The sequence below is a fragment of the Paenibacillus sp. J22P169 genome (genome assembly GCF_059691995.1).
Genome location: NZ_JCAUAO010000002.1, coordinates 173,014 through 230,684 on the forward strand (window position 1 = coordinate 173,014; position 57,671 = coordinate 230,684).

36 protein-coding genes (1 of these 36 running past the window's edge) are annotated in these 57,671 nt (G+C 44.6%); 34 read left to right on the top strand and 2 right to left on the bottom strand.

Features of this window, described 5'->3' with window-relative positions:
• Nucleotides 1–135 precede the first annotated feature (135 nt).
• The 32 genes from AC58QG_RS15280 to AC58QG_RS15435 all read left to right on the top strand — a co-directional run bounded on the left by AC58QG_RS15280 (nt 136) and on the right by AC58QG_RS15435 (nt 54,545).
• Nucleotides 136–342 carry a hypothetical protein gene (locus tag AC58QG_RS15280; protein WP_497362979.1) on the top strand — a complete coding sequence of 69 codons (207 nt, stop codon included), beginning with the start codon at nt 136–138 and terminating at the stop codon, nt 340–342.
• Nucleotides 343–405: 63 nt separating this feature from the next.
• Nucleotides 406–1,233 carry an Ig-like domain-containing protein gene (locus AC58QG_RS15285; RefSeq protein ID WP_497362980.1) on the top strand — a complete coding sequence of 276 codons (828 nt, stop codon included), beginning with the start codon at nt 406–408 and terminating at the stop codon, nt 1,231–1,233.
• Nucleotides 1,220–1,837, top strand: a complete 618-nt coding sequence (locus tag AC58QG_RS15290) for an S-layer homology domain-containing protein (RefSeq protein ID WP_497362981.1) — start codon at nt 1,220–1,222, stop codon at nt 1,835–1,837. Before AC58QG_RS15285 ends, AC58QG_RS15290 begins: the two co-directional genes overlap by 14 nt.
• A 172-nt stretch (nt 1,838–2,009) precedes the next feature.
• Entirely contained in the window at nt 2,010–3,803 is a 1,794-nt protein-coding gene (locus tag AC58QG_RS15295) for a cache domain-containing sensor histidine kinase (RefSeq protein ID WP_497362982.1), read from the top strand.
• Nucleotides 3,781–5,379, top strand: coding sequence for a response regulator (locus AC58QG_RS15300; protein WP_497362983.1), 1,599 nt, complete (start codon nt 3,781–3,783; stop codon nt 5,377–5,379). The genes AC58QG_RS15295 and AC58QG_RS15300 overlap by 23 nt, the downstream gene beginning before the upstream one ends.
• Nucleotides 5,380–5,656: 277 nt before the next feature.
• A complete protein-coding gene (locus AC58QG_RS15305) occupies nt 5,657–7,000 on the top strand; it encodes an ABC transporter substrate-binding protein (protein WP_497362984.1) in 1,344 nt (447 codons plus the stop codon).
• A 91-nt stretch (nt 7,001–7,091) separates the two neighbouring features.
• Nucleotides 7,092–7,994, top strand: coding sequence for a carbohydrate ABC transporter permease (locus tag AC58QG_RS15310; RefSeq protein ID WP_497362985.1), 903 nt, complete (start codon nt 7,092–7,094; stop codon nt 7,992–7,994).
• A gap of 1 nt (nt 7,995) precedes the next feature.
• A complete protein-coding gene (locus AC58QG_RS15315; RefSeq protein ID WP_497362986.1) occupies nt 7,996–8,826 on the top strand; it encodes a carbohydrate ABC transporter permease in 831 nt (276 codons plus the stop codon).
• A 144-nt stretch (nt 8,827–8,970) separates the two neighbouring features.
• Entirely contained in the window at nt 8,971–9,993 is a 1,023-nt protein-coding gene (locus AC58QG_RS15320; RefSeq protein ID WP_497362987.1) for a dienelactone hydrolase family protein, read from the top strand.
• 114 nt (nt 9,994–10,107) lie between these two features.
• Nucleotides 10,108–11,262: a glycoside hydrolase family protein gene (locus tag AC58QG_RS15325; RefSeq protein WP_497363453.1), complete on the top strand. Its 1,155-nt coding sequence runs from the start codon at nt 10,108–10,110 to the stop codon at nt 11,260–11,262.
• 16 nt (nt 11,263–11,278) lie between these two features.
• Entirely contained in the window at nt 11,279–12,856 is a 1,578-nt protein-coding gene (locus AC58QG_RS15330; RefSeq protein WP_497362988.1) for a glycoside hydrolase family 43 protein, read from the top strand.
• Nucleotides 12,857–13,083: 227 nt separating this feature from the next.
• Complete coding sequence (locus AC58QG_RS15335; protein WP_497362989.1) at nt 13,084–15,411, top strand: helix-turn-helix domain-containing protein; 2,328 nt, start codon at nt 13,084–13,086, stop codon at nt 15,409–15,411.
• 240 nt (nt 15,412–15,651) lie between these two features.
• Nucleotides 15,652–16,635: an ABC transporter permease gene (locus AC58QG_RS15340; RefSeq protein ID WP_497362990.1), complete on the top strand. Its 984-nt coding sequence runs from the start codon at nt 15,652–15,654 to the stop codon at nt 16,633–16,635.
• A 16-nt stretch (nt 16,636–16,651) separates the two neighbouring features.
• Nucleotides 16,652–17,533, top strand: a complete 882-nt coding sequence (locus AC58QG_RS15345) for a carbohydrate ABC transporter permease (protein WP_497362991.1) — start codon at nt 16,652–16,654, stop codon at nt 17,531–17,533.
• Nucleotides 17,534–17,585: 52 nt separating this feature from the next.
• Complete coding sequence (locus AC58QG_RS15350; protein WP_497362992.1) at nt 17,586–19,199, top strand: extracellular solute-binding protein; 1,614 nt, start codon at nt 17,586–17,588, stop codon at nt 19,197–19,199.
• A gap of 109 nt (nt 19,200–19,308) precedes the next feature.
• The gene (locus tag AC58QG_RS15355) at nt 19,309–22,719 is read left to right on the top strand and encodes a hypothetical protein (protein WP_497362993.1); all 3,411 of its coding nucleotides are present in this window, start codon (nt 19,309–19,311) and stop codon (nt 22,717–22,719) included.
• A gap of 43 nt (nt 22,720–22,762) precedes the next feature.
• A complete protein-coding gene (locus tag AC58QG_RS15360) occupies nt 22,763–25,906 on the top strand; it encodes a heparinase II/III domain-containing protein (RefSeq protein WP_497362994.1) in 3,144 nt (1,047 codons plus the stop codon).
• Nucleotides 25,907–26,284: 378 nt separating this feature from the next.
• Nucleotides 26,285–26,413, top strand: coding sequence for a hypothetical protein (locus AC58QG_RS15365; RefSeq protein ID WP_497362995.1), 129 nt, complete (start codon nt 26,285–26,287; stop codon nt 26,411–26,413).
• Nucleotides 26,414–27,823: a family 43 glycosylhydrolase gene (locus AC58QG_RS15370; protein WP_497362996.1), complete on the top strand. Its 1,410-nt coding sequence runs from the start codon at nt 26,414–26,416 to the stop codon at nt 27,821–27,823.
• Entirely contained in the window at nt 27,820–28,614 is a 795-nt protein-coding gene (locus AC58QG_RS15375) for a hydroxypyruvate isomerase family protein (RefSeq protein ID WP_497362997.1), read from the top strand. The genes AC58QG_RS15370 and AC58QG_RS15375 overlap by 4 nt, the downstream gene beginning before the upstream one ends.
• Before the next feature lie 5 nt (nt 28,615–28,619).
• Nucleotides 28,620–29,657, top strand: coding sequence for a glycoside hydrolase family 88/105 protein (locus tag AC58QG_RS15380; RefSeq protein WP_497362998.1), 1,038 nt, complete (start codon nt 28,620–28,622; stop codon nt 29,655–29,657).
• 352 nt (nt 29,658–30,009) lie between these two features.
• The gene (locus AC58QG_RS15385; RefSeq protein ID WP_497363454.1) at nt 30,010–30,891 is read left to right on the top strand and encodes an ABC transporter permease; all 882 of its coding nucleotides are present in this window, start codon (nt 30,010–30,012) and stop codon (nt 30,889–30,891) included.
• A 17-nt stretch (nt 30,892–30,908) separates the two neighbouring features.
• Complete coding sequence (locus AC58QG_RS15390; RefSeq protein ID WP_497362999.1) at nt 30,909–31,778, top strand: carbohydrate ABC transporter permease; 870 nt, start codon at nt 30,909–30,911, stop codon at nt 31,776–31,778.
• A 50-nt stretch (nt 31,779–31,828) separates the two neighbouring features.
• Complete coding sequence (locus AC58QG_RS15395; protein ID WP_497363000.1) at nt 31,829–33,358, top strand: type 2 periplasmic-binding domain-containing protein; 1,530 nt, start codon at nt 31,829–31,831, stop codon at nt 33,356–33,358.
• Between the two features lie 223 nt (nt 33,359–33,581).
• Entirely contained in the window at nt 33,582–35,780 is a 2,199-nt protein-coding gene (locus AC58QG_RS15400; protein ID WP_497363001.1) for a helix-turn-helix domain-containing protein, read from the top strand.
• 185 nt (nt 35,781–35,965) lie between these two features.
• Nucleotides 35,966–38,416 carry a glycoside hydrolase family 2 TIM barrel-domain containing protein gene (locus AC58QG_RS15405; RefSeq protein ID WP_497363002.1) on the top strand — a complete coding sequence of 817 codons (2,451 nt, stop codon included), beginning with the start codon at nt 35,966–35,968 and terminating at the stop codon, nt 38,414–38,416.
• A gap of 273 nt (nt 38,417–38,689) precedes the next feature.
• The gene (locus AC58QG_RS15410; RefSeq protein ID WP_497363003.1) at nt 38,690–43,924 is read left to right on the top strand and encodes a rhamnogalacturonan lyase family protein; all 5,235 of its coding nucleotides are present in this window, start codon (nt 38,690–38,692) and stop codon (nt 43,922–43,924) included.
• A gap of 363 nt (nt 43,925–44,287) precedes the next feature.
• On the top strand, nt 44,288–46,774 hold the full coding sequence (locus AC58QG_RS15415) for a glycosylhydrolase-like jelly roll fold domain-containing protein (protein ID WP_497363004.1): 2,487 nt from the start codon (nt 44,288–44,290) through the stop codon (nt 46,772–46,774).
• Between the two features lie 66 nt (nt 46,775–46,840).
• Nucleotides 46,841–49,144 (top strand): glycoside hydrolase family 2 TIM barrel-domain containing protein, encoded by a 2,304-nt coding sequence (locus AC58QG_RS15420; RefSeq protein WP_497363005.1) that lies wholly within the window; start codon nt 46,841–46,843, stop codon nt 49,142–49,144.
• A 199-nt stretch (nt 49,145–49,343) separates the two neighbouring features.
• Nucleotides 49,344–51,734, top strand: a complete 2,391-nt coding sequence (locus AC58QG_RS15425; protein ID WP_497363006.1) for a glycoside hydrolase family 95 protein — start codon at nt 49,344–49,346, stop codon at nt 51,732–51,734.
• Nucleotides 51,735–51,897: 163 nt separating this feature from the next.
• Complete coding sequence (locus AC58QG_RS15430; protein WP_497363007.1) at nt 51,898–52,029, top strand: hypothetical protein; 132 nt, start codon at nt 51,898–51,900, stop codon at nt 52,027–52,029.
• Nucleotides 52,030–52,343: 314 nt separating this feature from the next.
• Nucleotides 52,344–54,545 (top strand): rhamnogalacturonan lyase, encoded by a 2,202-nt coding sequence (locus AC58QG_RS15435; RefSeq protein WP_497363008.1) that lies wholly within the window; start codon nt 52,344–52,346, stop codon nt 54,543–54,545.
• Nucleotides 54,546–54,669: 124 nt separating this feature from the next.
• Here AC58QG_RS15435 and AC58QG_RS15440 read toward each other — a convergent pair whose 3' ends face one another.
• Nucleotides 54,670–55,851 carry an MFS transporter gene (locus AC58QG_RS15440; protein ID WP_497363009.1) on the bottom strand — a complete coding sequence of 394 codons (1,182 nt, stop codon included), beginning with the start codon at nt 55,849–55,851 and terminating at the stop codon, nt 54,670–54,672.
• Between the two features lie 128 nt (nt 55,852–55,979).
• Here AC58QG_RS15440 and AC58QG_RS15445 point away from each other — a divergent pair, with 128 nt between their 5' ends.
• Nucleotides 55,980–56,351 carry a winged helix-turn-helix transcriptional regulator gene (locus tag AC58QG_RS15445; RefSeq protein WP_497363010.1) on the top strand — a complete coding sequence of 124 codons (372 nt, stop codon included), beginning with the start codon at nt 55,980–55,982 and terminating at the stop codon, nt 56,349–56,351.
• A 105-nt stretch (nt 56,352–56,456) separates the two neighbouring features.
• Here AC58QG_RS15445 and AC58QG_RS15450 read toward each other — a convergent pair whose 3' ends face one another.
• The gene (locus tag AC58QG_RS15450; protein WP_497363011.1) at nt 56,457–56,753 is read right to left on the bottom strand and encodes a hypothetical protein; all 297 of its coding nucleotides are present in this window, start codon (nt 56,751–56,753) and stop codon (nt 56,457–56,459) included.
• Nucleotides 56,754–57,109: 356 nt separating this feature from the next.
• Between AC58QG_RS15450 and AC58QG_RS15455 the strand changes: the two genes are divergently transcribed.
• Nucleotides 57,110–57,671, top strand: partial view of a HupE/UreJ family protein gene (locus AC58QG_RS15455; RefSeq protein WP_497363012.1) — the 5' portion only. It continues 512 nt past the right edge of the window; 562 of the gene's 1,074 nt are visible here — the first part of the coding sequence; its start codon is at nt 57,110–57,112; the stop codon falls past the right edge of the window.

A 57,671-nucleotide genomic window follows, 5' to 3' on the forward strand; every position in this document is an offset into this window, starting at 1 on the left:
CAAAGAAGTGCCTAAAAAAGTTAATCTGTGTACATTCTCAGTTTCTCCGTGCACATCTTTGGAAAATAGGCATGTTACAATGAAAGCGTAAACAAAGTGAGATGACATCACAATCAAGGAAGGAACTGGAAGATAATGAATGTAAAACTATCCGCTTATATGGTTTGGAATATCCAGAAAATCACAAAAGTGAAACCATGGAAATTGATAAGCATGTCCAACAAAATACTTGCACTACTAACAGTGAGCGAGCGAGCAAAGTCGCCGCATGAATATGCATCGGCGCTCCAGAGAAATGGGGTTAATCGGACAATGTTCTTGTCATCCGACAATTATTATTAACCTTATACAATAAGGGGTTATTCTAATATTCAGACATATGTATAAAATTCGAGTTTTGTGCATATGTCTACATGCACGGCAATTGCGCGACTCTACAAGCAGGGTCAGCAGCAACTAACAGCCACCGTGTTGCCTGCTAATGCAACGAATAAAGCAGTAACTTGGTCCTCTAGCGCTTCAACGGTAGCCACAGTGGATGCAACGGGAAAAGTAACGGCAGTTGCAGCGGGAAATGCATCAATTACAGCAACAACTGTGTATGGCGATAAGGCGGCTAGTGCAACTATTAATGTCTCAAATGACACAAATCCAGGCACAGGTGACACACCGCCCCCTGAAGATCCAACGGCTACGGTCATTCAAAACAAAGTAACATTAGAAGCAAAGCTAGATGAGCAAGGTAAAGCTTCGGTTACCATTAAAACAGATGATTTGGCCAAAGCCATCCAAAACACGACTAACAGTCAAGTTATCATCGATGTTAATCCGCAAGGTGATGCGAAGGGTGTCCAAGTCGAAATTCAAGTAGACCAATTACTTGCCGCAGGTAACAAGAAAGTCGACGAGCTTAAAGTGGATACTGGATTGGCCTCTATTACCGTGGCTACCAAATTGTTGGATAAAGAAGACGCTTCAAAAATTCAGCTATCGGTCGTTCAAGTGGATAAAGGTTCGCTGTCCGGGGCACAACAGCAACAAGTGGGACAGGACACGAAGATATACGATTTTAACTTATTCGTAGATGGACAGCGGGTCAGCAACTTCTCAGGTCATGAAGTAAAGGTTGAAATTCCTTATACACTGAAGCCAGGCGAGAAGCCGAATCAAGTCGTCTTATATTACCTTACGGATGACGGAAAACTGGAAATCGTGAAAAATGGTAAAATTTAATAGCGACACCGGCATGGTCGAATTTTATCCGAAGCATTTCAGCAAATATATGGCGGCCTATACCAGCGTTACCTTCCTTGATTTAACGAGCGTTGCCTGGGCGCAGGATGCCATTCAAGGGCTCGCAGCCAGAGGGGTTGTGCAGGGCGTAGGCGAGAACCGCTTCAATCCCGAAGGAAACGTGACACGGGCCGAATTTATTGCCATGCTGGTTAACGCTTTTAATTTGAGCGATACAACCGCATCTATCACTAGCACGGATGTTCATCCTGGGGATTGGTATTATAGTGCGATCGCCAGCGCTTCTAAGCTGGGTATTGTGCAAGGCCAATCCGAAACGATGTTCGGAGCAAATGAGCGCATTTCCCGCCAAGATATGGCGGTCATGGTGTATCGTGCGCTCCAAGTGTTAGATCAAATGCCTGCAACAAGCATCCAACCTGCCGCTTTTACCGATCAAGCGGAGATCCGTGCCTATGCGCAGGAAGCCGTTGCCGCTATGCAGCAATCTGGTCTCATTCAAGGCATGGAGAACGGCAAGTTTGCTCCTGGAGCATCAACGACCAGAGCGCAGGCAGCGACTTTGATTTATCGGTTATTTTAAAGGTGTGTCATGTTTGAATAACGGTTTCGTCCGATAGCGCCACCCACTCGGGTGGCGTTTTTTGTATATGTCTTAAAAAAGTGCACTTCCACATTAAATTTCATCGGTAGTATCGCTTGGAATTCTGTTAAAATAGACTTATTCTAAAACGAAAGCATGAGGCGGTTCACAGATGGCATCGAACCCTTTTCGGCTGCACAAAAGCATTTTTGCCAAATTTACACTCTCTTTCATTTCGGTAGGTCTTATCCCGCTGCTCATTCTCAGTTATATATCACTGCAGACGTTCAGTGGCTTTATGGAGCGTTATGCGACGAACAACTATGAGCAAATGCTGCTGTTTGCGAGCCGAAATGTGGACGATATGTTCGTCAAATACAACAATATTTCTAAACTCATGTACTCCTACGGAGTTGGCGGTCTCTATGGTCAGTTGGGACAAGCGATTGCAGCGCAAAGCAAGGAAAAAGACATCCGTTTGATGATGACGATCAACGATTTCTTGCAAACGGTGTTATATACAGAACGTAACCTGCAAAGTGTCTTTTTTGTATTGCCAGACGGAACTTTTCAAAGCTTATCGAAGAACAACGTTGCATTGGATTACCAGTATCAATATCCAAGGGTTGAATGGAAAGAGCAGATGAAGCTCAATCGTAACGGTCTTAGCTTTTTTCCGACACATAAGCAGGATTATTTTCTTGGGGCAACGGATCAAGTAATGACGTTTGGCCGCAATCTAACTGATGTCTTAGGATCATCTAAGGTCGAAGGCGAGACTGTCGGGAGCTTTTATATGGACGTAGGGCTTGACGTGTTTAATGAGATTTTTAAGCAAATGATTCTGAATAAGCAGGATACCGTCTATGTCGTTGATAAACAGGGGATTATTTTGTATAGCAATCAGATAGAGCTAATCGGAACTGTTTTTCACGCCAATACATCGGATGATTTCTTGCATCTACAACAGGAAACAGCTGAGAATAGCATCCAAATTGTCGGTGAGTTTTATAAAAAAGAACTGTTTCTCAAAGTCGAGCAACTCATTAGGACGATTACGATCGTCATTGGCATGTGTATGCTTTCGTTGATTGTGGTAGCGGTCTGGTTCTCCAATCGCTTCTCCAACCCGATTCGCAGCATTACGAGAGAAATGGCGAAAGTGGAGTCTGGCAATTTCGATACGCAGGTGACCGTCAGGACAGCGGATGAGCTGGGGCTTTTGTCGCATGGTTTTAATAAAATGGTGGGGCGGCTAAAGGAATACATTGACGTTGTGTATGTTGCTCAGATTAAACTAAAGCAAGCTGAGCTGAACGCTCTGAAAAGTCAGATCAGACCGCATTATTTGTACAATACGCTTGAAGTGATTCGGATGAGCGCCGTTGCGGAAGATGCGAATGAGGTGGGCGACATGATTTTGTCGTTATCGCATCAGCTCAAGTATGTCCTCGATTACGGCGAAGAAACCGTTGCAATCCGGGCTGAGAAAGCGAATGTGGAGCAATATTTTCAATTGATGGTCATCAGGTACGGCGAGCATAGGCTAGGCCTTGACTTCCGGTTCGATGCGGACTTAATGGACTGTGAAATTCCGAAGCTGTCGTTGCAGCCGATCGTCGAAAACGCCATTTATCATGGCATTATGCCGAAGCCAGGGAAAGGCACAATTCGCATTTCGATTGAAAAGCTGCCGGATAAACGGCTTAGTGTCACGGTGGACGACGACGGTGTAGGAATGAGCGAGGATACGCTTGAACTTGTTCGTCAGAAGTTGGCTAAGGGCAGCTCGCTGGATACGGGCAGCAGTATCGGGCTTATTAATGTCCATGAGCGCATTGTGGCGCTGTATGGGCAAGGTTTTGGTGTAGAGATTAATAGCAGTCAACATATTGGAACTACCGTCCGTCTTGTCATTCCTTTAACGAAAGAGGTGAGCGTCCGTGTTGAACACCATTCTAGCTGATGATGAACCGATCATTATCAAAGGGTTAAAAAAGCTCATTCCGTGGGAAGAGCTCGGCATTGAAATCGTTGGTGAGGCGATGACAGGTAGAGGTTTGATGGAGCAAATTGAACTCAAGCAGCCAGATCTCGTCATCACGGATATTAGTATGCCGGATGGCTCAGGCATCGATGTCATTAAAGAAGTACAACGGCGGCAGCTGCGGACGAAAATTATTTTCATCAGCGCGTATCAGGAGTTCTCTTATGCGAAGGACGCGCTAGCGTTCGGTGCGGTCGATTATTTAGTGAAGCCGATTGAGAAAAGGCTGCTGCTCGAGGCGGTGAGCAAAGCTATGACACAGCTGCAGGAAGCGAATGAAGATCAATCCTCCAAAGGTAAGCTGGCCGTTTATGAACAAAAGGATAAGAAGACGCAGCTCGAGGAGCTATTCGATAGGCTCACCCAAGGGGATATTCGGTGGGAGGAAGCGGAGCGTAAGCTTCAGGGGTTGAAGATGCAGTTTACAGGCTCGTGTTTCAGCGTGCTGTATGTGGAGTTGGAACATTTGCAGCTTCAGGACGGCAGGTGGGGGGAGCATGAGAAGCGTCTGTTAGTGTTTGCGGTCTCCAATCTGGCGGACGAGCTGATCCATCTTTATGGCAGTGGTCTTGTCATTCGAAAAGGCGAAAATTTATGCGTCATCGTGACCCACATGCGTGTAGAGGATGATTTGCAGCGTCTCGCGAGCGAAATGCGGGATAAGATTTTATTTTATCTTAAAATACATGTGACGATCTGTATCGGTATGCCGGCACTTAGCCTTCAGGACATTAAGCTGTCCTATAACTCGGCTGTTGAGACGATGAACTATAGCTATTTTGAAAAGGAAGGGACGATTCTGTCCTGGTCACAGACTGAACGGCGTGGCAGTTCAGATCATCTCTTGGCAGATGCCAAACAGTCCGTGATTAAAGCGGTCATTGCCAAGGATAAGCAGCTGGTGCAGGAGCTGTTGGGAAGCTTCTTTGAGCATGCAGCAAACAACGCCAATGGTCGCAAAGAATCGGCGGTTTTAATCGTATATACCATGCTGACGGACTTAATGGAGGAGATGTCGGCTGTTGGGATTGACCTTCAGGTGTCGGCGGAGCAGCGGAAAGACTGGCAACAGCGGATGCATCAATTTTACCGTTTTAGTGATCTTACTGATTTCATAACGGTTCGTATTTTGGACATACTGGAACAAGTAAGCACCGCAGGCGGCAGCCGCGAAGCGCAGCAAATGAAGATTATTAAGGAATACATTGAGGAGCACTATAGCGAAAATATAACGCTGGAAAGCATGGCTTCCCAAGTGTTTATGAATCCGTATTATTTTAGCAGTTTCTTTAAGAAGCACACGCACGAGAACTTTAAGCAGTACGTCACGAACATCCGAATGAAAAATGCAGTCCGACTGCTCTTGCAAACGGATTTGCTCGTTTACGAAATTGCTGAGCAGGTTGGCTATCATAATCCACGGCAATTCAGCGATATGTTTAAGAAAAGCTATGGCAAGCTTCCGCAAGAATATAAGAGTCAAATCAAAGGGTAAATCGTCGGAAATTCTGTTTTTCTGGGGACAGCTTCTGCTTAGCTTCGATTCGAAGCGTTGGCGGAAGCTGTTTTTCAGTTGGATTATCACCATAGCATCCGTTTTCACTTTCTTAAATTCATGCATATCGAGCTTAAAAAACTTCATTCTAAACGATTTGGGCGTATGTTAGTCTTAAATCAAGGAACAGAACAGCAGCTGATGAGATAAAGCCCAAAAGCACACAGCTCGAGTCGTTCACAAGAAGCTACATACTAAAGGGAGGTTACTTTCAACCATGGTTAAAACTTTTTCCAAAGTACTCGTAGGATCGACAGCATTAGCACTCATTTTGGCAGGCTGCGGTAACAACAGTGATTCCGCAACTACAACTTCAAGCGCTGCTCCGGCAGGTACAGCTGCAGCGACTACGGCTCCGAAGAAAGACATAACATTTAGCGTCATTTATGCAACAGGTGACCCAGCGACCAAACAAGCGGTTGTAGATTCCATTGCTGCTTACACGAAAGCGAACCCGAACGTTAAAATCAAAGATTTGAGTGAAACAACGACAGCTGCTTACCTAGACTTTTTGAAAACCAAAGATGCTGTCGGTGAATTCCCTGATCTTGTTGAAATGCGTGATACACAATTATTCGCAGACGCTGGCAAGTTGGCTGAACTTCCAAAAGATCTACAGGGATTGTTTGAAAGCGTGCCACAAGTTAATGGCAAAGTATACAATGCACCAATCTCGCTACCTGCACCGCAAGGGATTATTTACAGCAAGAAAGCTTACGCAGATGCAGGCATAACAGAAGAACCTAAAACATATGCAGATTTCATCGCAGCTCAAGAAAAACTGAAAGCAAAAGGCATTTCACCTATCGTAGTCGGCGGTAAAGATATCTTCCACTGGGGTTTCTGGGTCAATAAATTCTTGATCGACGAAGTATTCGTGGGTGATGCAGATTGGAACTCCAAGCGTTCCGAAGGCAAAGTCAGCTTTACAGATGCTGGTCCTGCGAAAGCGATGCAACTGATGACAGATCTGTTTACCAAAGGTTACGTGGATAAAGGTTACATGAGTACGGCTGATAATCAAACGGCTTCCATGCTCGTAACAGGTAAAGCAGCAAGCTTATACTCCGGTCCTTGGATGTTCCCAACGATCGCACAAGCGGATCCGAAATTTGATTTCGGCTGGTATCCAGTCCCGGATCAAAAAGGTGTAGTAAACGTTGTAGGTCTTGCTCAACCAGCAGGCTGGGCTTTATCAGCTAATGCAGCGAAAGATGCCGACAAAACAGCTGCGATCTCGGATTTCATCAAATTCTTCTTCAGCAAAGAGCAATATCCGAAATACTTGAAAGTGGCAAGTGCAATTCCATCTACGAAAGAAAAAATGACATATGAAGCTTCACCACAATTGCAAGAAGTTCTAACAATGATGGCGGATCCGAATGTTAAAAAATCGCTTCAAATCAACAACTTCTGGGGAGCTAACCAAATCCCGCCGCAATTCCGTAACTGGTTCTACAAATCCGTTCAAGATTGGCTAGTAAAAGGTGATTTCAGTGCTGATTACTTGAAAAAAGCGGATGCAGAGTGGGACACTGAAGTGAAGGCAATGAAAAAATAAGAAATAAAAGGGCTGCAAACGGAGAACCTCTGCGTCACTTGCGGAGGTTTTCCTGCTACTGCCTTCAAAATCCAATAGGAGGCATAAGAGAATGAACACCATACAGCCTATTAAGAGAAAAAGAAAATGGCTAACCTTTTCCGTCGTGTTTCTTATTCCTGCTCTGATTCTCTACACCTTGTTCGTCATGGTACCGACAGCGAGCAGTATCTACCTCAGCTTTACTTCCTGGGATGGCGTTAGTCCAGATATTCGCTTTATTGGCTTTGATAACTTCGTAGAGATGTGGCACAGCGAGCGCGTGCATAATGCGTTGAAAAATACGTTAATTTTATCCGTAGTCTTAGTTATTATTGAAAATGCCGTTGCCCTGCTACTGGCGATGCTGGTAGATCAGGTGAAATGGTTCCGCAACTTGTTTCGCAGCATTTTTTACTTCCCGACGCTTCTCAGCGGGATTGTTATGGGATTTGTATGGACGATTATTCTGAATTACAACTTCGGTGTTGTTACGCAATTGCTTGATAAGTTGCATCTTACTTTCTTGAGCGTCGATTGGCTTGGAAATCCGGATTACGCATTGATTGCTATCATTTTTGCAACTGTATGGAAAGGTGCCGGCTATTATATGATTATTTATTTGGCTGGTCTGCAAGGCATTCCGCCAGAATTGTCGGAAGCCGCAAGTATTGATGGAGCGAACCGCTGGCAGCAATTTCGCCACATCACGTTCCCTTTGCTGGCAGGAGCCTTTACGGTGTGCATGATGTTGTCGATGATTGCGTCCCTCAAAATATTCGATCAGATTGCCGTCATGACGGACGGTGGGCCTGGTTTTGCTACAGAAACACTGACTTACATTATTTATAAAGTCGGGTTTGGCGAGCTGCGGCAAGGCTTTGGTACGGCGCTATCGCTTGTCCTCTTTATCCTGATCCTAATCGTATCACTGATTCAAATTAAGCTGCTTCGCAGCAGGGAGGTGCAGTTATAAGATGAGAAAACAGAAAAGCATACTGGAGATTCTCCTCTTTGTCCTGACGCTTGTCCTTGCCATTATCTTCTTCTTCCCGATTTACTTCAGCTTAATTTCCGCTTTTAAAAGTAACGGTGCGATTATGCGGGATGCGATCTCATTCCCAACTAGTTGGTACGTGGACAGCTTCGTCTATCTGTGGACCAAAACGGATTTCCCAAGAGCTATGGTCAACTCGATCATTTTAACGGTTAGCTCGATTATCTTGATGATTGCCATCATCCCAATGGCCGCTTACGCAATAGAGCGGACGAATAAGAGATGGACAAATTTGGTGTATGTCTACTTCCTAGCCGGCATGATGATCCCATTTCAAGTCTATATGATTCCGCTGTTCAAAGAGATGAAAATGATGGGCTTCTACGGCAGCTTGAGTGGGCCGATTCTTATCTACATCTCCGGTTCGGTAGGATTCGGCGTGCTGCTTTATACAAGCTTTCTCAAAGGGGTGCCGCGTGAAATTGAGGAAGCAGCTGAAATCGACGGCTGCTCCAAATACGGCATTTTCTGGCGGATCGTATTCCCGTTGCTTGGGCCGTGTACAGCGAGCTTGGTTGTGCTGAACGGTCTCGGCATTTGGAACGACTTCTTAATGCCAAGTTTGGTACTGCCTTCGGATAAACCTAAAACGATGATCGTCGAAATTTTCGGCTTCGTCGGTGAATATGCTTCCCAGTGGGATATGGTATTCGCAGGTACCGCAATTTCAATTATCCCTGTTTTGATCGCATTCATCGCGTTGCAAAAGTATTTTGTCAAAGGGATTGCAGCAGGTGCAACCAAGGGTTAATTGTGTTTTCATACCGTTCAATTAGCTCCTGATAACTAAAAAAGCAGTCAAGAGGATATGCCTCAATGACTGCTTTTTTATCATTAAGTTTACTTGAGTGTTTGACTATTAAAGATTATAGAGTTTTGTGAGGAGGATGTGCTTTTGTGGTATCCAGATCATTTTCTTGCATCCGAATATGAAAAATCAAGGATGAACCAAGAGCAAAATCGTAATAGGCAACCGGCCGATCGGAAAGCACATTTAAAAGAAGTATTAGTGCAGTCCATCGGTACTTTCGAGAAGAAGGGAAATCATACGCCACAGCTTTTGGAGGAAACGGACTGTGGCACTTATATAAGAAAGCGGGTAGAACTATCTGCCACGCCAGGATTAACTTTTCCTGCTTATGTATTAGTACCTAAAGGATTTGGGAAGACCAAACTGCCAGGTGTAATGGCCGTTCACGGTCACGGATATGGAAGTAGACAAATTCTGGGGATGCATCCAGACGGCTCGTGGGATGAAGGTCAGCCTGGCATTTATCATAACTTTGCCCTCGAATTGGTTCATCGTGGCATGGTCGTAATTGCACCAGATGTCGTTGGATTCGGTGAGAGAAGGTTACAGTCGGACTTAAAGGAAGATCCTAACGCTCCTAGCTCTTGTTATACGATGGCTGCACAATTGTTAATGGTTGGTAAGACGTTGACAGGGCTCCGTATTCAAGAGGCTTTATGTACACTAGATTACTTTAGTGATTTGGAGGAAGTAGATCGAGAACATATCGGAATCATGGGTTTCTCAGGAGGCAGTTTGATAGCTTTCATTGCCTCTGTCTTAGACGAACGGTTACGAGCAACCGTGCTGGCAGGCTTCCCGAATACATTCAAGGAAAGTATTCTTGCGGTTCACCATTGTCTGTGTAACTATACACCAGGCATTCTGAATCATGCCGAGTTACCGGAGCTGATTAGCTTAATTGCGCCTAGACCACTGTTTCTGGAGTCGGGGTTGGATGATCCCATTTTTCCCAAAGAAGGGTTTATACAAGCAGTCGAAGCGATTCAAGCTACTTATACGAGTGTTGGAAAGCCGGATCATTTGGCAACAGATCTTTTTCCTGGTGCTCATGAGATTAGCGGGAGACTGTCTTACGATTGGATGTATGGAAAGCTAACAGAATAAGTCTTGGATATTGCTAAAAAAACCGCATATTTTGCATAAAAAACTGTACATGACCTAGTGGTATGATTAAATCATATCAAAATAAATAAATTTTAAGGGGTAGGAGAAATGAGCATGCTTGAGGCACAAGATCAAATTTGGCTAGAGAATGTGATTGGCAAAATAAAATTGAAAATGGACTGGGTTAGCGAGAAGTCCAAGCATAAAATACCGTACACGACCATTAACGGCACACATGATAATCGCATCGTAGACAACCCTACGGGTACAGAAACGGACGAAATTAACTGGTGGACCAATGGTTTCTGGGGCGGCATGATGTGGCTTATGCATCACGAAACCGGCAACGAGAAATATAAAGAAATCGCACAAATCTCCGAAAAAGAGTTAGATCGCTGTTTTGATGAATTTTACGGCTTGCATCATGATGTCGGATTTATGTGGTTGCCGACGAGTGTGGCGAACTATAAAGTGACGCAGAATCCCGAATCTCGCAAAAGAGCGCTGCATGCCGCTGTACTGCTCGCAGGTCGCTTCAACTTAGCAGGCGGCTTTATACGCGCATGGAACGATTTAGAGGGCTCCGATACACGAGGCTGGGCGATTATCGACTGCATGTTCAATATTCCGCTTCTGTACTGGGCTTCGGAAGAAACCGGTGATCCGCGCTTTAAGCAAATTGCGATGAAGCATGCCGATACGGCGATGACGGCGTTTGTCAGACCAGACGGATCTGTAAACCACATCGTAGAATTTGATCCGTTTGAAGGCGGTGTGATCCGATCGTATGGAGGCCAAGGTTATGAAGAAGGCTCTTCCTGGACGAGAGGGCAGACCTGGGCGTTGTACGGGTACATGATGAGCTATATTCATACGCAAAAGGATGAGTACTTGCAAACCGCGAAACGGATTGCGAACTATTTTATCGCGAACATCCCAGCGGATGGTGTGATTCCCGTTGATTTCCGGCAGCCGAAAGATCCGAAGCGTGAAGATGATACGGCAGCAGCGATTGCGGCGTGTGGATTAATTGAAATTGCGAAAGTCGTAGGCGAGCATGAAAAGGATCTGTATCTGGGTGCTGCGTTGAAGCTGCTCCAAACGTTGGATAGCTCCCGAATCAATTGGACAACAGATAGTGACAGCTTGGTTCAATACGGTTCAGCTGCCTATCATTCGGCGAACCATCATCATGCGATTATTTATGGTGATTACTATTTCATGGAAGCGATTTTCAAGTTAAAAGGGAACGACTTATACCTTTGGTAGTGGGGAGTACGAAAGCATGATTCAAAATCCAATTCTACGCGGCTTCAATCCGGATGCATCGATTATTCGGGTTGAAGATGATTATTATATTGCAACGTCTACTTTTGAATGGTTCCCAGGTGTGCTCATTCATCACTCCAAAGATTTGATGAACTGGAGACCACTCACGCGTCCGTTGGATCGCGTGAGTCAGCTTGATCTGCGAGGTGTACCAAGTTCAGGCGGCATTTGGGCGCCTTCTTTAAGCTACTCTGATGGTATTTTCTATCTATGTTTTACGAATGTGGTTGGTCGAAAAGGTGTGTATAAAGATCTGCACAATTATATTGTGACAGCGCCTTCGATTAAAGGGCCATGGTCTGAACCGATCTATCTGAACTCCAGCGGTTTTGATCACTTTTTGTTCCACGATACCGATGGCCGCAAATATCTGTTTAATATGCAGTGGGATTTTCGGAAAAACCAAAATCGTTTCGCAGGTATTATCATGCAGGAATTCTGCCCGGCTGAAGGCAAGTTGATCGGCGAGATCAAGCTGATTACGAAAGGGACAGATTTGGGTGTTACGGAAGGCCCGATGGTGTATAAGAAGGATGGCTACTACTATTTGCTGGTTGCCGAAGGGGGAACAGGGCCGATGCACGCAGCCACTCTCATGCGAGCGACTTCCGTCGATGGTCCTTATGAAGTTGATCCGGATTACCCGATTATCACAACAAGGAATACCCCAGAACATCCGCTGCAAAATGCAGGACATGGCTCCTTGGTAGAAACGCAGCTCGGAGATTGGTACATGGTGTTCATTTGTTCTCGTCCCCTGAAGGACGGGAACAAGCTTAGTCCGTTAGGTCGTGAGACTTCCTTGCAGAAAGTCGTATGGACGACGGATGGATGGTTGAAGCTCGCCTCAGGCGGTAAGCAGCCGCAGCTGCATATTCCGGAAACGGAACTCACGCCGCATTCGTTTGCGCCGGACCCGGTTCGGGATGATTTCGACGCAACGAGTCTCAGTGTGCATTGGCACACACTTCGCGTCCCGGCTGACGAGTCATGGTTAAGCTTAACCGAGCGTCCCGGTTTCTTAAGACTGAAGGGAAGAGAGTCGCTGAGCTCTTTGCACAACCAAAGCCTCGTGGCAAGACGCATTCAAAGCTTCCGGTGCGAGATGGTGACATGCGTAACGTTTGAGCCGGTAGCTTTTACCCAAATGGCAGGTCTTGTACTCTATTATGATGAGTCCGATCATTACTATCTGCGCATCTCCCACGATGACCAGCTCGGCAAGCATCTAGCAATTATCGTAAGTGATCAGGGGCAGTATGATGAGCTGGACGCTTATGTGCCGATTCCTGAAGGGGAGCGTATTTATCTCAAAGCAGCAATGAATTTCGATAAGATTCAATTCTCTTACAGTACTGATGGTCAGTCGTGGCAGCATATTGGTCCAACGTTGTACTCCGGCAATCTGGCCGACAGCTACCAGCGCAAATTATCCTTTACTGGCGCTTTCGTTGGGCTTTGCGTACAGGATTTGCGAGGAACTCGCTTGCATGCGGACTTTGACTTCTTTGACTATGAGGCACTGGATGTCTAAATGACGAACGCGAAACTATATTCGGCCGGTAAACCTTTCATTTAAGGTCTACCGGCTCTTTTTCTTAACCAATTAATTAGCCTAACACGGCAAAACCCTTAAAAAAGCGCATACATCTGTTAAAAAACTGCATCCAAGTTCCTTTACCCTTCTGATACAGTAAAAAGAGGCGACCTATCTAACGGCTGTCTCTTTTTTCTTTTGCCATAAACCAGAGGAGGAACGTGATGAAAAGCTTACAGGCCTTCCTGAAAAATAAAAATATGTTGATTCGAATCATTTTGTCCTATCTGTTGGTAGGGCTTTTAGTCATTGCCGTGCTGACGTTTGTTATCGCGTCCAAAGTGTCCAGGAATTTAACCGAACAAATTAATCGATCAACCGATACGGCAATTGTGCAGTCCTTCAATACAGCGAACATTTTATTGACATCGACATTCACTAATTTCGGTAGTCTGTTTAACGGTCCAGAAATTCAAATGAGCTTTTATAATATGGATTTCAATACGAGTGAACTTGGTCGAATTGGCAACAAGCTCTATGAATTAAGCAGTACGAATCCCTTAATCCATTCGATCTACTTACTGAATGATCAGAAGAAGCTGGCTTTTTCATCACTTAGCACCGTCAAAATGTTTGATGACTTCTATGATCCGGATGTGCTTAATCTATTGGCTAGTATTCAGCCAAATCGCTCGAACATCTTTTATCCCCGTCATATCAATTATGCTATTTATGATAGGAAATATGAGATGAATGTGATTTCTCTCGTATTTCCAAACGCTGTTGGCAAAGTGACGAATGGCGCGATGGTGCTTAATTTGGACCAGCATACACTGCAAAGTATGGTCATGAATGGCGCACAAAGCAATTTGTTCGAATCCATGATTTTGAATAAACAGGGCACCGTCATTACCCACTCCACGAATGAGATGATCAATACAAATTTAACAGAGGAGTCGTATGTTCAGTCGATCAACAACTCTCCTACGCCCAAAGGCTCTTTTGAATTTAAAAAAGAAGGTCGGAAATACCGGGTTTCCTATATCAAATCTGAAAGCTTAGGATGGACGTTCATCGGATTAATCGATTATGAGAATCTCCTGAGTGAAGTCAGAGAAACACAAAGGTTTATATTAACGGTGACGGGCTGTTTACTTGTGATTGTTTTGCTTGTAGGCGGATTCTTTACGAAGTGGATTTACGGTCCTATTCATCGTCTTCTAGCAAAAGTGAATCACTCCTCCGGAGGCACCAATAAGCCTCAAGGAGAATCCGAATTGGATGTGCTAGGAAGGACATTTTTTTACTTGGATCATCAAATTCAGGATCTTCAGCTGAGTGTACAGGATTATCGTTCGGCCAAAAGGCATGAGGTGCTTCGTCTGCTGACATCCGGAGGCTGGTCGAACGAAGAGGAGATGGCTAGAAAACTGGCCCGCGTTGGGATCGAATTCACTTATTCTAGATATGTCGTATGCTTGCTTCGACTCGATGCTTACCGTCAACTGCTAGCCACGTATAAGCAGTCAGATATTGCATTGCTAAGATATGCAATTTCGAATATAGCCGTTGAGGTCAGTTCTAGCCGAATGCCTGCTGTTTGTTTTGACTCTGGCGATGATGGGATCGCAATGATCGTGAACGTGCAGGAGAATGCTGAGCTAGAGCCGCAACTCACGGATATGCTACAGGATATACAAAACAATGTGGCTCGCTTTCTACAACTATCCGTTTCGATTGCAGTGGGATCGGAGAGCTTACGTTTATCGGAAATCGAATCTTCAAGGGAGGCAGCCAAGCTTGCTTCCGCTTATCGCATCATTTTTGGGAACGGAGCCATTATTCATTCAGGCATTGAAAAGTCAAGAGAGCCGCTGCAAGACAACCAAGTGTCTGCCATGGAGAAACAGATCACGGATCAGTTAAAGCTTGGGGATATGGGGAGCATCAGAGAAGCCTTTGCTTCCTTCCTTGCCTATACCCGCCAATCTACGCATGATGAGATGATGCTCAGCTTGACTCAGTTGCTCATTTCTACAGCGCGAACAGCTAAAGCAATGACCATGCAGAGCAGAACGGGTTCAATTATGGATATCGGCGGCCTCATGTCTACGCTTAATCAGTGGGAGACGCTAGAGGAAATCGAGGCCTGGTATTTAGATGTATGTGAGCAAGCCATAGGCTCTAGAGACTTACAATCGCAACAGAAGAACAAGTGGATTGTGGATAAAATGATTCAGCATATTCATGACCACTATGCAGATCCTAACTTAACCGTGGAGTCATTGGTGGAAGTCGGCGGCCTCTCCATGAATTACATGCGCAAAGTGTTTAAAGAAATTGCAGGACAATCGATTACCTCATATTTGAGTGATTACCGTTTTGCCAAAGCCAAAGAACTGCTCATTGAAACCGAACTTCCGGCAAACAAAATTGGTGAGATGGTGGGGATGGAAAATACGAATTATTTTTATGTTTCTTTCAAAAAGCATTGCGGCAAGACGCCGGATCACTATAGGAAGCATCATAAGTTCAGCGTACAAGAAGCGTGATAAGGAGTATTCCAACAAAATGAGTTATGTTTAAAATTCCAATGGCGCGCGTATGAACTTTAATTTAATAAGTTCATATGTTCGCTTTTTTAAATGATAAAAGCACAAATGAATGAAAGTGGTGTAATTTCACATATGGATTTCGGTGGAAATTAGTGATTTTGACTAGATATTAAACTTTTAAGAAGAAACGATCAAACGTAAAGTAGAGTCATCGACCTGGTGAAAGGAGGAAACAAGATGCGCAACATAATTACATCCACACAAACAACGATGAAAGCATCGGAGGCTAAGAAACAACGCGGTGCGGTTAGTGCTTTTTTTCATGAGCTGAAAATTAATAAATTCATGTACTTTTTGGCACTTCCCGGTGTTGTCTGGTTTTTAGTCTTTGCTTATCTGCCAATGGGGGGGATCGTTGTCGCCTTCCAAGACTTCAAAGCGGTGAAGGGCATTACGGGCAGTAAATTCGTCGGATTAAAAAACTTCCAATTTTTCTTCAACTCCAGCGATTGGATTAAAGTCGTGAGCAATACGGTATTTCTGAACGTACTGTTTATTACATTCGGAACGATTGCCGCTGTGGCTATTGCGATTATGGTGACGGAGATTGGAGGCAAATGGTTTAAGAAGATTTCCCAATCCGTTATGATTTTCCCGCATTTTCTCTCTTGGACGGTTGTTGCCATGTTCATGACGGCTTTCGTGGCGACAGACGGAGGATTCTTAAACCAATTCATAGGTATTTTCGGGATCGAACCCATACAATACTTGTCTTCTCCACACTACTGGCCAGCCATTCTCGTGATGTTGAAAATTTGGCATGGGGCGGGTTTCGGTTCCATCGTCTACATGGCCACGATTTCGGGTATAAATCCGGAGATTTACGAATCTGCTGCCATGGATGGCGCGAGCCGTCTCCAAAAAATTCGCTACATCACGCTGCCGCTCTTGAAACCGACAGTTATCCTATTGACCATACTTGCAGTTGGGGGCATCTTTAACGGAGATTTCGGCATGATTTATGCGATTATTGGCAGAAATCCGCTTCTTTACCCATCGACAGATGTCATTGACACTTACGTTTTCCGTGCGTTGATGGATCTTGGGGATATGGGGATGTCGGCAGCTGTTGGCTTCTTACAATCGATTATCGGATTTATTTTAGTAATCACAGTAAACTATGTGGCTAAGAAAACATCACCAGATTCGGCTATCTTTTAAGAAATGGAGGCTGTATATGATTCAAGAGAGCTTATCAGATAAATTGTTGAAATTCGTATTTTATCTCATTCTTGCTTTGTTCTCGATTTACTGTTTGATTCCTTTTATTTCGGTTCTGGCAAGCTCGTTTGCTACAGAAGGAGAGATATTGAAGAAAGGCTATACATTCTTTCCCAAAGAATTCTCGCTGCAGGCGTATAAATTGATATTTGAAGATAATACGATCTTCCGGGCATATGGCGTAACTACTTTTGTTACTCTTGCCGGCACGACGTTATCGATGATTTTCACCAGCGCTATGGCTTATGCCATTTCCGTTAAATCCGTTAAATATCGCAATAAAATTGCTTTTTTCGTTTATTTTACGATGTTGTTCCATGGCGGTTTGGTCGCTTCCTACTTGTTGATTTCCAAATACTTAGGGATGAAAGACTCGATTTGGGTGCTCATCATCCCGAGCATGATTAGCGCATGGAACATGTTTCTGCTGCGAAATTTCTTTGCAACGATTGATGAATCGCTTGCGGAGTCCGCAAAGATGGATGGCGCGAACGATGCCTATATTTTATTTCGCATTATTCTTCCAGTTTCGCTGCCCGCGCTCGCTACGATTGGGTTGTTCTACGCCCTAAGTTATTGGAACAACTGGTTCAGCGCACTGTTATATATCAACGATCCGCATAAGTTTCCTCTGCAATATTTGATTCAGCGTATTATGAATAATTTGGACTATATTAATCAGGTTTCAGCTGATGTGAATATCCCGAACTTTGTCCCTCCAGCGATTACAGTTCGACTGGCTACGACGATCGTAACGATCGGCCCGATCATATTCTTGTATCCGTTTTTGCAGAAATATTTCGTCAAAGGCCTAATGGTTGGCGCAGTGAAAGGCTAGTTCCGCTCTCAGCGGTTTAGTATAGATGAGGAAAAATAGGGAGGATAAAGACATGAAAACGAGAACGCTTTCTACTTCGTTATTGGCAGTAGCAGTGATTACCACGGCTACGGCTTGTAGCGATTCCAAACAACCAGAAGCAAGTCCAGCAGCTTCTGCCGCTGCTTCCGCAGCCCCTGCGAAACTTACGCCTGTTACACTAAAAGGTATGCTTTTCGGAGATCCGCCGAAAGATATGCAGCTCGTCATGGATGAATTCGAAAAACGGACCAAAGATAGTCTGAATACGAAGTTGAATATTCAATGGAATCCCAGTGCAGATCATAAGCAAAAAGTGAAGCTGATGATGACAGCCGGTGAAGAGGTTGACTTCGTGTTTGACGCCGATTTCATGAACCTGAAAGAGCTTGTTCCGCAAGGCGCCTATGCGCAGCTCGATAAATATTTCAATAATGATGCCTACCCGGGTCTAAAGAAGGCGTTTACTCCTGAATTTGTTGAGTCGAATAAACGTTTCGATGGTCATCTCTACACGATTCCGTTCACGCAGTATTTCTTTGATCTGCCTGTCGTGTACATTCGCAAAGATTTACGTGAGAAGTACGGGCTAGGTAAGATTAACAATTATGAGGATCTTGAAAATTTCTATAAAAAGGTACAAGAGACCGATAAAACGCTAACTCCGCTTGCGGTTAAAGGGAATGGCGGCTTTCAAGAAATATGGTCAGGTGAAAGTAATACGAAGGTTCCAAATGTTGGTACAGTTGGCATTGCGGGCATTCCTATCCTTGTTCAATTATCGGATGACGGGAAGAAAGTTCAAAATATGGCAGCGCTAGGTGACGACGCTGCAGCGTTTGCGAAGCTGCCAGCTCCCTTCAATACGGCTAAGACGGCTTACCCACAGTACGATAAATGGGCTGAATGGAGCAAGTATTTAGAGAAAGACGTTGTAAGCCAAAAGGATAATAAAGCTTATTTCATGTCAGGAAAAGCAGCTTCTTATTATGGCACAATTAGCTCCTTTGCTGCAGATAGAAAGAAGCTGAAGGAAACGATCTCTACGGCAGATCTGGAGTTTTTCGTGCTGAGAAAAGATATTCGTGAAATGAAACCGCAAGCCATCAGCACGAACTACCGATCAAACAACTCGGTTGCAATTCCTACGACTTCTAAAAACATAGATAGAACAATGAAGTATTTCGATTGGTTGTTCAGCAGTCAAGAAAACCATGATTTAATTGAATACGGTATTCCAGGTAAACATTGGGAAGCTGTAGGCAGCAATCAAATCAAATTGCTGGATGAGTCGAAAAACTACAATTTTCCTGGATACGAAATGTCTTGGAATCCCAACATGATCCGACTTAGCAGCGATTTGGATGAAACATCACGCAAATATTTTGAGTACTCAGCTAAAGCAGATACGTACTATTCAGCACCGCTAGCCATGTTTACTTTTGATAGTACAAATGTGAAAGCGGAAGTTGCAAGTATTACCTCCAAAACGGATCCATTTATTCAACTATTGAAAGCTGGTCAGATCAAAGACTGGGAAGCTCAGACTGCCAAGTTGAGCGGTGAATTGAAAGCACTTGGTATGGACAAAGTCCGCGCTGAGCTGCAAAAGCAAATCCAAGCTTATTTGGATAAAGGCGGCAAGTAATAGGAAAGAGCGACAGTTGAGTACGTGCTCAATTGTCGCTTTCTTTTGTCATGCTTTTACAAGCATTAATGACTTAGAAAACAATTGTCAGTTTAGGATAGGAGTGAATATGATGGTAACTCGAATTAATATGTTGGAAGACTGGTATCAGGCAGGCGCCAAAGGCGATTATGGGTATCAGCTGAAAGAGGCCTTTAAATTAGAGTTTCCAACCTCGGATGGAGCCGTTGGATGGTATCCGATCGGTTTCGAAAGAGGGAATGATGCAGCGCTGGATGTCATGGACTGGCATGGCTTAGAGCTTGTCATTTATACAGCAGATGAAGAAACGGAAGTAAACGTAATAGCTGGGTTCATCGATGAGCGGACAGTTACTGCAGCAATCTGGCTGGCAGGAGCGGGAGAGCATAGAGTAAGTCTGAAGCTTTCTGATTTTGATATGGAGACGTGTAAAGCGAATATATGGCGCTTTCTCAAAAGTTTTGAGCTGCGAGGAGAAGCTGAACTCATTCGAGCGGAACTTCGAAGAGGCCAGAAGATTTATGTGGAAAGCGACATACGGGGCAAATCCGGCGAGATAAGTGATGATGTCGTTTATACGATGACGATTCATAATTGTGCGGAGAATAAGCAAAGCGTTACCGTCAAACAGATGTTTGAAGGCTGGGAGTCTCTGTTGCCGATCGTCACACCTTCGCGATTCATACTGGAGCCTAATGCGAAACAGGAAGTTACAGCGACAGTTAACGTGCATGAGCGCATGGTGCCTGGGGGGCATGAAACGACGGTACTCCGTTTTATCGCAGGCGGAGACAGTGGAAGTGCCGTTCAAGTAGCATTTAAAACAATGCGTAGTTTGCAACATCCCTACATTTATCATAATGAAGAACAATGGAAAGCGGTTAAGTCGAAGATTGATACCCATGCAACCTTTAAACCAGGGTATGACAATATCATTGCAGTTGCAGATCGGTGGGAGGTGACTCCGCCGCTACCTGTTGATGAGAGAGACTACTGTTATAACACAAGTGAAGAATATGGGATCATGTCGGCCGCATATGCCTACGCATTGACCAAGGAATTGAAGTACGCAGAAAAAGTAGCGAAATTTTTGCGTTATTTCATTGATGAGGATAACGGATATCCAAAGAAGAAGAAGGGCTGCAGCCAAAGCTATGTGCAGGAGGGGCACTTTTTCCAGCATCTAGCGATTCCTTACGATATCATCCATGATTCTGGTGTGCTAACTGCCGAAGATCATCGAGGCATTGAAAAATCATTCCGGATCTACATGGACATCCTGGATCACCATCTCCAGAGAGGTCATATTTCCAATTGGCTATTATCCGAAATCACAGGTGCCTTGTATTGTGCACTAGCGATTCAAGATATGGAAAGAGCGCTTCGCTTTGTATACGGCGCTGGAGGCTCGATCGATCAATTGAAATACGGTTTGTTTAACGATGGATGGTGGCATGAATGTTCCGTAGGGTACAACACGTGGGTCTCGTCCATGTACATCCATACTGCGCATGCGTTACTTCCGTTCGGATACAACTTGCTGCACACGCATTTCAGGATTCCATTTAATGATGAAGTTAACAGTACATATGACGGCCAAGAAGCGGAAGTAAGATTCGGCATGTACAACAAGAAGTGGGGCGGTAATCGTAAGAGCTATGTCTGTATCAAAGATTTGTTTGATGCAGTCATTCCATTCCTCGATAATCGTGGCGTGTTGTTTGGCATCAGCGATTCCGATGAGAAGAAGCTGGGTGGCGTCCATTTTGGTTCTACATTTGATTTGGCCTATCACTATTATAAGGATCCGGAATATATCGCGGTTATTCAGCGTTTTGAACAAGCTGATCCTATATTCGGGCATACCGATCTACCGGAGTATGTTTCCACATATACGAAGAAAAACGCATTTTCAGATAACGTAGGTATTGCCATGTTAAGAAGTCAGACGGAGAACCGCGAGCAAAAAGATCAAATCCAAGCGGTACTACGATATGGTTCACATGGTTATGCACACGGGCATTTTGACCGTACGGAAGTGCTGTCCATTATGCGTCACGGACGCAGCTTCTTTAATCCCGAGCATGTCTGGTGGGGCTACGGGCATTTTATGTATAAGTTTTATGTGCAAAATTCAATGACCAAAAACATGGTGGTTGTCGATGGGAAAATGCAAGTGCCAAGCGACTCCAAACGCCTGATGTTTTACAGTGGCGAAGCGATTCAGGCTTCGGCAATCGAAACCGTCTCACGTTGGTCCTATCCACCGTATGGCGGCATGATTTATAACGACAATGAAACGCTAGCAGATAGATGCCAAATGAATGCAAGCTGGCTGCCAGAAGTGAAGGATGCACCGCCATATGGCGTTTTATCAGATTTCACAGAACCGATTTTACAGCGAAGAGTGATGGCGGTTACGGATGACTATTTGGTTTTGTTTGATTATGTAAAAGGAGAGAGGGAGCATCAGTACGATAGCTTATTCCAAATAAAAGGGTTTAAAGGGATCCAAGGTGAGGAAATATGTTATAGAAAGCATACGAGTCAATGGACGGATAATCCCTTGTCGGATGCCCAGTTCATTACCGATTGCCATTGGTATGATGTCTCTGGCTCAAGCGTCGCCAGTTTCGAGACGGTGTTTGGCGAAGGGGAAGATATGCGCGGGAATCGCACGGCACACAATACACCTGGCGTATTGAAAATGGACGTTCATACCGCTTGGCCACGACAATCAGTTCAAATTACTGGTAGAGCAGCGGAGCATCATGGTATTACAATTCCATTTGATTATCAGGTAGAGGTTGACGGTGAGGTTCAAGCACGTGGAGAGTTCGGGGCATGGTTGCTGGGTGAAGGGAAATGCGATATCGCGCTGCAAGGAGCGAAGACGATAAAGTTAAAAGTGAACAATCACCCCATCTATAACGAGCAGAAGTATCCACAGCGAACCAAACAAGGACTTTTCTGGGGCGATGCTTATCTAGTCCTGGCAGACGGAAGCAAAAAGCCTTTACCTGAGCTAACCCTGGACTATGAGAATATCGATCTTGGCTTCGGCATTGGCAAAGATTACGAAGGCGGACGGGTAACGATTGTTGGCAATGAATATGCGAATGCGATTCCGACGAGTCCTATCGATCATGACAGGGAAGGGATCATTAGTTTGGATGTGTCTGGGATGGGAGCTGTGCGTTTTGTAGGACTTATCGGCGCTGACGCGTTTCCCGGCGACGAGACTCAACGCCGAATCACATATGCAGTCCGAACAGAAGGGCAGATTGGCCGGTTTATTACAGTTGTAGAGGCATTTGAGTCGCAGGCGATGGTTGTATCTGTGAAAGCTGTTGATGACAGTACAGTGGAGGTACAGCTGAAGGATGGCAGAACACAGGTACTCACAGTTGACCATATCGAGGCTGAAGATGTATCCGTCCGAATCGTGGAATCCAAAGATGGTCGAATCATTCGTGAAGAAATCGCTTCAGGCAGATAGGTCAGGACAATACGTATTATGTATAGACAGGAGATGAAGGACAATGGGAGAAAAAACAGAACATACGGCTCGCTTACAATCGCTCGTCGATAATGCACAAACCTTATTGAAAACAAAGGGTGAGTATTTTACGGAGGGGGCCAAACTGGCGTTAACCACAATGGTTAAGGATGCAGGTCTAGCTTTGGATGGAAAGTACCGTGTTCCTTTCATCAGAAACCGTGAATTCTACAAACCTAGAGAAGAGGAAGCTGTTATATTTGCGACAAAACGTTTTACGATGGCACCTACCTACAATATGGACGGGAAAGTTTATCATGAATATGGGTTGGAGCCTGCTCTAACGTGGTTTAAAGAGCAAGACATGTTGAACAAAGATCTAGAAACGTTGCAGGACTTGGCTGACTTTGCCATTAGCAAAGCGGAGGAGTTGTTAGCCTGTTCGACGATTGGCACAGAAATTGGACAATTCGACGCCGATTCGGCAGCTAAACTACGAGCTTCAATCCAGCAATTGATCGCAGCCAAAGTGGATAATGCTGGCTCGGTTGAGCATTTAGCAAAGGCCGTTGTGCATGTTTTCAATGCGAATAGAGACGTTCGTTTCTCGCGAGTATTACGCACGGATGTTGATACGGCTTCCACACTATACCTGACGCCAGAAGGTTTGAAGCAAGTAAAGGAAATGGCCCAATCCGATTCACTGATTCAAAAACAGTACGAGCAAATCGTTCAGATCCCAAACACTTACAGCTTAGATTACATCGAAAGAGCACTTGATTTAGTCATGAAGGAAGAAACCAATTATAAGGAAATGAATAAGTACTTTTATGTGTGGAGCTCCACGGATAAAATCGTTAACTTCCGAGCGCCGGAGGGAGCGGTGAAAGCGGCGCTATCTTTCATTCTTCCAGCTCAAGAGAATGAACAGGAGGGACTAGGTCATGTCTGGATTGACAATGTGAACATCCTCACCGCGCAAGGCGGCAGCTTGACGATAGAGAATGGCGGATTCGATGAAGGTGATGACATGCCGTTTCACTGGCATGCTGATGTACTTCGTGGCACCCCGATATTCAAGTGGGAAGGAGAGTATCCATTCTGCGGCGGAGGAGCCAAAGGGGAAGTAGTTATGGCTAATCCGTCTTCGCAAACGCAATTCACCTATAAAGAAGATACCACCAAGCATTCCATTTATATCTGTAATCCTACACCTGAGGATGAGGGGGGATGGTCGTACGACAAGGATATTCCGATAACTGGGGGCTTAGCGTACACGTTGACCTTCGCTGCCAAGATTGATGGGAAGCTGAAACAGGGGTTAAAAACGGTTATTACGTTCAAAGACGAGACGGATCAGGTACTCGACGTGTTTGATTATGATTTTAATCGGAAATCATCGTTGCCTAATTCCTGCTTTCTGCTAACGATGCAGTGTGATGCTATTCAGTTCGCATTTACACAAGACATGACGTATGCCTTCAAAGCAAAAAATGAAATCTTATATACATTGAACGATTTCTGCCAGGGGGCAGAGCATTGGTTGGCTTGTAATTCACGCCCTGATGGCAGTGATTCTTATGGTGCAGTTCAAGGCGGAAGAGTCCTATGCAGTGTGGCTGTAACGTATTCTTTCATTAAAGAAGCAGATGTCTTTTCCCGTGAAGAGAAGGAACGCTTCTATGCGATGATTGAATATTTGCTGCCTTATATGCTCGATTTAAGGGATCGTACTGAGCTTTCTCCCCTAGAAGCTCAGCATGGCAGCGGCAATTGGCAAACGGATATGTGTGCGGGGACAGCCTATATGATGATGGTGCTGGACGATTTCCCGAATCGAAAAGCATGGTTCTATAATGCCTATATGGTGTTGAAATCTCAACTGGAGCTAAACGTCAATCCAGATTCTTCCTGGCCGGAGTCTATTCGTTACCATCATGCGGCCTTGGAGCGCTTTGCCGGTTTTGCGAGAGTGCTGGATCATGCCATCGGAGAGAATTGGTTCGAGACGACATCGCTTGCTAGCATGTTTGACTTCAGCATCCATGTACAGACACCGGGGTACTCTTTTTTTGAAGGTCGGATTGGAACACCGCCGTTCGGAGATCATGCCTTAAGCGGGGGGACAGAATTCGGGAGCTACGGAACCTATTTGGCAGACGTCGAAAAGGTTGATAAAGCATTAGCGGATCGTATGTATTATACATGGCACATGGCAGGTAAACCGTTTAAGAAGTTCTGGGGTGAAGGCATTGCCCTCGATAATATTCTCGGTAAAGGTGATTCTTACCAGACTTCTGGATCCATTTCCTTAGATTCAACCTTGCATTATAAGAATGCAGGAATTTATGTATTCAGGAAAAATTTTGGGAGCTTAAATCAAAGTTATTTTGCGATCATGTCTAGTCCTGAGCCGATCGCTCACGGACATCTGGATCAAGGCTCGTTTATTCTATATAAAAATAGTATTCCGCTCGTGATGGATTCCGGCATTGAAGGGTACTTCGACACCAGCACCAGTTGGCATATCAGTTCTTATTCGCATGCTTGTGTGCAGTTTGCTACCCAGAAGACAATTCAGGAGAAGTCTGGTAACGGAATGATTAATTTGTCTGCAGGGACGTATAGTTTGGAGCGCGGGTGGGTTGATGTTCCCAAGACAAGCACGGTGGTAGACAGTAGGCTTGGCAGCGATCTAGATACGATTACCATTCAGATTGCCAATCCTGAAGGTAAAGGTATTCACACTCGAAAGGTTATCTATGTAAAGGAACATGATCTCTATATTATTCGTGATACCGTTCAGGATTTTGAAGGTGAGTTGTTGTTCAATTTACCAGTGGCGGCAAAGTATTCCTACATGGATGGCAATAGTGTTTATTCTGAAGGGATTTACAATGTGGATTTGGAGACGGTTTTCGTAAGTAACGTGAAACGAATAGAGTTAGAAAAGGGGCGCTCCACCGTATTTTTTGAGAGTGAGCAAAAACAGATATGTTTGATGGATTATGTTCGAGCCACTTCTGATGCGCAAGAGGGCTTCTTAACGATTTTGCATCCAAAAGAAAGAGGTCAGAAGAGCTTGAATGTAACGAAACTCGATGAAGATACGCTTCTCATTTCTACAGGGGATATAGAGTTAGAAATTGATGTGCAACGTGAGCTTGTATCGGTGACAAAGAAATAATGTAGAAGGAAGGGCCAACCGTTCTTTATGAACGGCTGGCTTTTTATTCGCAGGAAAAAGTACATGACAGCAATATGCAGCTTTTACAGCAAACACAGCTGAAAGTAGAGCAGGTTCTCCAGTTGTTCGAAAATCTGAACAAGGGAAAGGTGCCTTGTTTTTTTTTTCTTGAATTTTGCAAAGAAGTACTAATGCCTCGAAATAGTACTATCCCATAATAACTCCAATTAATAATGTGCTATTGTCGGTTACTCCCTCAGATAGTAGAGTGACAAGAAAGAATGGCACATGGAATGAATAGTAGAAAGGAAAATGTGATATGTCACAAGTAGGTTTGCAATGGTTAGTGAAAAGAACAGTCATGGGGAGGTCTAAGGTTTGCCATCCGTTGAGGTAGAATTCGCAAATACGAATGGCATTTCGCAGTGGAGCCTAAATTATATTGAAACGGCAAAGCTCAGAGAAATGATGGATCATTTTCAAATGAAGGATGAAAGGAAATTGTAAATGAGTAGAGATCCTATAGATGTTCTTAGGGGCGATTACCCCGATCCTTCCATTGTCCGCGTAGGTCAGGATTATTACATGACACACTCGTCTTTCATGTATGCGCCTGGACTTTTAGTATGGCATTCCCGCAACCTGATCGATTGGGTTCCTCTTTGCCATGCCATTCAGACTTATATGGGGGATATCTGGGCACCAGATCTTGTTTATGTCAACGGTCGCTTTTACATTTACTTTCCTGCAAACGGAACGAATTATGTCGTATATGCCAATAAGCCGGAGGGACCGTGGAGCGATCCGATTGATCTGAAGGTAGATGGGATTGATCCAGGACACCTGATAGGGGCAGATGGACAACGGTATCTGTTTCTAAACTTTGGTAGAGCTACTCCGCTATCACCGGACGGCCTTTCCGTTACTGGTGATGTAGTCGGAATTTATAAAGGTTGGCCTATTCCGGAGGAATGGGCTACGGAAGGGCACGCTCTCGAATCCCCTAAACTTGTAGTACGTGGCGAGTATTATTATATGGTTAGTGCACAAGGAGGAACGGCTGGCCCTGCAACAAGCCATATGGCTGTCGTAGCTAGAGGCAAAAGCCCTTTAGGTCCGTGGGAGAACTCTCCATATAATCCTCTCGTACATACTTGGTCGAAAGAGGAACGTTGGTGGTCTAAGGGTCACGGTACGCTGGTTGATACGCCTGATGGAAAATGGTATTTCGTATATCATGCTTATGAAAAAGACTATTACACGCTTGGAAGGCAAACCTTGTTAGATCCTATTGAGTGGACGGAGGACGGCTGGCCGTCAATATCTCCATACACAGAAAAGGAATTGGAGAAAGCGGGAGGAGGTTCTTTGGATCTTTCCGATGATTTCGAAGGAACCGTACTCGGCTGGCAGTGGAGATTTTACAAGGAACTGGACCCTGAACGGTTTCAAATAGGTGGAGGTGTCCTGAAGCTGAAAGCCAAAGGTTCGTCGCCTTCGGATTCTGCACCTCTCGTTATCATTCCTCCGAACCGTGCCTATGAAGCAGAAGTACAGATTAAGGTTGGAGTTGAAGTGGAGGCTGGGTTATTACTTTTCTACAATGAACGTTGTTACGCAGGGATTGGTTTCACTGAACGGGAAATTTTTCGGTTGCGGCGAGGCACCAAAGGCTTTCCTGTAAAGGGTGAAGGCGCTCAGCTTCATTTGAAAATAAGAAATGAGCACCATACGGTGACGATGTTTTACAGTGTTGATGGAATACATTGGAATCGGTTTCCGGCAGCGATAGAAGTATCCGGCTATCATCATAATAATTTTGGCGAGTTTATAAGCTTGCGGCTTGGAATTTATGCGGTAGGAAACGGGGAAGCTGAATTTTCCGGATTTCGATACCGAAGCATGGGGGACATATGAAATTATCCGTATGCATAGATGCAGTTTTTAGGGGATGTGATCTGCCGGGGACACTATCACTCTTAAAATCATTAGGCTTTGATACATTTGAATTTTGGAATTGGAAAAACAAAGACATCGATCAGTTGGCCATCGAAATGAAAAGGCTTGATCTTAAGCTCGCAGCCTTTTGTACTGTTGGCGGTACCCTTGTCGATTTGGAAGGGCACAAGGATTATATGATCGGGCTCAAGGAAGCGGTAAGTGTTGCAAAAAAATTAGGATGCCACAAATTGATTACGACTGTGGGTATGGAGCAGCATGGAGTGCCAAGAGAACGTCAAATCGAACATGTCACGACTGGACTCCGCTTGGCGGCTCCAATTGTGGAAGATGCGGGCATAACACTTCTTTTGGAGCCGCTCAACACGGCAGTCGACCATCCGGGGCATCTCTTGTCCCATTCCAATGAGGCATTTGATCTTATAGATCAAGTCGGAAGCGATTATTTGAGGGTGTTGTTTGATATCTATCACCAACAAATAACGGAAGGTAATTTGATCGACACGATGACTAGTCATCTCCCCTACATCGGCCATCTTCACGCCGCTGGCTGTCCGGGGCGCCATGAGCTGCAATTTGGTGAAATCCATTACGGAAATGTGTTTCAAGCCTTGCGCCGTGCAGGATATTCGCACTACATAGGTTTGGAGTATATGCCTGCTCTTGATGCGGAGAGAGGACTACGATCAGCGAGGGAGCTGCTGGAATTAGATTATAAGTTTCATTCTGCAGAATATACGGAGGAATAGATCATATGCGAAAATTTGAATGCAACGAAAATGAAGTTAAAGAACTCATAGACCGGATCGTCCGTAGAACGATGAATATGGATTTCACTTGGAACTGGTCTTGCGGGGTGGCTTATTATGGGATTTGCAAAGCCTGGGAAGTAACGGGGAATCAAGAGTACATTGATTTTCTGGTCAAATGGGTGGACGAATATCTGGAGCTCGGGCTGCCGACTTTGATGGTAAATAGCTGTGCCATGGGGCATACCATGCTGACTCTGCATGAAGCCACAGGCGATTCCAAGTACCTTGATTTGGCTCTGTTGAAATCCGAATATTTACGAAAGGACGCCATCCGTTTCGGAGAAGGTGTCTTCCAGCATACGGTCTCCTCCAAAAATGATTTTCCCGAGCAGGCGTGGGCAGATACGTTGTTCATGGCAGCTTATTTCCTGCTGCGGCTTGGATTTAAACTGGACAACAAGGAATACATTGACGATGCGCTTAAACAATTTTACTGGCATGAAGAGTATTTGCAGGACACGAAGACGAATTTGTTCTATCACGCATGGGACAATGTCAGACAAGATCATCTATCTTCCATTTACTGGGGCAGAGCGAATGCCTGGGCCGCGTACACGATGGCACAATCCTACAAAATGTTGAATCCCTTTATGCCGATGTGGATGCAGATCGGAGGGGCTCTCGGTGATCAATTAAGCGCTCTGGTCAGGCTGCAATCACCGAATGGGCTGTGGCGTACGGTATTGAATGATGAAACATCCTATGAGGAAACCTCAGCCTCCGCCGGTATTGCCGCAGCTCTGGTATCTTATGGACATCCGATGCATCAAAACTATATGGCCAAAGCGTATGAAGGCATTTTGGCAAACATTGACGAAGACGGCTCCGTACGAAATGTATCCGCAGGTACGGCGGTGATGTATTCTGTGGAAGATTACAAGGTTATCTCCAAGAAGAGAGTACAAGGATGGGGCCAAGGATTGACCTTAGCATATCTGGTAGCTCTGCTACAAAATAAGGAAGTTGTCAGTAAAATATAAGAAGTTGTTTAAAATAATTTTTGTTGGACGGAGCCGAGTGAACACTTGGCTCCGCTTTTTAATTTCTAATAAAACGTTGTCACAACAAGGTTTTTACAGTGAATTAAAATTATCTTACTTCTATAAAAAAATGCTAGGCATGTTAAACCAGCTTTTAAAAAGAATGTTATTGTCGGCAATTTTGAACTCGAATAATGTTAGGGTGTGGAAAGCAATCCAACGAGAAAAAACAATTTGTGAGGAAGTGGTTAGTGCTATGCTCGACAATAAAATAAGTGCCCGAGAGCATACGGAGAGTTTTGAAATCCTGAATAGGAGAGAAGGTAAACTGCAGAGGTTCATTAAAGAAGTGATGCGGGATAAATATATTTACCTCCTTGCCTTACCAGGGATTGCATATTTTCTCATTTTCAAATATCTGCCTATGTACGGGATTCTCATTGCATTTCAGGATTATAACGTGTATCAGGGGGTTTCAGGAAGCCCATGGGTAGGATTCAAGCATTTTACGCGATTGTTTGCGGAAGAAGATTTCTGGATGCTTCTCCGCAATACGCTAGCTATCAGCTTTCTGAATATCGTCTTTTTCTTTCCAGTGCCCATTATTCTATCCCTCTTGTTAAATGAACTCAGAAGTCAGATTTATAAAAGAACGGTGCAATCTCTCGTATATTTGCCACACTTCTTATCTTGGGTCATCATTGCAAGTCTTTCCCTTATGTTGTTTGGTAAATCGGAAGGCGTTATAAACTATGTTCTGAATCTACTTGGGTTTGAAACATTCGATTTTTTAACGAACCCGAATGTATTTTGGTTACTATTAACCGGGCAGTCGATCTGGAAAGAAGTAGGCTGGGGTACCATCATCTTCTTGGCAGCGATTGCGGGCGTAAACACAGAGCTCTATGAGGCAGCTCGAATAGATGGTGCGAACAAGTTGAGACAAGCCTGGCATGTCACTCTGCCGGCCATTCGTAACGTTATCATTATTCTATTGATCCTGCGGTTAGGTGATGTATTAGAGGTAGGATTCGAACAAGTGTTCCTTATGTATAACGGCGCAGTATCCGATGTAGCTGAAATATTTGATACCTATGTGTACCGCGTTGGTCTCCAGCAGGCTCAGTTCAGTTATAGTACAGCAGTTGGTTTGTTTAAGTCGTTCGTAGGATTAGTCCTGGTCATCATAGCCAATCGGATCACGAAGCGATTCGGCGAAGAAGGTTTATTTTAAGAAGGGCGTGAAGTGCAATGAAGCTTAGCTTTGGAGAGAAAGTATTTAACGTATTCAATGTCATTTTTCTTGGCGTATTAGCTCTTATTACCCTGTTTCCGATCTATTGGGTTTACATCGTATCGTTCACAGATCCAGCTGAATTCGCGCGAAAAACGGTCGTGCTTTGGCCGGAAGAGTGGTCAATAACGGCTTATAAATATTTGTTATCTGCTCCAAGCTTTATAAAAGCGATCGGAGTCAGCACATATTTGGCTGTAGTTGGTACCTTCTTCAGCTTATTAGTAACCGCATCGTTTGCCTATGCATTGTCTCGAAAGAAGTTCAAAGGCAGGAAAATAGTTCTGATGTTTGTTGTATTTACGATTTTGTTTGGACCGGGAATCATCCCGAACTACTTGTTAGTGAAAGATTTAGGGTTGATTAATAGTCTGTGGGCCGTTATATTGGTATCGCTCACGAGTGGTTGGTCTGTCATTTTGATGAAAGGTTTTTATGACAGCATACCCGATGCTTTAGTTGAAGCTGCGGCGATTGACGGATGTACAGACATCACAGCTTGGTTTAAGATTATTTTACCCTTGTCCCTGCCATCCATTGCGGCATTCGGTTTATTTTTCGCCGTTGGGAATTGGAATCAATTTTTTAATGCCTTAATTTATTTGAATGATCATAATAAGTGGCCTATTCAAGTGCTGCTTCAGAATATGCTTATCGATTCGTCGGGCAGTAGTCTTGGAGAAGTCGATACTGCCATTACACCTCCAGCTAGTCAACAGTTAAAGATGGCTGCTGTCGTCATTGCCATTACGCCAATCATCTGTGTTTACCCCTTCCTACAAAAGCATTTCGCTAAGGGGGTGATGATCGGCTCCGTAAAAGGGTAAGGATTGGCAGCAAGGATTTCAATTTAATTCAAAGGGGAGGACTTACCAAAATGAAAAAAACGTTGATTACAACTATGTTAGGAATTTCAATGGTAGTGACCGCTTGTAGCAATAATGGTGGAAATGTAAGTTCAAGTGAGAGTCCAAAGAATACGGGAGCTGCTGAGAAGCCTACCGAAATAACCGTTATGTCTCATTTCTTTGGTGCAACGCCACCAAAGGAAGACGGTCCAGTCGAGCTAGAAATTGAAAAGGCAACCAACACAAAGTTAAGTTTCCAATGGAACGCTTCTACAAATTATCTGGATAAACTGAATGTTGCATTTGCATCCAATGACCTTACGGATCTAGTATTGATTCCGAATGGTGTTCCGCTAACGAATAATGTGTTTGTGCAGGCCGTGCAAAATGGGGCGTTTTGGGACTTGACTCCTTACCTTCAAAACTACCCGAATTTGAAAAAGAACGTTGCTCCAATTGCTTGGCAGTCAAACCTAATCGGTGGGAAGACTTATTTTATTCCACGACCACGAGCATCTGAAAGTGACTTTTTCTTCCTTTTCCGGAAGGACTGGTTGGATAACCTCGGTTTAAAGATGCCGACAACGGATCAGGAACTTTATGAAGTTATGAAAGCTTTTACATTTAATGATCCTGATAAAAACGGTAAAAATGATACGACTGGCTTTACGGGAGTTTTCTGGGGACCAACTGATTTCGGAGATTTCAAAAGATTTGAGAATATCTTTACTGGCGTTCATGGTGATTGGAAAGATGTAAACGGTCAATTGTCCTATTATGCTTTCGAGCCGGGCGAACGGAAGGCACTGGAGTTTTTGGCGAAGGCATATAAGGAAGGTTTGATCGAGAAAGACTTCCCATCCATGACGACAAAGCAAAGCGGAGATTCATTCGCTGCCGGCAAAGCTGGGGTGAAAATCGATGCTTCGGGAGCTCTTCAGTCCTACTATGATGTCCTTGTGAAAAATAAGCCAGGTTTAAAGTTAACTGACCTTATGCCAGCTACGAGTATTAATGGTTTCAATCCAAAAGGTGTGGGCTTCAACGGAGGCCTTGCGATTCCGAAAAAGGTATCGGAAGAAAAAATGAAAAAGATACTTGCTATGCTGGATCGTTGGAATGATGATGCTATGTTTAAACTCCATTCACAAGGGGTCAAAGATGTACATCATACCGTTGATGCGAGTGGCAAAGTTGTAATTAATACAGAGAAGGTTACTCAGGACGCGCTTATTGAATATAATCAAATCGTGTTTGTCGCTGATCCATATGCAAATGCTTATAAGGCTAACTATCCGGAAGAAACCAAGAAAGTTTTTAAAGACATCCAGGATGAGCGTGCGAAAACAAGTGTTGCACCGATTGTGGGTCTGACCTCCGAAATAGGAAAAACTTATGCACCAGAGCTAGCTAAGGATTTGAGTGATATGAAAATGAAGATTATCCTAGGGCATGAACCGATTACGGCATGGGATACATTAATTGAAAAGATTAAAAAGGAACCGAAGATGCAGCAGTACATCAAAGAAATAAACGATTCCTATAAATCTAGAAAGTAGTAAATGACGACACACTCTCAAGACAATTGAATTGTTCTTGAGGGTGTTTGGTATTTTAGGAATTTGACAGTTGTTATTCGTATAGTAAACTGAATGTATTCATTTATTTGCATCAGGGGTGGTTTGGTTGCTACGTATTAATGGAAAATATAGAAAATCATTGGTTATATTTCTTCTTTTATCCAGCTTCCCCGGTATTATATTTAGTTTTTTGTTATTTTTTGTGAGTAAAGTTCAAATGGAGAAAGAGCTGCAAACGATACATCAAAACCATTTATCCAATACAATTGAATCTATTCAAAAACAGTTTTCGAATCTAGAGTTATTAACTGCTAACATGGCTTTTAATGCTAATAAACAAGACTACAGCAATTTAGATCGAGTCAATGACCATCTGAAGATTAAAGATATTTATAATCAGTTAAGTATGATGAGAGGCTATAATCCTTTTATCGGGCGAGTGGAGTTATTCTTAAATCGACCTGAACCAATGGTCTACACTGAAACGGGTTATATCATGTTAAAAGATGAAAAACAAATAGATCGCTATAAAAGGCTTTTGACAAACAACCCGAAGTTATTTTGGGATCATTCAATCACGAGTATTGAAGATGGGAATAAGGATCGGTATGCACCACTGGTCATGATTCATAATTTGGATAACAATACGCTTTCCCCATTCGGTTCTTTGATTATTTTTCTGGATAAGGAGAATCTACAGCAGATTTTGAAATCCCCTTATGAAGACGGATCTGTCTTTATATTGCGAAATGATAAACAGTGGCTATTCGGCGAGAATAATCAAGTTGGACCGGAACCGATTCAGACGGCAGCTATGAATGAGATCCAGAATCGTCAGTTTGCGGAGCCGTTTGTGTTCCATTATGACAAGATTAAATATACAGTTAGTTATGATTTATTTTCTAGATTAGGAGAAAAATGGTATTACGTTTCAATTGCCCCGATGACCAATATTACGGCTCCAGTTGTTTTTATTTCAAAAGTGTTTATTTACTTAAATTTGCTAGTCTTTTTTATCGCGATTTTCTTATCCTTGTTCGCATCAAAGAAGTTGTATGCGCCCATTGAAAAGCTTACTCACAGGATAAGCGGGAATAACCGCGCATTATCGAACGAATTTACGATGATCGAAACGCATCTGAATCACTTATCATCTGAAAGCGAGGATCTACAAAAGCGCTTGAAGGATGAAATGCCGCATCTGCGCGAAGGGTTTATTCTCCAGTTGGTGCAAGGGTATTTATATGCATATCGAGATGAAGATCTGAAGGATCGCATGCTACAATTCGGTTCGGACCCTACGGATAAGAAGTATGTGATTGCGTTTGTACGGATGTCAGGTTTCAGGAAACTAATGGATAGATTTCTCGAAGGCGATGAAGGCTTAGTTACATTCTTGGCGGTCAATATCGCAGAAGAATTGCTCCAAACGTCCGATTTGGAGGCCGACATCATTAACTTTCATGACCTATCGTTAGGGATTTTGATTTCTTTCCCTGGGGATGTGCAGGTGCCATTGATGGATTCGAAAGTGCGGGGATTTTGCGAGCATTTAATCGAAACCATTAATAACATTTGTAAGTTAAACGCTTCGGTTGGTGTAAGCAGAATTGCAGATACGTTAAAAGCCATTCATAGCAATTACGAGGAAACAAAAATCGCTTTGAGCTACCGGAACCTGCAAGAAGACAATCAAATTATTGAAATCAAAAAGATAGATGCCCTTCTAAATAACCAGGACCATTTCGAATATCCGTTCGACCTTGAAAAAGAAATGATCCAAGCGATCCGACAAAGGGATCAAGAAGAAGCCATACGACTTGTTCACCAATTTTTCAAGACGCCTGCAGACCAAAATGTCAACGAAGTCATGATAAGGCAGAGGGCCTTCAAGCTATTAGGCGCGATCTTGCATATTGTACTTCAATCCGGTCTGATCGAGAATGTTGTAAACGGCAGCGCAAACCTCTATGAAAAACTGTATAAATTAAAGGATCCCGCTGAGATCAGCGACTGGTTTGAGAAACATGTCATTCTACAGATGATCGAGGAATTATCTCAAAAGCAGGACCAGCGTCTTCATTTGATCGTTCAAAAGGTTATGCAGATGTTAGAAACGAATTATATGTATGATATTTCGTTGGAAGCTTGCGCCAATGAAGTGAACTTAAATTCATCGTTCTTGAGTAAAATATTTAAGGATTTATCAGGTTGGAATTTTATTGATTACTTGACGAACATACGTTTAACGAAAGCGAAAGAATTACTAATCGAGACCGATACACTTATAAAGGATGTTGCTGAAAACGTTGGTTATAATCAACATAGCTATTTCAATCGAATTTTTAAGAAAGAAGTCGGAATTACTCCTAGGGAGTTTAGAGATATGAATAGAAAATAAAATATGTAGTTTGGGACAAGGAGAAGCCTTGTCTCTTTTTTTTGTCAATTAGGAACTAATAATAAAGTGCTACTCTAATAAATTAATACTATCTCCTTCCTGTTCTAGATAAAAAAGTACTATTGTGGCTAACTCCTCGAGCTATTAGTTTATAAGGAAGAACTTCTGAAGGAGTGTTGAGATTTATGATTAGAGAAAATATGGATAGAGCATGGGAGTTTTCACTGGGGCAAGCTGCAGGTGGAAGCATATATGCGGCATTGCAGGAAGAAAAGCCGGGAAAGACGGTACATTTGCCCCACGACTTTACCATAGAAACAGATCCTTTTCCAGAAGCTCCAAGCGGAACTAGATCCGGGTATTACGGCGGAGGGATTGGCACCTATACAAAGATACTGAACATCCCTGAATCATATATAGGAAAACGTGTCTTATTTGAGTTTGATGGGGCATATATGAACACGATTGTTGCTTTAAATGGACATCAAGTGAAGAAACATCATTACGGATACACGCCGTTTCATGCCGATCTTACTCCTTACTTAAAACCTGATAAACCTAACCGGCTTACCGTCACCGTCAACAACTCAGCTGAACCGAATGAACGATGGTATACCGGATCAGGTTTATACCGGCATGTGGACATGCTCACCGCACCGCGGCTCCATATCGCCCCATGGGGAATTTATGCTCGAACTTCCCATATTGTAAACGGAACTGCGTTTATTATTGTAGAAACCACAGTAGAAAATCATACGGCAGAACTCGAAAATCTTTGGGTAGAGGTCATCCTTGAGAAGGAGTACAGCGGCGCTCTATATGCTACAGGAAGAGTCAAGGTCCATGCACACCCAGGGAAGAAATCCGTTGGCCGAGTTATGATTGCGGTTGAGCATGCTGAACTTTGGGATATTGATTCTCCCCATCTTTATAAAATCACGGCTCAACTGTCTGGTACGGAGGCTATTCTTGACAGTGACAGTACCCTGTTCGGAATCAGGACGATTTCTGTAGATACGAAAAATGGCTTTATGTTAAACGGACGTACGATTAAGATGAAAGGCGGCTGTGTTCATCACGATAATGGAATCCTTGGTGCGGCATCTTTTATGGATAGTGAGTACCGGAAGATGAAGATCCATAAGGACAACGGATATAATGCTATTCGTTCCTCCCATTACCCGCCTTCAAGGGATATGTTAGAAGCATGCGACCGTCTAGGACTGCTTGTCATTAATGAAGCATTCGATGTTTGGACGATGGGAAAAAGCCCTCACGATTATAGCCAGTATTTTGAGGTACATTGGAAAGATGATATGGAAGCCTTTATTCTTCGGGATCGCAATCACCCGTGCGTAATCATGTGGTCAACGGGCAATGAGATTACAGAACGGGGTGGTCTGTCTGATGGAAATACGTGGGCTGCCAAGTTAGCTGATTGGGTACGGCAACTTGATCCTACACGCCCAATAATGAATGCCGTTTGTGGTTTTTTTAATGGGCTCGATGACGAGGATCTGGCGGCTTGTCAGGAAGAGATGCTGCAGGAATATCAAAGAAGCGGAAGCATACAAAATTTCGAATCGAAACATGCTAAGGCAATTTGGGGAAATCTTACCGAAGCGTATTGTGCACCGTTAGACGTTGTGGGCTATAACTATTTAGCTCACCGTTATGAAGAAGATGGGGAGAATTTTCCGAATAGGGTCATCTGCGGTACAGAAAGTAAAGCTATGGAAATGGCCGAATACTGGGATGCCGTAGAGCGACATGCGCATGTGATCGGTGATTTCAATTGGACGAGTCACGATTATATCGGTGAAGCCGGGATCGGCAGAGCGGAATATTTAGATCCTGATGACACAATCGATATGATGAATTTAAAAAAAGTCAAATTTCCATGGCGTCTTTCCAATGATGCAGATTTTGATCTTTGTGGCTTCCAACGGCCTCAACATGCTTACCGAAGAATCGTGTGGGGGTCTAGCCAAACCTTCATCGCCTCTCGTAATCCTAATCATTATGCTAAGAAAGAGATCTTGGGAAAATGGGGTTGGCCGGAATGCGATAACGCTTGGAGTTGGACCGGGTCTGAAGGAAAGCCTGTACAGGTTGATGTCTACTCAGCTGCAGAGGAAGTTGAATTGATTCTAAATGGCAAGAGACTGGGAAGAAAACCGGCTGGTAAGGAGAACCGATACACGGCGACGTTTGATATTACGTATGAACAAGGTACGTTGGAAGCAGTAAGCTATACAGAAGGTAAAAGAGTATCGTCCGACCTGCTTATTTCTGCAGGAACTCCTGCTGAGATTCGTATTCACCTAGAGAGAAGTGAGCTTGCGGCGGACGGACAATCCTTATGCTTCGCGGTTGTCGAAATCATTGATAAAGACGGGAATATTGTTCCCAATGCCGAAATGAAGGCAACAGCGAAGGTGGAAGGAGCGGCAACGTTAGCGGCTTTCGGTACGGGTAAGCCACAGACTGTCGAAAACTATACCAAAGGGGAGTTTACATCGTATAAAGGGAGGTTGCTTGCCGTCGTCCGTGCAGGCTATGAGCCGGGTCTCTCGATTTTAACCGTTGGTATAGAAGGCATTGCTACTGCGACAGCCCAAATTCCAGTAAGGTAGTTAGGCATTATTTATGTTGAAGAGACAAGGAGAAGCCTTGTCTCTTTTTTCAATCAAGAACTGCTAATAAAGTGCTAGTAAAATAAATAATTACTATCTTCTTCGTGTTCAAAATAAAAAATGTACTATTGTCGCTAACTTCCCAAGCTATTAGCCTTTAAGTAAGAACTTCTGAAGGAGTGATGGAAATGAATGCTTAGAGAAATGCATGGTGAAATGTAAGCGGTTAAATTGCCGAGAGGCTTCATTGTAAGAATGGAGGGAAAAATAATAATGGCATACAATAGAAAAGTTTTTGCAGCACTGCTATCGGTATTGAATTTTGTAAGCAGTTTCAATCTTGGGCAAGCAGGAACAGTTGCAGCAGCAGTCGCAGAGCCATCAAACTATTATGACGTATGGTGGGATTTTGAACAGGGTAATACTTGGCCTCAAGCAGCGGCGGGTGCGCAAATTTCTGGCGGCGCCAATGCATCGATGACGCTTACCAATGAAACCGAGACAAACGGCAATAAATTTATGAAAGCGGCAGGAAACAATGCCTCCGCTTGGCGCGCTACCTATTTGCCACTATCCAGCGAAAGGACAAGCGGCGCTGAGGTTGTCTTTGACTTGAAGCCGATCACCACGAACGGAGAAACTCGTTATGGTGACATCATGTTCTTAAGCTCGGCGGACAATTATTCATATTTTAATATCACCTTTAATCAAAATTTACAGCTCTTCTATTACAATACACCGGGTGTGAATTACACGGCAGACCTGTATAAGGGTGTTGATCTCAATGGGAATGTGCTGCCAACCGGCACCAATGATACTAGGGTCGCTGCTCTACAAAGCACCGGTTTACAAGGAAACGGTTTGAACTGGTATTCAGTTAGCATCTTGTTTGACTATGTCAATCACTTAGCAGACTTAACGATTACCGATAAGAGCGATCCGACGAAAACATTTACGCAAAACGGAATATCGATTCGCGCAGCGGCGGGTAATTTAAACAAAGTTTTATTAACTGCGTTCAAAGGAATACCTCAATACGGGATCGACAACTTTGGCGTCAAGTATTTGAGTGAGATATCCCCTTCAAGATACTATACGTCCTACTGGAATGACTTTGAAGCTGGCATTTGGGAAAATAAACCGATCGGAACTGGTATCATTGCCGAGGGCGGATCAAGCGGTGCTACGCTGTCACAGGTGCAAGAGAGTAGTTCTGCAAACAAATACATGCAAGTGAGCGCTGGCAGCAGTGGGGCATACCGTGTTTCAAAGCTGAATCTGCCTAATCAAGCGTTTGCAAGCTCCGATGTGACGTTTGATTGGTTGCCGATTAGTGCTCAAGCAAGTGATAGCCGATTCGGTGACGTAGCCTTCATAGCTTCAGGCAGCACCTATCCCTATTTTGGTCTGCAATTTAATAAAAACAGGGAAATACTCTATTATACAAAAGGTGAAAATGTCGCTGCCGGTTACGGTTTAACCTACTCGACGGAAGACCTTCAAGGCGCATCCGTGCGAAATTCCGTTTACACATCATCCACGGCAGTACCAACGGGCATAACAGCCAACGGTACGACTTGGTACAATGTAAAGCTTTCTTTTGACTATGACCATCATCATGCTGATTTGAAAATCGTCGAAAAAAATAATCCGACAACTGTACTTTATGAAAGAGCTGACATCCCGATTTATGCCTCAGCGACCAATACAGGCATTATAGCTGTAGGTGGTTGGAAGGGTACGATGTCAATGGGTCTGGATAACTTCGGTATTAGGAATAAACTTTCCACATCCAACAGCATAGCATCCATTGCACAACCGGCGGATGTCATGGTTACAGCGCCTGATTGGCAACAGCATGTGAATGCCCGTCCAACTATTGCCGTAGCAACGATGGGTGACGGTACAAAACGGGAATTAGCGATTGGAGCATGGACCAGCAGTCCGGTTTTCGATGCGGGCGTGTATACGAATTATACATGGACAGCTCCTTTAATAATCCCTGCTGGTATTCAAAACCCTAAAAACCTGGCTCTAACCTATAAAGTGAATTATATAAGCAACTATAATGCTACGGGAGCTTACGATCCCACAACGCTGGAGCTCAGCTATGGCTCTGTATCAAGCGTTGACGAGTTAAAAAGCCTCCTCCCGACACAGACATATGGAGTACTCAGCAACGGGAAAATCGTTAAGCTGGACATCGATTCTGCAACATGGACAGCAACATATACCACTGTTCAAGATTTAGGGACCAGCATTCCGCCACGGGCGAAATTCGCCTCGCCTGAATTCAACCCGAATCAAGAAGGTATCTATGTTTACAAGGCAAAGATAAAGCCAACTGATAATTATACAGTGAATAGTGACATCTGGGTGGAGTGCCGTATTAACTATTACTCATCCAACAATAATTTGAATGGATTTGAACGTTCTATCGAATTTTTAGACAGAGGTCTATACGCAATCAAAAATAAGGTGTACGACACAGTGTCAAAAACTTACATCGACAGCGCGCAAGGCGGTATTTTCCTTTCATGGAGAACATTAGTGGATGAATATGCCAAGGTGAACAATGGCAAAGACATTACGTTTGATATTTACCGCAACGGCTTTAAGATTACCACTGTGGAAAATATAACGAACTATCTTGATGTAGCCGGTAATGTTGGAGATAAATATTTAATTAAAACCACTCAGGATGGTGTTGTTTCATTAAGTAAAGAGGTAGAAGTGCTCGCAGACAACTACATCTCGATTAAATTGCAGCGGCCACTTCCTTCATACAGCCAAACCGGCAATTTCGGTATGTACAGGCTAAATGACACAGAGGTAGCGGATGTTGACGGCGACGGCGAGTATGAGATTGCAGTAAAATGGTATCCGAGTAACGGTTTTGACCCTGGTACAACTACGGCTAACCGAATGTCGTCACCGCACATTATCGACATCTACAAATTAGACGGAACCGCATTGTGGCGCTTATTCATGGGGTACTCTTCACCTTCCGGTCAGCACTTCGATAACTTCATGTTCTATGACTTGGATCAAGACGGTAAAGCGGAGTTCTCTATCTTGACCCAGGACGGAACCAGAACCTACAAGCCAGACGAGAACGGACAGTTTAGGTATATAACAACTGAGAGTAACGGATATGTTTTCCAGCCGACTGATCCTAGTAATTCCGAAAGCGCAGGTCAGTATGTATTGAGTGCAGATGGAAAAGGATATGTGCTGAGCAATGCGCCAGGCTATGACTTTGCGTATGTTGGCGACTATGGCAGCCCAATGCTGGATGACAACTATTTGGTTGACACCGTAGGCGACATCGCTCTTGAAGGCGTAAATATGCAAACTGACGGTTTCAAGAGTACAGATGTTCATGAATATTTTACAGTTTTCAAAGGTAAGACCGGCGAAATCATTGATACAGTTAACTATAAATACACAACTGCTGAAATGTTAAGAACGGATGGTCCACACACTGCACACCGGTTTAACATTGCTATCGCTTATATCCCAACTGATCTGGAAGATCCAAATTGCACTGACACAATCCCAGCTGTATTAGCCAACAGGGGATATTATGCAAGGGCTACGGTAGCAGCATATACACTCGTTAACGGTAAGATAAAGCTTGCCTGGGATATAGATACAGTCAATGAGATTAATGGCGGCGGCAATCACAACATGGTTACCGGTGACATAGACAATGACGGATTTGATGAGTTATATCTTGGCGGTACGGCCATTGACCATGATGGTACCATTTTATGGGCGAAGGATGGCGAATATAATAGAGACTTCATGAAGCATGGAGACATGATTCATATGACTGCTGTATTCCCCGACAGCGATCAGCTGTATGTTTTAACGCCTGTAGAAGACGGATCGGTATCAACAATGCTAAATTTTGCGCTTACGAACGGCGCAAATGGCGGGCGTGTAGTAGGAACCACCTTCGGCAGAGCGGACACAGGAAGAGCTATGCTGGCTAACGTCACCCCTAATGCAGGGTATGATATTTGGGCTAGCACCCCGTCCGGAATCGTGAACGGCAGAAAGGCTGATGTGCTTTTCAATGCTTATGGAGAAATTGAGACCAATAATGGAAATCCGCTCAAAAGGCCTGCGGTTCAGACCTGGAGTGGGCTCTGGGACGGCGATTTGCTGTCAGAGTTGCCTGACTCCAACCCTGCCGGCGGCGCCGACAAGAGCGGGCTCCCGCAGGGCGTGCACAAGTATAACTGGGTAACTGGAGAAACAGAAGCAATCGCTTCTTTTAGCGGCACGCTCACAAACAATAGCACGAAGAACAACCCTAACCTCATGGCGGACGTTCTGGGCGATTGGAGAGAAGAAATTTTTGCGCGTTCTACCAACAATGAAGAGCTACGTATTTACATGACAGGCATACCTACAGAATACATGATTTACACGCTGATGCACGATTCTGTCTACCGCAATTCGGTGGCAAACCAGAATACCTCCTACAATCAGCCTAATCACACCAGCTTTTATCTAGGTGAGGACGAGATTGGCAGAAATAGAGTTTTGAATTATGATCTGCCTACTTACAATTACAGATACACAACTCAAGGTCCGGTAGAGCCAAATGAACCGCCGACAGCACCTGGTCAAGTAAGTGAAGTGCAAGTCGTGGAAGGCGACGGCCAACTCGTCCTTCGTTGGCAAGACCCAACAGAAGTAGGAAGTGGATTGCAGCATATTTATGTAGCAGCCAAAAAGGGTGATACGGTAACGGCGAGCGTATATGCTGAACCGGGCGCGAAGCAAGCGACACTTACCGGCTTGACGAATGGCGTTACCTATGAGGTGAAGCTCATTGTCGTCGATACCTATGGTATGGAATCGGAGGCTGTCGTCGTGAATGGTACGCCGTACAGTCCAGACAGCACTCCGCCTACTACGACAGATAACGCTCCAGCAGGCTGGATGAATAAAGATGTTACCGTAACATTAATGGCCATTGATAACGGATCCGGTGTGAGTGGTACCTATTACAAAGTAGACGGAGGTCTAGAACGGCAAGGGACTTCAGTTGCTTTTGCAGAAGAAGGGATCCACACGCTAACTTACTGGAGCATTGATCAAAATGGCAACACAGAACTTCCACATACCATACTCGTAAAAATTGACAAGACCGCACCTACTTTAAATCTGGTTCTGGATAAAACGCAATTGTGGCCAGCCAATCACAAAATGATCACGATAAAAGCAACTGTTAGTGCAAATGATAGTCTTTCTGGCAACTCAACGATCATTCTAACATCCGTCACAAGTAATGAAGCAGATAATGGATCAGGAGATGGAAATACATCAGATGACATCCAAGCTTCGCAGATCGGCACCTTAGACACGGAATTTATGCTTCGTGCTGAACGATCTGGCAATGGACCTGGGCGCACATATACCATTACTTATTTCGCTACAGATTTAGCTGGCAACAAAACTGTGCAATCTGCTATGGTTTCGGTCAATAAATAATTAAGTTAAAAAGAGACACTGAAGCTCTATTCAGTATCTCTTTTTTTAATTTCCATCATTTAGAAAAAAATCATCAGACTAGGCTGATTACCCCAATTTATAAGAAAAGTACTATATCTATAAGAAAGTGTTATTTCGCAATATCCTTCATCAAAAATGTACTATTGTCGTAAAGAAATTTAGAAACTACGATATCGTTGTAAACACTTATCAGCAGTATAGGAAGATGGAGTTGCAATTCTACTTCAAAAATATTTTTGTGCCGTAAGAACAGCATGAACTGGGCACTCGTTCACCTTATGAAAGTATAGGACAAATAAATGATCGATCTGCAACATTTTACTATTGCGATTAGAGGAAGAGGTGGGAAGCTTGAGCAATTTTGAAAGTTTAAAACAACAATTCATTGAACCGTCGGCGGAATTCACACCGATTCCTTTTTGGTTTTGGAATGATGAGTTATCCAAAGAAGAAATTATCCGGCAAATTCATGACTTTCACTCGAAGGAAGTAGACGGTTTTGTGCTTCATCCCCGAATGGGACTGCCCCAAGAGATGCCATATTTATCAGATTCTTTTATGGAAATGGTTGAAGTAGCTGTATCTGAAGCCGAGAAACTGGGCATGAAAGTTATTCTTTATGATGAAGGGATGTATCCTTCTGGCTCTGCTTGCGGAATGGTTGTCAAGCAGAATCCGAATTATGCCAGCAGAGGACTTCAGTTAAGGGAGTATCCTTGTGAGGTGGGGCCAGTTCGCATTTCGATTTCAATGCTTCCTGGAGAATCGCTTGTATCGGTACAAGCGGTACGCAAGCTATCGTCTAGCGAAATGGAACCAGATAGTAGCATCGTTCTGACTTGCACGGAAGGGTTTGTGGATTTTTCCCCTAAGGAAGGGCGATGGTCTGTGCTTGTATTCGTGGATGTGCCATCGCACGGAACTATTCGAGGCGTTCATCTAGGGCAAGACGACGGAGAACCCGACGCTCCGCTAGCTGCGGATTTGCTAAATCCAGATGCCGTGCAGGCTTTTATAACTATTACGCATGAAAGGTATTATCAGAAGCTAGAGCGCTTTTTCGGCGGAACGGTGCTTGCGATGTTCACTGACGAACCTGATTTGCTTGGTCGAGGACATGTGAAGGGCTTAAAGCCATGGACGCGAGCGTTCTTAACAGAATACGTCGCAGGCGGGGGCCACGAGCGGGATTTACCGGCGCTATGGCTGGAATCTGGTGCGAAGAGAAGCGAAACCATAAGGTCGCGTTTTGATTCGGCTATTCGAAGCCGGTTAAATGAAACATATTACAAACCATTGTCCGTGTGGTGTGAAGACCATGGCATTGCTCTGACTGGTCATCCGGGGGGCAGTGACGATATTGGGCTGTTGGAACATTTTCATATTCCTGGACAGGATGTCGTATGGCGATATATTTCTCCTGAGGGAGAGAAGGGATTGACAGGTGTTCACAGCACGATGGGGAAATGCTCATCCGATTCCGCAAGACATCGAGGCAAACGAAGGAACTTAAACGAATGTTTCGGCGTATGCGGCATTGAAGGCGGTTGGTCACTAAGCGCCGACAATGTCAAATGGTATCTGGACTGGCTGTTTATCAGAGGTGTCAATCTCATTAGCCCGCATGCTTTTTATTATTCCATCCGAGGAGAACGAAGAGACGAGCGGCCTCCCGATGTCGGGCCGAATAATATTTGGTGGCCGGAGTTCAATCAGTTTTCTCGGTACATTAAACGTATGTCATGGCTAATGACCGACTCTTTGAATAGCGCACAGGTTGCTGTATTAGCTGGGGAGTCCTTTTTACCATGGAGAATTGTAAAGCCATTATATGAGTCTCAATTTGAATTTAATTATTTGGAAGAAAAGCTGCTATCCAATTCCTGCGAAATCACAAACGGTACCATTCAAATAGCGGGCTATCGCTATCAAGCGGTTTTGCTTGAGAATAGTCACCTTCTGTCGCAAAGCAGTTGGTATTACCTCGAAAAGTTTGCAGAGCAAGGTGGTTTGATCATCGAACTAGTTGAAGAAGGCACGAGCTTGAATGATATTGGGCAACTGTTGGTAAATTCGGAATTACAAATTCCTGAGCTTCTGTCCAAGAGGCTTGGCAGAGACTTTACACTCGAACCTGCGGAGGCATCCATACGAATCAGCCGAATCGAAAAGGATGGCAAGTTGTTTTTCGTCATTGTGAATGAGGGGGAAACCCGATTCGAAGGTAAGATGCGGATGAATCTTACGGGACTAACGGAATATTGGTATCCTTGGACAGGCGTGTGCTCTTCGGCAAAAATCGAAGGATCAACAGGTGGACAGAGCATATCAATAAGCATAGAGCGTAGAGAAAGCTTAATTGTTGCCGTCGATCCTAACAGCCGTCACGAACAATCAGATGAAGCTGGTGAGATTGCTGAGGCACAGACAGATGTATCGCTAGGCTGGCGCTTGGTCGAGGGACCATGGAATGGAGAACTTGTGGAGTTATCTTCATGGACGGAATGGGACGGTTTGCATCATTACTCTGGCACGTTTATTTACGAGAAAACGTTCGAGTTGGGAGATAATCTCGATGTTACAGAATGGAAGCTTGATCTAGGTGATGTTCACGAAGTTGCACATGTGATGCTAAATGGTATGGAAGTTGGCACTCAATTTTGGAAGCCGTATTTATTCGACATAGGAAAGCATCTACAACCTGGTACAAACGTCTTGCGAGTATCTGTAACGAATAGCTTGGCTAACCAGTATGATGGCAAATCGTTTCAGTCAGGGCTCATCGGTCCTGTACGACTTCTTAGAAGGAAGATAATGTCGAAGGGCTAACTCGCGCAGCAACATTATCGGGATTCATTAAACGAACTATGTAGTCAATGAGAGGATGTAAAGAACATGACCCGAGTGGAAACAAACCTGATGACTGGTTGGGAATTTACTTTAAAAGATCCCGAAGATCAAAACTTCAAGCCGATTAATTTGCCTCATGACTGGGCCATTAATGCCCCTATAAATCGAACAATGAAACAGGCTGAAGCTCAAGGATTTAGAGACCGATGGGGGATTGGTTGGTATAGAAGAAATATTGCTATAAAAGAGATCAAAGTTGGATATGTATACCAGCTACAGTTTGACGGCGTTTATGAAAATAGTACGGTATGGGTCAACGGTAAAGAAGTCGGCGGGCAAAAGTATGGATATTCCAGGTTTACTCTGGATATAACGGACTACATTCATGAAGGGAGTAATCTGATCCAGGTTAAGGTGGATAACACTTCCTTTCCGGCCGACAGATGGTATTCAGGGGCAGGTATTTACAGAACCGTTAAGTTGCTTGAATTAAATGAGAATTATTTTAAACCGGAAGAAATTCAGGTGAAAACAGCCATTCATGGGGATGCGGGCATCGTTACCATTGCAACAGGAGTTTCTTCCTTAGTAAAAGCATGTATTTCTGATGAAAATATGCTCATCGCTGCCGAATCAGACAACGGAATAATCCGTATTGAGATACCAAATGTAAAGCTGTGGAGCCCTGAGCAGCCGCATTTGTACCATTTGGAGTTATCTCTTTTTGATGATGAGCAACTCGTTGATACATATGGATTGCGAATTGGCGTTCGAGAAATCGAGATGATTGCCGGTAAAGGGATGTTTATCAACGGTGAATTGACGAAGATCAAGGGATTATGTATTCACCAAGATGCAAGCTGTCTAGGAATTGCTGCACCTCCGGAAATTTGGAGAGAGAGGTTTGTCAAATTCAAAGCGATGGGATGCAATGCCATTCGTACGGCTCACCACATGCCTGCATCTGAAATTCTGGATCTATGTGATGAACTGGGACTGCTCGTTTATGAAGAGCCATTCGACAAGTGGACCGGAGGTTCATATAGAAGATATTTTGAGACGGAATGGCAGAATGACCTAGCATGTATGGTGAAAAGAGATCGAAACCATCCGTGCATTTTTATATGGGGTGTTGGGAACGAAGTTGAAAATCAAGGGCAGGCATCCATGATTAAGATTTTAAAAATGTTGAAAGATCATCTGCTAACCCTCGACGATACCAGACCGATTTCTTATGCCATGAACCCGCATTTTAAATATGATAGCAATGTCGATCTATCTCAAGTGAAGGATATTCAACAATTTGTAGATGAAGTAAGTGATACGGAAATCTATAATTTAGAAGATCGAATCGAGCGTATCGGAAGGATTGCCGAGCATGTAGATGTGCTTAGCTGCAATTATCAGGAGCAATGGTACCCTGCAATTCATGAGGCCATGCCCGATAAATTAATTTTGGGATCGGAGACATACCAGTTTTTTAGAGGCCATTCTGATCAAATGCAAAACTTTAGTGATGAAGTCCCTTGGATGGATGTGGAAAAGCACGATTATGTCATAGGCGGTATGCTATGGACAGGCATTGATTATCTTGGCGAATCGATGGGGTATCCTGCCAAAGGGTGGGCGGGCTCTCTATTCTCAACGAACAATGAGCGTAAGCCGCTTTCTTATCTTTACGAAAGCTACTGGTCAGAGAAACCGATGGTATATTTGGCCGTCTTGGATTATTCGTTGCAGGATGAAGGGGTTAAAGAACATTGGGATACGCCACGATATGCAAGCCATTGGAATTTCCCTCAGTTTAACAAAACCGTCATTCCTTATATGATTGCATCGAATTGTGATGAAGTGACCTTAGAATTGAACGGCAAACAGTTTTATGTACAAAAACCAGCTGCTTATCCAAACAGAATGATCACAGGCTATCTGCCTTATTTACCTGGGACAATTACTGTGAGGGGATTTAGTAATGGGGAAGAAACGTGTCAATATACATTAACAACAGCTGGCCCAGCTGTGAGACTTTCATTTGAAACGGATAATTTCTGCTTGGAAGCAAAGGAAGGTTATCAGAAGCTATTCACGGTTCGAGCAAAAGATAAGGAAGGAATCCCTGTCTTTCGTGAAAGTTCAAAAGTCACTTTCAAGGTAACCGGACCGGCCGAAATTGTTGGTGTAGACAATGGTGATCTATGCTCAAGTGAGAGTTATGACAATCATCGGATGCATATGTATCGAGGCTGTGTCAGCACAGTTATCAGGTTAACTGGAGATAAGGGACGTGTCGTATTATCAGCGTACTCTGAAGGAATGTATGCTGCTGATCTTGTTATCAATGTTGTTTAATAGTTTATATGTAAAAAGAGGCCGGATCACGCGGCCTCTATTCTTTTGAGGTTGCTGTACCATGGATCGTTGAATGAATGGAATCATAACATGAAAATAGCTTACTATTGTGCAAATACTTCATATTTTTATACATTCATATTCCAGTTCCCGCATCTTACAATAAAGGTGAATCAGTAAATCGAAGGGATGATTTGAAATGAAGTTGTTATATCAAAGTCCTGCAAAGGAATGGACTGACGCGCTGCCCATTGGTAACGGTCGAATGGGCGCTATGATTTTCGGAGGAATCGAAAAAGAAAAAATACAATTAAATGAAGATACGCTATGGTCGGGGGGACCGACGAATGGGAATAACCCTCGTTCCAAAGAAGTGTTGCCGGAGGTGCGTCGTCTCTTAGCGGAAGAGAAGTATGAGGAGGCCGACCAAATGTGTAAGGAGATGATGGGCCCGTACACACAATCGTATTTGCCATTAGGCGATCTCTCCCTTGTATTTGATCACGGGGACGTCGCGCATGCGTATCGCCGGGAGTTGGATTTGCAGGAAGGGGTATCTCGCATCGCGTATAAGGTCGGCAATGTTCAATACACACGGGAGATATTCGCGTCCCATCCCAACCAGATTATTGCGGTCCGTTTGCAGTCCAGCCAGGCTGGGGCGCTAAATTTTACTGCGCGTCTGGATAGCCAGCTGCGTGTTCGCATGGTCCATGAGAACGATCAATGGATCATTCGTGGAAAAGCGCCGGTGCAAGTGGCGCCAAACTATTATCGGGTCGATCATCCTATCGTATACGAAGAGCAAGAGGATGGAGAGGCGATGTCTTTTGAAGGTCGACTCGCTATTGTTCTGGATGACGGTTCCATGTATGCAGATCAGGCCGGTCTGCATGTTCGCGGAGCTACTAGCGTGACGGTTTACTTTAGTGCAGCGACGAGCTTTAATGGCTTTCAGCGTTCACCCGGCAGAGAGGGCAAGGATCCAGTAGCGATCGCGAAAGGTTACTTGGATGATGCTATACAGCATACTTATCACGAGCTCCGTGACGCTCATGTGGACGATTATCGCAACTTGTTCGATCGAGTCAGCATACATTTAGGGGAGACACTAAGTCCTATTGATCAGCCGACCGACCAACGCATTACCGAGTTTGGGGCTAAGGATCCAGGTTTAGTTGAGTTATTATTCCAATATGGCCGGTATTTGCTGATCGCGAGCTCACGCGAGGGAACGCAGCCAGCTAACCTGCAGGGCATATGGAATAAAGAGACAAGACCGCCGTGGAGCAGCAATTATACCTTGAACATCAATACGGAGATGAACTATTGGCTCGCTGAAACTAGCAATCTATCGGAATGCCATCGGCCACTGCTCGAATTTATTGGCAATTTATCGGTGAACGGAAAGACTACCGCGGAGATTAATTACGGTGCCCGTGGATGGACGGCTCATCATAACTCAGATATTTGGGCTCAAAGCGCACCCGTAGGCGATTACGGACATGGCGACCCAGTCTGGGCATATTGGCCAATGGGCGGTGTCTGGCTTTGCCAGCATCTCTGGGAACATTACGCGTTTGGCAGAGACAAAGCGTATCTTAGCAAGAAGGCTTATCCCATCATGAAGGAGGCCGCTCTGTTTTGTTTGGATTGGCTCATTGAGGATCAGGATGGACATCTGATCACAGCCCCTTCCACGTCGCCCGAACATAAATTTGTGACTAGTGACGGTAAGAAAGCTGCTGTAAGCACAGCATCGACGATGGACTTATCTTTGATCTGGGATTTGTTTACGAACTGCCTCGAGGCTGCTGAAGTATTACATGTCGATGAGGATTTCAGATCGGAACTCAAGTTGGCAAGAAGTAAGCTATTCCCACTGCAAACTGGACGGCATGGCCAGCTTCAGGAATGGTATCGGGATTTCAAGGATGAGGACATGCATCACCGTCACGTCTCTCATTTGTTCGGCGTGTACCCGGGACGCCAAATGAACGAGGAGGTAACGCCCGATTTGTTTGCGGCTGCACGAACGTCTTTAGAGCGACGCGGAGACGAGGGGACGGGCTGGAGTCTCGGCTGGAAAATAGGCTTATGGGCCCGTTTCCAAGACGGTGATCGCGCGCTGCGGCTCATCTCTAACATGTTGCAGCTCGTAAAGACGGACAACTGGAAACCGCAGAGGGGCGGCGTTTATGCCAATCTATTTGGTGCACACCCGCCATTCCAAATCGACGGCAATTTTGCCGCTACAGCCGGCATTTCGGAATTGCTGCTGCAGTCTCATAAAGGTTTTCTGCACTTGCTGCCAGCGCTTCCCGAAACGTGGGCTTCTGGTTTTGTAAGCGGGTTGCGTGCGCGCGGAGGGTTCACGGTTAGTCTGCGCTGGGACAATGGCAGTCTGAGTGAAGTGGGAATCGAATCTCACAACGGCGAACTGTGTGCAATATATGCTCAAATACCGGTGCAGGTGTTAGATGAGGCCGGCAGGCAGATTGCATTTACTTCAGCGGAAAACTCAGGTTGCATTACGTTCGCAACGATTGTGGGATCCATGTATAAGATCGTACCGAAATCGCGTTTTTGAGGCAAAGTCGAACTCCCCTGAGATGACTGGGGGAGTTCGACTTATTTTGTCACCGTAGCCGAAGCGCAGTTTAAATTTTGAGGTCATTTCATTAATGTTCTATGATAAACTGGGAATAACATCCAAAGGATATTCTTGCCCTCATGAATGTAGTTAACATACCATGCGCAAAAAGGTAGTGACTCCGCTGAAAAAAACTTGGTTTAATCGGTTATTGATCTCTTATGTTCCTATTTTTTTCATTACGATTACGGTCATCATCTTTATTTCTGTTTCAATTATTAACGAAATTTAATCAATATATCGGTGCCAACCCGGCGAATTAGCCGACCAGATTTTTTGGTTGGCTTTTCCTTTTTTTATCGTATGACGAAAGTAAATACCTCGTCTTTATTTTCTAGCCTAGCGCGTGCAAGATTATGCTATCCGCTCAAAAATGTATAACTCCGTGAAGCCGTCCGATCAAAAATGTCCCATTGCCGGAAGTTACCCGAGGAAGTACGCTACAGATGCTGACTTTTTGAAGCTTTGACATCCTCAGGGTTTGGGTGGGAAATGGTTACCAGTGTGGGTCATTATGAATATGAATGATTAACAGGAGGATCTAGAATGAGCGTGCAAATGGAGTATTTGGACCGGGGGCTGGCGGCAGTCTGTACATGCGAGGGAATATTTATCAGCTGGCGGCTTTTAGGGCAGGAGGTGACAGGTGTTTCGGACCGCGGCCTAACTGGTGCGGATTTCCGCTTGTACCGCAACGGCTTGCTTGTTGCGGAGATCGACGACAGCACCAATTATCTAGATAAAGCCGGCACACGGGAATCGGCTTATTCGGTAGCAGCAGTGATTAACGGGGAGGAACAGGACAGGAGCGCCGAAATTCTTCCGTGGGAAACCCCCTATCTGGAAATTCCGCTGCAGAAGCCGGCGGACGGGATCACGCCTAAGGGTCAGTCCTATACCTACAGTGCCAATGACATGAGTGTAGGCGACGTGGACGGCGATGGGGAATATGAATATATCGTCAAATGGGATCCGTCCAACTCCAAGGATGTTTCCCATATAGGCTATACGGGGAATGTGTATTTGGACTGTTACAAGCAAAACGGCACCCTCTTGTACCGTATCGATCTAGGGGTCAATATTCGGGCTGGGGCCCATTACACCCAGTTCCTGGTCTATGATTTTGACGGGGACGGCAAGGCGGAGCTGATGTTTAAGACAGCGCCGGGCACCCGTGTGATCCGGTATCGGGACGGCGCTCCCTTCTCCGAAGCCTTCATCACACTGCTGTCAGAGGATGTGGAGGCCGGATACAGCCATAATGATGATTACCGCATGAGCAGTGTCGATTATGCGAATCATGTGGTGGATATGTTCCAGGGCTGGCACAGGCATGAGGAGGTGGTGGCAGGGCACTGGCCGTCTACGCTGGAAGAGTGCTTCGGCATTGCTCCTAAGTATGCCTATCCTCTCTCCCGGGAGGATGCGGTGCGATTGGCGGATTATTTCCTAGATGTGTATGCACCTGGAAGAAGCGAACGCAATAAGCTGCGCCAATTCGAGGGGTTTATTCTGAAAGGACCTGAGTACCTCAGCGTCTTCAATGGAGAAACGGGGGAAGAGCTTACGACGGTCCGCTACAAGCCGGGACGCCATGACGACGGACTCATGTGGGGGGACTATTCCTGGAACCGCATCGAGCCTGGGAACCGGGTGGACCGCTTCCTGGCTGGTGTCGCCTACCTAGACGGCTGCAAGCCTTATGCGTTGTTTGCCCGTGGGTATTATACCCGGGCGACCATGGTCGCGTACAGCTGGGACGGGCAGGAGCTAAAGGAGATATGGTACACCGACAGTGGCTGGGTCACCATGAACAATCCCTTCCGGGATACGCTCCATCTACAGGACGGCCGGGACCCCGACTTCGGAGGGTTGGCTAAGCAGGGCGCACATGCAATGTCCACCGCTGACGTGGACGGGGATGGCTGCCAGGAAATCATCTATGGGTCGGCAACCATTGACCAGGACGGCAGCATCCTGTACAGCTCTGGGGGGATTCTGCCGGAGGAGAGTGGGGCTCCTGGGGAATATGCCAAGCTAGGCCACGGGGATGCCTTGCATGTGGCGGTCATTGATCCCGATCGGGACGGTCTCCAGATCTATATGGTCCATGAGGCTGGCATTCATGGCCCGTATGGATATACCCTGCGGGATGCGGCTACTGGAGAGGTGCTGTACGGTGCCTTTGCTACGGAAGATGTAGGCCGGGGTATGATCGGCAAAGTGGAGCCGGAGGTGCCGGGTCTGCAAACCTGGTGCAGTGAAAGCCATCTGGCTCATGAGCCGTCCCGGGGGTTACGCTCGGCCAAGGGCGAGATGCTGGATGAGAGGTCCCCTGGCACCAATATGAGCATCAAGTGGGCAGCAGACATGACCACCCAGTACATCAGCGGCACCTTTGACGAACCAGTGGCTATCGAGGACTGGAAGCGGGGCCGGATGGTAACGGCCGAAGGCACTCGCTCCAATAACGGAACTAAGGGTAATCCGTGCCTTGTGGCGGACCTGTTCGGAGACTGGCGGGAGGAACTGGTGGTGCGCACGGCGGACAGCGCGGCCATCCGCATCTACATGAGCACGGAGGTGACGGACCGGAAGTTGTACACCCTGATGCAAGATCCCCAGTACCGAACAGGGGTGGCCTGGCAGAATGTGGTGTATAACCAGCCCTGCTACACCAGTTTCTATATGGGCACAGATATGAACTGGTCCAAGGTTCCAATTCCAGATCTATCGTTAAGTAGATAACGAAATCCTCTGGTATTGAAGTTAAAGTACTATCACTTTAGTTGAGCTTTCAATAAAACAGCGTCAGTCTAGGACTTATTTCGTCCATGGCTGACGCTGTTTGGGGAAATTCTAATACTTTATTTTACGAAGTCTGGCATTTTTGTAGATGGCTCAGCCTTTTTTTCCCCATTGAAAAACTGATGAATGCAGACACTAGTGCTAACACTACAATAAAACTTGCCATCCATGGATTGTAGAGAACGGTGGAATTGGCGCTTATCATCGCTCCGCCCGCCCCGGCGCCTGTCGCTAATCCTAAATGAATGATTGATGTATTCAAGCTAAGAACGAGACTGGAAGATTGGGGCGCTTGTTGAATGAAATACGTTTGAGTCGCTGGACCGGCCATGAACAGAGAGAGCATCATGATTGAAATCAATAGTAAACCGACGAGAGTCGACCCGGCAATCAGAGGCAGAAGGGCCAGAACAACAACGAGCACGATGGTGCTGAAAGCTATGATGCGCGCAGCTCCCCATCGATCGATTCCGTAACCGCCCAAGCGGGTACCAACTGCGCCAAATATACCAAAAACAAGCATGACGATGCTGATGTTGGACGCTTTAAGGTGAAGGATGTCTTGCATAAAAGGGGTTAAATACGTAAACAACACCGAATTTCCTGATTCCCTAAAGAAGGTAAGAAACAAACCGCTCACGATTACGGCACTTCCCAGCACTTTGAATTGTTGTCGGAATGACATCGGTGCGTCCCCTTCGATCTCTGGTAGCAAGCGGAAAATGACGAAGGTAATCAACAGGCTTATCAGTCCTAAAATCAAGAAAATAGCTTGCCAGTTCAACCAGTTCGTGATGGCTATGCCGATGGGCACACCCAAAATCATCGCGCTGCTGAAGCCGAGAACGATCGTGCTGATCGCACTGCCTATCTTCTCGGGAGGAACGATTTTGGCAGCCGCACCGAATGCTGCGACAATATAAACGCCTGAACTTACACCTAGAATAATGCGGGACACAATCAAGGTGGAGATATCCGAACTCCAGAAGGAGAGCAAGCATCCCATGATGAATGCTGCCAACGCACCTAACAGCACTTTTCTGCGTCCCATGCGGGATGTCAGTGATACCAGGAGAGGCGTTCCAATGGCAAAGGCTAGCGAGTAGGCCGTGATCAATTGCCCCGCAAAGGCGATGGAAACGTTTAAGTCATTTGCGAGTACACGCAGGATTCCGGCGATAACCAACTCCGAAGTAGCCGTTAAAAATACCCCTAGAGCTAGAAGGTATATTGTCCATTTATTCATTCCTGTCAGTCCCTTCCATTTGAGTTATTGTCATTATAGAAGGGTTGCGATAATATTGTAAGAAGGCAAAGTATTGGGATATAATCCATCTATTTTGACTAACTTACTTTTTGTTAGGGGGAAGCCAGATGACTGAGCAAAATAATTCCGAATCAAGTTTGGAAAAGGGTAGTTCTGACATCTGCGAAGTATTGCAAATTCTTGGAGCCAAGTGGGCGTTTCTTGTACTGAACGAACTGCTTCGCGGGCCACAGAGATTTAATCTTCTCCAAAGGAATGTAGCTGTGATTAAGACGCAGTCCCTTACGGATACACTCCGCCATTTGGAACATCATGGTCTTGTCCTACGCCAAGTCTTTCCTACTGTACCTGTAACTGTGGAATATTCATTAACAGAAAAGGGATGCGAATTCCATACTGCGCTGAACGAAATGAATAAATGGGTGGAAAAGTGGGGGAATTCACAGCAAGTAAGCAGAAAGACCAACATTTCTTCTTAACAAGGGTTTTCCTTGTTGCATATAGCATCAGTAAGTCGATATTCCTTTACGAAGGAGTATCGACTTTTTTTTGAGTTGGTTTACTATCCCAGAATTGTCAATCGCTTAAGTTGTTGATCCAGCCGGAGTATAGTCAAATGCCACTTGTTTTATTCGAATTACACAATGGTTCTCGATGCCATAAACTTCATTGGGCTTGACCGTAAAATCATAGCTTTGAGCTTTTATGGTCAGTTGAATGGCAACCGGTTCCGGAACGATGCCGATGATGGCTTTGACGCCTCCCTGCAAGTCGGTGACGATCCTGACTCCGTGACTAGCGCGGAATACTTGTTTGTTTGGATGAAGGGTAAACTTCCGATTAGCAACGAGGAAGTAGAAGTATACATGAACGCAAATCACATTAAGGTTAGATCAACACGTGGAGGAGGGGTTCTTCGATACCAAAATAACGGGAGTATCATAGAGTTGTCTATCCCAAGTGATGGAAGTTGGCTTGAAGTCTGCAGAAGCTCTTAAATAAAGTGGGAGCTGAATAAAAAACGGAAGATTTTGGCCTTGCGAGAAATCGTAGGGCTATTTGCTTTTGTCACGCATGGCGGCTAATAGGGTGGTGAAAGTCTACTTGTGGGAACTTACAAATATACTCCTTCACAATAAATATATATGATTACGACTCTCCTCTAACATATTGAGCTTATAGTGTTAAGCAGACGTTAGCAGAGGTATTTGTAGCAGCAGATCAGGAGGGTATAGAAATGGTTAAAAAATGGTTTGGTTTATTTGCATTATCGTTAGTTTTATTCGTCTTATGGGTTCCTGTTACATTTGCTCATGACGGTGACAGTCTAGCCTACTCGGATATTTCAATGAAAGATGGCGTCATTACATACAAATTGCAGCTCGATATGTATGACATGCGTGCAGGGGCAACACAAGATGATCCGGACAGACAATTCTCAACCCCTGAAGTGTTAAATCAATTTGTTAGAAATTCTCAAGATGAAGTGGAAGCCTATTTGCTCTCCCAAATCAAATTGTTTGCTGATAATTTACAGCTTAATGGAAAGCTGACACAGCTTACCTATATTGAAAAGGACAATCAGCCGTTTGCTGAAGCGATTTTGGAGTATCCCGTTAGAAATAATCCTCAGCATTTTGAATTGGACTACGAATTGGTTTTTGATATGGATGAATGGCATGTCAATTATGTAACCTTAGCGCTTGGTGAGCTAAAGCAAAATGCCGTGTTGGTTAATAATCTCCGTGAGGTTCAAGTAGGTCAAATGAGCTTTGGGCATGCAATCAGTGAATTTTTCC

Coding starts and splice junctions, on each gene's coding strand:
- AC58QG_RS15280 (WP_497362979.1), top strand. CDS start 136: ATGAATGTAAAACTATCCGCTTATATGGTTTGGAATATCCAGAAAATC.
- AC58QG_RS15285 (WP_497362980.1), top strand. CDS start 406: ATGTCTACATGCACGGCAATTGCGCGACTCTACAAGCAGGGTCAGCAG.
- AC58QG_RS15290 (WP_497362981.1), top strand. CDS start 1,220: ATGGTAAAATTTAATAGCGACACCGGCATGGTCGAATTTTATCCGAAG.
- AC58QG_RS15295 (WP_497362982.1), top strand. CDS start 2,010: ATGGCATCGAACCCTTTTCGGCTGCACAAAAGCATTTTTGCCAAATTT.
- AC58QG_RS15305 (WP_497362984.1), top strand. CDS start 5,657: ATGGTTAAAACTTTTTCCAAAGTACTCGTAGGATCGACAGCATTAGCA.
- AC58QG_RS15310 (WP_497362985.1), top strand. CDS start 7,092: ATGAACACCATACAGCCTATTAAGAGAAAAAGAAAATGGCTAACCTTT.
- AC58QG_RS15315 (WP_497362986.1), top strand. CDS start 7,996: ATGAGAAAACAGAAAAGCATACTGGAGATTCTCCTCTTTGTCCTGACG.
- AC58QG_RS15325 (WP_497363453.1), top strand. CDS start 10,108: ATGCTTGAGGCACAAGATCAAATTTGGCTAGAGAATGTGATTGGCAAA.
- AC58QG_RS15330 (WP_497362988.1), top strand. CDS start 11,279: ATGATTCAAAATCCAATTCTACGCGGCTTCAATCCGGATGCATCGATT.
- AC58QG_RS15335 (WP_497362989.1), top strand. CDS start 13,084: ATGAAAAGCTTACAGGCCTTCCTGAAAAATAAAAATATGTTGATTCGA.
- AC58QG_RS15340 (WP_497362990.1), top strand. CDS start 15,652: ATGCGCAACATAATTACATCCACACAAACAACGATGAAAGCATCGGAG.
- AC58QG_RS15345 (WP_497362991.1), top strand. CDS start 16,652: ATGATTCAAGAGAGCTTATCAGATAAATTGTTGAAATTCGTATTTTAT.
- AC58QG_RS15350 (WP_497362992.1), top strand. CDS start 17,586: ATGAAAACGAGAACGCTTTCTACTTCGTTATTGGCAGTAGCAGTGATT.
- AC58QG_RS15355 (WP_497362993.1), top strand. CDS start 19,309: ATGATGGTAACTCGAATTAATATGTTGGAAGACTGGTATCAGGCAGGC.
- AC58QG_RS15360 (WP_497362994.1), top strand. CDS start 22,763: ATGGGAGAAAAAACAGAACATACGGCTCGCTTACAATCGCTCGTCGAT.
- AC58QG_RS15370 (WP_497362996.1), top strand. CDS start 26,414: ATGAGTAGAGATCCTATAGATGTTCTTAGGGGCGATTACCCCGATCCT.
- AC58QG_RS15375 (WP_497362997.1), top strand. CDS start 27,820: ATGAAATTATCCGTATGCATAGATGCAGTTTTTAGGGGATGTGATCTG.
- AC58QG_RS15380 (WP_497362998.1), top strand. CDS start 28,620: ATGCGAAAATTTGAATGCAACGAAAATGAAGTTAAAGAACTCATAGAC.
- AC58QG_RS15385 (WP_497363454.1), top strand. CDS start 30,010: ATGCGGGATAAATATATTTACCTCCTTGCCTTACCAGGGATTGCATAT.
- AC58QG_RS15390 (WP_497362999.1), top strand. CDS start 30,909: ATGAAGCTTAGCTTTGGAGAGAAAGTATTTAACGTATTCAATGTCATT.
- AC58QG_RS15395 (WP_497363000.1), top strand. CDS start 31,829: ATGAAAAAAACGTTGATTACAACTATGTTAGGAATTTCAATGGTAGTG.
- AC58QG_RS15405 (WP_497363002.1), top strand. CDS start 35,966: ATGATTAGAGAAAATATGGATAGAGCATGGGAGTTTTCACTGGGGCAA.
- AC58QG_RS15410 (WP_497363003.1), top strand. CDS start 38,690: ATGGCATACAATAGAAAAGTTTTTGCAGCACTGCTATCGGTATTGAAT.
- AC58QG_RS15420 (WP_497363005.1), top strand. CDS start 46,841: ATGACCCGAGTGGAAACAAACCTGATGACTGGTTGGGAATTTACTTTA.
- AC58QG_RS15425 (WP_497363006.1), top strand. CDS start 49,344: ATGAAGTTGTTATATCAAAGTCCTGCAAAGGAATGGACTGACGCGCTG.
- AC58QG_RS15430 (WP_497363007.1), top strand. CDS start 51,898: ATGCGCAAAAAGGTAGTGACTCCGCTGAAAAAAACTTGGTTTAATCGG.
- AC58QG_RS15435 (WP_497363008.1), top strand. CDS start 52,344: ATGAGCGTGCAAATGGAGTATTTGGACCGGGGGCTGGCGGCAGTCTGT.
- AC58QG_RS15440 (WP_497363009.1), bottom strand. CDS start 55,851: ATGAATAAATGGACAATATACCTTCTAGCTCTAGGGGTATTTTTAACG.
- AC58QG_RS15445 (WP_497363010.1), top strand. CDS start 55,980: ATGACTGAGCAAAATAATTCCGAATCAAGTTTGGAAAAGGGTAGTTCT.